The sequence below is a fragment of the Bradyrhizobium sp. RP6 genome, from assembly GCF_003837805.1.
Classification (GTDB): domain Bacteria; phylum Pseudomonadota; class Alphaproteobacteria; order Rhizobiales; family Xanthobacteraceae; genus Bradyrhizobium.
Map to the genome: position 1 here is coordinate 114,436 of NZ_RQIT01000008.1, position 57,671 is coordinate 172,106.

46 protein-coding genes and 1 pseudogene (2 of these 47 only partly in view) are annotated in these 57,671 nt (G+C 64.6%); 27 read left to right on the top strand and 20 right to left on the bottom strand.

All coding sequences use genetic code 11. The features are described from left to right. The 6 genes and pseudogenes from otnK to EHH60_RS17505 form a co-directional block, all read left to right on the top strand. On the top strand, positions 1 to 89 hold the end of the coding sequence (otnK, locus tag EHH60_RS17480; RefSeq protein ID WP_124160700.1) for a 3-oxo-tetronate kinase. The gene continues 1,186 nt to the left of window position 1, outside the view; 89 of the gene's 1,275 nt are visible here — the last part of the coding sequence; its start codon lies off the left edge, out of view; the stop codon is at positions 87 to 89. 165 nt (positions 90 to 254) lie between these two features. Beyond that, a pseudogene (locus EHH60_RS17485) lies at positions 255 to 1,945 on the top strand (methyl-accepting chemotaxis protein). A 295-nt stretch (positions 1,946 to 2,240) separates the two neighbouring features. After that, complete coding sequence (locus EHH60_RS17490) at positions 2,241 to 3,929, top strand: methyl-accepting chemotaxis protein (protein WP_124160701.1); 1,689 nt, start codon at positions 2,241 to 2,243, stop codon at positions 3,927 to 3,929. Positions 3,930 to 4,169: 240 nt separating this feature from the next. Continuing rightward, positions 4,170 to 5,864 carry a methyl-accepting chemotaxis protein gene (locus EHH60_RS17495; RefSeq protein WP_124160702.1) on the top strand — a complete coding sequence of 565 codons (1,695 nt, stop codon included), beginning with the start codon at positions 4,170 to 4,172 and terminating at the stop codon, positions 5,862 to 5,864. Positions 5,865 to 6,034: 170 nt separating this feature from the next. Continuing rightward, positions 6,035 to 9,214, top strand: coding sequence for an efflux RND transporter permease subunit (locus EHH60_RS17500; RefSeq protein ID WP_124160703.1), 3,180 nt, complete (start codon positions 6,035 to 6,037; stop codon positions 9,212 to 9,214). Next, positions 9,201 to 10,403, top strand: coding sequence for an efflux RND transporter periplasmic adaptor subunit (locus tag EHH60_RS17505; protein WP_124160704.1), 1,203 nt, complete (start codon positions 9,201 to 9,203; stop codon positions 10,401 to 10,403). The genes EHH60_RS17500 and EHH60_RS17505 overlap by 14 nt, the downstream gene beginning before the upstream one ends. A gap of 150 nt (positions 10,404 to 10,553) precedes the next feature. Here EHH60_RS17505 and EHH60_RS17510 read toward each other — a convergent pair whose 3' ends face one another. Continuing rightward, positions 10,554 to 12,062 (bottom strand): acetyl-CoA acetyltransferase, encoded by a 1,509-nt coding sequence (locus tag EHH60_RS17510; RefSeq protein WP_124160705.1) that lies wholly within the window; start codon positions 12,060 to 12,062, stop codon positions 10,554 to 10,556. Positions 12,063 to 12,202: 140 nt separating this feature from the next. Continuing rightward, positions 12,203 to 13,336 carry a nitronate monooxygenase gene (locus EHH60_RS17515; protein WP_124160706.1) on the bottom strand — a complete coding sequence of 378 codons (1,134 nt, stop codon included), beginning with the start codon at positions 13,334 to 13,336 and terminating at the stop codon, positions 12,203 to 12,205. 249 nt (positions 13,337 to 13,585) lie between these two features. Here EHH60_RS17515 and EHH60_RS17520 point away from each other — a divergent pair, with 249 nt between their 5' ends. Both EHH60_RS17520 and yghU read left to right on the top strand, forming a co-directional pair. After that, positions 13,586 to 15,241 (top strand): flavin-containing monooxygenase, encoded by a 1,656-nt coding sequence (locus EHH60_RS17520; protein ID WP_124160707.1) that lies wholly within the window; start codon positions 13,586 to 13,588, stop codon positions 15,239 to 15,241. 240 nt (positions 15,242 to 15,481) lie between these two features. Further along, positions 15,482 to 16,357, top strand: coding sequence for a glutathione-dependent disulfide-bond oxidoreductase (yghU, locus tag EHH60_RS17525; RefSeq protein WP_124160708.1), 876 nt, complete (start codon positions 15,482 to 15,484; stop codon positions 16,355 to 16,357). Between the two features lie 332 nt (positions 16,358 to 16,689). Here yghU and EHH60_RS17530 read toward each other — a convergent pair whose 3' ends face one another. The 4 genes from EHH60_RS17530 to EHH60_RS17550 form a co-directional block, all read right to left on the bottom strand. Beyond that, the gene (locus EHH60_RS17530) at positions 16,690 to 17,307 is read right to left on the bottom strand and encodes a flavin reductase family protein (RefSeq protein ID WP_124160709.1); all 618 of its coding nucleotides are present in this window, start codon (positions 17,305 to 17,307) and stop codon (positions 16,690 to 16,692) included. Between the two features lie 113 nt (positions 17,308 to 17,420). After that, positions 17,421 to 18,698 carry an acyl-CoA dehydrogenase family protein gene (locus tag EHH60_RS17535; RefSeq protein ID WP_035709193.1) on the bottom strand — a complete coding sequence of 426 codons (1,278 nt, stop codon included), beginning with the start codon at positions 18,696 to 18,698 and terminating at the stop codon, positions 17,421 to 17,423. 281 nt (positions 18,699 to 18,979) lie between these two features. Next, positions 18,980 to 19,360: a VOC family protein gene (locus tag EHH60_RS17545; RefSeq protein WP_124160711.1), complete on the bottom strand. Its 381-nt coding sequence runs from the start codon at positions 19,358 to 19,360 to the stop codon at positions 18,980 to 18,982. A 127-nt stretch (positions 19,361 to 19,487) separates the two neighbouring features. Continuing rightward, positions 19,488 to 20,267, bottom strand: coding sequence for an SDR family NAD(P)-dependent oxidoreductase (locus EHH60_RS17550; protein WP_124160712.1), 780 nt, complete (start codon positions 20,265 to 20,267; stop codon positions 19,488 to 19,490). Between the two features lie 178 nt (positions 20,268 to 20,445). Between EHH60_RS17550 and EHH60_RS17555 the strand changes: the two genes are divergently transcribed. From EHH60_RS17555 to EHH60_RS17565, 3 genes are read left to right on the top strand one after another with little or no spacing between them, the layout of a single operon-like run. After that, positions 20,446 to 21,234 carry an enoyl-CoA hydratase/isomerase gene (locus EHH60_RS17555; protein WP_124160713.1) on the top strand — a complete coding sequence of 263 codons (789 nt, stop codon included), beginning with the start codon at positions 20,446 to 20,448 and terminating at the stop codon, positions 21,232 to 21,234. Then, complete coding sequence (locus tag EHH60_RS17560; RefSeq protein ID WP_124160714.1) at positions 21,231 to 22,217, top strand: phosphotransferase family protein; 987 nt, start codon at positions 21,231 to 21,233, stop codon at positions 22,215 to 22,217. The genes EHH60_RS17555 and EHH60_RS17560 overlap by 4 nt, the downstream gene beginning before the upstream one ends. Positions 22,218 to 22,220: 3 nt before the next feature. After that, entirely contained in the window at positions 22,221 to 22,598 is a 378-nt protein-coding gene (locus EHH60_RS17565; protein ID WP_124160715.1) for a DUF6285 domain-containing protein, read from the top strand. Between the two features lie 124 nt (positions 22,599 to 22,722). Here EHH60_RS17565 and EHH60_RS17570 read toward each other — a convergent pair whose 3' ends face one another. Further along, positions 22,723 to 23,502 carry an enoyl-CoA hydratase-related protein gene (locus EHH60_RS17570; RefSeq protein WP_124160716.1) on the bottom strand — a complete coding sequence of 260 codons (780 nt, stop codon included), beginning with the start codon at positions 23,500 to 23,502 and terminating at the stop codon, positions 22,723 to 22,725. A gap of 213 nt (positions 23,503 to 23,715) precedes the next feature. Between EHH60_RS17570 and EHH60_RS17575 the strand changes: the two genes are divergently transcribed. Next, positions 23,716 to 24,990, top strand: coding sequence for an acyl-CoA dehydrogenase family protein (locus EHH60_RS17575; RefSeq protein WP_124160717.1), 1,275 nt, complete (start codon positions 23,716 to 23,718; stop codon positions 24,988 to 24,990). A 177-nt stretch (positions 24,991 to 25,167) separates the two neighbouring features. Here the strand turns inward: EHH60_RS17575 and EHH60_RS17580 are convergent, their stop codons facing one another. Together EHH60_RS17580 and EHH60_RS17585 are read right to left on the bottom strand one after the other, a co-directional pair. Continuing rightward, entirely contained in the window at positions 25,168 to 26,745 is a 1,578-nt protein-coding gene (locus tag EHH60_RS17580; RefSeq protein ID WP_124160718.1) for a fatty acid--CoA ligase, read from the bottom strand. A gap of 232 nt (positions 26,746 to 26,977) precedes the next feature. After that, the gene (locus tag EHH60_RS17585) at positions 26,978 to 27,850 is read right to left on the bottom strand and encodes an SDR family oxidoreductase (protein ID WP_124160719.1); all 873 of its coding nucleotides are present in this window, start codon (positions 27,848 to 27,850) and stop codon (positions 26,978 to 26,980) included. 105 nt (positions 27,851 to 27,955) lie between these two features. Between EHH60_RS17585 and EHH60_RS17590 the strand changes: the two genes are divergently transcribed. The 4 genes from EHH60_RS17590 to EHH60_RS17605 all read left to right on the top strand — a co-directional run bounded on the left by EHH60_RS17590 (position 27,956) and on the right by EHH60_RS17605 (position 32,174). Further along, on the top strand, positions 27,956 to 28,765 hold the full coding sequence (locus EHH60_RS17590) for a crotonase/enoyl-CoA hydratase family protein (RefSeq protein ID WP_124160720.1): 810 nt from the start codon (positions 27,956 to 27,958) through the stop codon (positions 28,763 to 28,765). Between the two features lie 116 nt (positions 28,766 to 28,881). Beyond that, the gene (locus tag EHH60_RS17595) at positions 28,882 to 30,426 is read left to right on the top strand and encodes an acyl-CoA synthetase (protein WP_124160721.1); all 1,545 of its coding nucleotides are present in this window, start codon (positions 28,882 to 28,884) and stop codon (positions 30,424 to 30,426) included. 186 nt (positions 30,427 to 30,612) lie between these two features. Continuing rightward, positions 30,613 to 31,704, top strand: coding sequence for a rhomboid family intramembrane serine protease (locus EHH60_RS17600; protein WP_124160722.1), 1,092 nt, complete (start codon positions 30,613 to 30,615; stop codon positions 31,702 to 31,704). 65 nt (positions 31,705 to 31,769) lie between these two features. After that, positions 31,770 to 32,174, top strand: coding sequence for a YccF domain-containing protein (locus tag EHH60_RS17605; RefSeq protein WP_124160723.1), 405 nt, complete (start codon positions 31,770 to 31,772; stop codon positions 32,172 to 32,174). Positions 32,175 to 32,328: 154 nt separating this feature from the next. Here the strand turns inward: EHH60_RS17605 and EHH60_RS17610 are convergent, their stop codons facing one another. After that, positions 32,329 to 33,246: an NADP-dependent oxidoreductase gene (locus tag EHH60_RS17610; protein ID WP_124160724.1), complete on the bottom strand. Its 918-nt coding sequence runs from the start codon at positions 33,244 to 33,246 to the stop codon at positions 32,329 to 32,331. Positions 33,247 to 33,911: 665 nt separating this feature from the next. On the opposite strand from EHH60_RS17610, the gene ppc reads away from it, so the two are divergent. Next, on the top strand, positions 33,912 to 36,707 hold the full coding sequence (gene ppc, locus EHH60_RS17615) for a phosphoenolpyruvate carboxylase (protein ID WP_124160725.1): 2,796 nt from the start codon (positions 33,912 to 33,914) through the stop codon (positions 36,705 to 36,707). Between the two features lie 59 nt (positions 36,708 to 36,766). On the opposite strand, the gene EHH60_RS17620 is transcribed toward ppc, so the two are convergent. The 4 genes from EHH60_RS17620 to EHH60_RS17635 all read right to left on the bottom strand — a co-directional run bounded on the left by EHH60_RS17620 (position 36,767) and on the right by EHH60_RS17635 (position 40,622). Then, entirely contained in the window at positions 36,767 to 37,930 is a 1,164-nt protein-coding gene (locus EHH60_RS17620) for an SMP-30/gluconolactonase/LRE family protein (RefSeq protein WP_124160726.1), read from the bottom strand. Positions 37,931 to 38,045: 115 nt separating this feature from the next. Next, positions 38,046 to 38,960: an SDR family NAD(P)-dependent oxidoreductase gene (locus EHH60_RS17625; protein ID WP_124160727.1), complete on the bottom strand. Its 915-nt coding sequence runs from the start codon at positions 38,958 to 38,960 to the stop codon at positions 38,046 to 38,048. 105 nt (positions 38,961 to 39,065) lie between these two features. Then, a complete protein-coding gene (locus EHH60_RS17630) occupies positions 39,066 to 40,205 on the bottom strand; it encodes a thiolase C-terminal domain-containing protein (protein ID WP_124160728.1) in 1,140 nt (379 codons plus the stop codon). Between the two features lie 3 nt (positions 40,206 to 40,208). After that, the gene (locus EHH60_RS17635; protein WP_027558650.1) at positions 40,209 to 40,622 is read right to left on the bottom strand and encodes a Zn-ribbon domain-containing OB-fold protein; all 414 of its coding nucleotides are present in this window, start codon (positions 40,620 to 40,622) and stop codon (positions 40,209 to 40,211) included. A gap of 178 nt (positions 40,623 to 40,800) precedes the next feature. Here EHH60_RS17635 and EHH60_RS17640 point away from each other — a divergent pair, with 178 nt between their 5' ends. The 4 genes from EHH60_RS17640 to alkB all read left to right on the top strand — a co-directional run bounded on the left by EHH60_RS17640 (position 40,801) and on the right by alkB (position 44,394). Then, entirely contained in the window at positions 40,801 to 42,150 is a 1,350-nt protein-coding gene (locus tag EHH60_RS17640; protein ID WP_124160729.1) for an amidase, read from the top strand. Then, entirely contained in the window at positions 42,143 to 42,829 is a 687-nt protein-coding gene (locus tag EHH60_RS17645; protein ID WP_124160730.1) for a DUF2848 domain-containing protein, read from the top strand. Before EHH60_RS17640 ends, EHH60_RS17645 begins: the two co-directional genes overlap by 8 nt. 155 nt (positions 42,830 to 42,984) lie before the next feature. Then, positions 42,985 to 43,731 (top strand): 2OG-Fe(II) oxygenase, encoded by a 747-nt coding sequence (locus EHH60_RS17650; RefSeq protein WP_124160731.1) that lies wholly within the window; start codon positions 42,985 to 42,987, stop codon positions 43,729 to 43,731. A 9-nt stretch (positions 43,732 to 43,740) separates the two neighbouring features. Beyond that, the gene (gene alkB / locus EHH60_RS17655; protein WP_124160732.1) at positions 43,741 to 44,394 is read left to right on the top strand and encodes a DNA oxidative demethylase AlkB; all 654 of its coding nucleotides are present in this window, start codon (positions 43,741 to 43,743) and stop codon (positions 44,392 to 44,394) included. A 55-nt stretch (positions 44,395 to 44,449) separates the two neighbouring features. Here alkB and EHH60_RS17660 read toward each other — a convergent pair whose 3' ends face one another. The 6 genes from EHH60_RS17660 to hpaH all read right to left on the bottom strand — a co-directional run bounded on the left by EHH60_RS17660 (position 44,450) and on the right by hpaH (position 50,827). Further along, positions 44,450 to 46,078: a thiamine pyrophosphate-dependent enzyme gene (locus EHH60_RS17660; RefSeq protein ID WP_124160733.1), complete on the bottom strand. Its 1,629-nt coding sequence runs from the start codon at positions 46,076 to 46,078 to the stop codon at positions 44,450 to 44,452. Between the two features lie 25 nt (positions 46,079 to 46,103). Then, a complete protein-coding gene (locus EHH60_RS17665; protein ID WP_124160734.1) occupies positions 46,104 to 46,973 on the bottom strand; it encodes a fumarylacetoacetate hydrolase family protein in 870 nt (289 codons plus the stop codon). Beyond that, positions 46,973 to 47,956, bottom strand: coding sequence for a 3,4-dihydroxyphenylacetate 2,3-dioxygenase (hpaD, locus tag EHH60_RS17670; RefSeq protein WP_124160735.1), 984 nt, complete (start codon positions 47,954 to 47,956; stop codon positions 46,973 to 46,975). The genes EHH60_RS17665 and hpaD overlap by 1 nt, the downstream gene beginning before the upstream one ends. A gap of 107 nt (positions 47,957 to 48,063) precedes the next feature. After that, positions 48,064 to 49,602, bottom strand: a complete 1,539-nt coding sequence (hpaE, locus tag EHH60_RS17675) for a 5-carboxymethyl-2-hydroxymuconate semialdehyde dehydrogenase (protein ID WP_124160736.1) — start codon at positions 49,600 to 49,602, stop codon at positions 48,064 to 48,066. After that, positions 49,595 to 49,993, bottom strand: coding sequence for a 5-carboxymethyl-2-hydroxymuconate Delta-isomerase (locus EHH60_RS17680; RefSeq protein WP_124160737.1), 399 nt, complete (start codon positions 49,991 to 49,993; stop codon positions 49,595 to 49,597). Before EHH60_RS17680 ends, hpaE begins: the two co-directional genes overlap by 8 nt. A gap of 27 nt (positions 49,994 to 50,020) precedes the next feature. Further along, a complete protein-coding gene (gene hpaH, locus EHH60_RS17685; protein ID WP_124160738.1) occupies positions 50,021 to 50,827 on the bottom strand; it encodes a 2-oxo-hept-4-ene-1,7-dioate hydratase in 807 nt (268 codons plus the stop codon). Positions 50,828 to 50,938: 111 nt separating this feature from the next. On the opposite strand from hpaH, the gene hpaR reads away from it, so the two are divergent. The 6 genes from hpaR to EHH60_RS17715 form a co-directional block, all read left to right on the top strand. After that, the gene (hpaR, locus tag EHH60_RS17690; RefSeq protein ID WP_124160739.1) at positions 50,939 to 51,457 is read left to right on the top strand and encodes a homoprotocatechuate degradation operon regulator HpaR; all 519 of its coding nucleotides are present in this window, start codon (positions 50,939 to 50,941) and stop codon (positions 51,455 to 51,457) included. A 114-nt stretch (positions 51,458 to 51,571) separates the two neighbouring features. Further along, positions 51,572 to 52,348, top strand: coding sequence for an HpcH/HpaI aldolase family protein (locus EHH60_RS17695; RefSeq protein WP_124160740.1), 777 nt, complete (start codon positions 51,572 to 51,574; stop codon positions 52,346 to 52,348). Positions 52,349 to 52,450: 102 nt separating this feature from the next. Beyond that, positions 52,451 to 53,974 carry a UxaA family hydrolase gene (locus EHH60_RS17700; RefSeq protein ID WP_124160741.1) on the top strand — a complete coding sequence of 508 codons (1,524 nt, stop codon included), beginning with the start codon at positions 52,451 to 52,453 and terminating at the stop codon, positions 53,972 to 53,974. A 246-nt stretch (positions 53,975 to 54,220) separates the two neighbouring features. Further along, complete coding sequence (locus tag EHH60_RS17705) at positions 54,221 to 54,739, top strand: PAS domain-containing protein (protein ID WP_124160742.1); 519 nt, start codon at positions 54,221 to 54,223, stop codon at positions 54,737 to 54,739. Then, a complete protein-coding gene (locus EHH60_RS17710; RefSeq protein WP_199751538.1) occupies positions 54,717 to 56,021 on the top strand; it encodes a methyl-accepting chemotaxis protein in 1,305 nt (434 codons plus the stop codon). The genes EHH60_RS17705 and EHH60_RS17710 overlap by 23 nt, the downstream gene beginning before the upstream one ends. A gap of 275 nt (positions 56,022 to 56,296) precedes the next feature. Then, positions 56,297 to 57,671, top strand: partial view of a transglutaminase family protein gene (locus tag EHH60_RS17715; protein WP_124160744.1) — the 5' portion only. 1,895 nt of this gene lie beyond the right edge of the window; only the first 1,375 of its 3,270 coding nucleotides appear in the window; the start codon lies at positions 56,297 to 56,299; its stop codon lies off the right edge, out of view.

The window sequence follows — 57,671 nt, forward strand, 5'->3', positions numbered from 1 at the left end:
GCGCCGAAAGCGACATGCTGCTCGCTCTGAAGTCCGGAAATTTCGGCGGAGCAGAGTTTTTCTCCGACGCGCTTAGACTCATGCGCTGAGCGCAGGACATTTTTAGCTGACTGTTCATTTCTTTCGGGCTCCGTACTCGCACGGAGTCGCAGTTAACATCCGCACAAATGCTCCGTTGGATGTCGGCGCTGCTCCCTTTGATTGATTCGTAAAACTCCGGACGCGCGCCCGCGCCAGTACAACGAGACCCGATTATGTTTGCCAAACTCTCCATCCGCACCAAAATCATCAGTGTCGTGGCATTCCTGCTGGTCGCGATGACCGGCATGGGCCTGCTCGCCGTCATGAAGATGCGGTCGATGAATGCCAATACCGTGGACATCACCACAAACTGGCTGCCCAGCGTGCGGGTGATCGGCGACCTTCGCGCCAGCGTCATCACGTATCGTAACGTGGTGCGCCAGCACATGCTGGCTGAAGGCTTGGAGGACAAGCTTGCGGTGGAGAAGACCGCCGCCACCGTGACGGAAGCGCTGGCCAAGGTGCGCAGCAGGTACGAGGCAATGATCAGCTCTCCGGAAGAGCAAGCTCTCTATAACCAGTGGTCCAAGCTCTGGGACGAGTACAAGAAGGGCACCGAGGAGGTCATGGCGCTGTCGCGCAAGGAGGCCGGCAAGCTCCCGCGCGAAGCCCAGGAACTCAACTCCAAGACGGTCAACAAGATCGGGCTCCAGGCGGACGAGGTCCTGAACAAGGACATCGAGCTTAACACCAAGGGCGGCGAACAGGCGGCGCAGAATGCGGCCGACAGCTATTCCTTCGCGCTCACGCTGGTCTCGATCATTCTCGGCACTGCCGTCGTCCTTGGTATCGGCGTCAGCTTCTATCTCGTCCGAGACGTGTCCCGCGGCATCAACTCGATCATCGAGCCGATGCAGGCGCTGGGTAAGGGCGACCTCTCCCCCGAAGTCCCGCATCGCGGCGAGAAGACGGAGATCGGCGCCATGGCAGACGTGCTCCAAATCTTCAAGGAAGCCCTGATCGCCAAGAAGGCCGCCGACGAAGCTGCCGCGGCCGACGCAGAAGCCAAGATCGAGCGCGGCCGCCGTGTCGACAACATCACCCGCGAATTCGAAGCGATGATCGGCGAGATCGTCCAGACCGGTCGTCGGCCTCGACCCAGCTCGAAGCCTCCGCCTCGACCCTGACCGCGACCGCCGACCGTTCGCAGCAACTGGCGACCACGGTGGCCTCCGCTTCGGAGGAAGCCTCGACCAACGTGCAATCGGTCGCCTCGGCGACCGAAGAGATGGCTTCGTCGGTCGGCGAGATCAGCCGTCAGGTGCAGGAATCGGCGCGGATGGCGGGCGATGCCGTCGGCCAGGCGCGCGCCACCACCGAGCGCGTCAGCGAGCTCTCCAAGGCCGCCGCGCGCATCGGCGACGTCGTCGAGCTGATCAACACCATCGCTGGCCAGACCAATCTGCTCGCGCTGAATGCCACCATCGAAGCCGCACGTGCCGGCGAGGCCGGTCGCGGCTTCGCCGTGGTCGCCTCCGAGGTGAAGGCGCTCGCCGAGCAGACCGCGAAGGCGACCGGCGAGATCGGCCAGCAGATATCCGGCATCCAGGCGGCAACCAACGACTCGGTGGGCGCGATCAAGGAGATCTCCTCGACCATCGAGCGTCTGTCGGAGATCTCTTCGGCGATTGCAGCGGCGGTGGAAGAGCAGGGCGCGGCGACGCAGGAAATCGCCCGCAACGTGCAGCAGGCTGCGCAGGGCACGCAGCAGGTGTCGTCGAACATCACCGACGTGCAGCGCGGCGCGACCGAGACCGGCACGGCTTCATCGCAGGTGCTGTCGGCGGCGCAGATGCTGTCGAACGATTCGAACCGGCTCAACACCGAAGTCAGCAAGTTTCTGACCAACGTCCGCGCGGCCTGACTGGTTGCAATTCAGCGACCAAAAGAGCGGAGCGACTCGTTCGGCGGCCGTTGACAGTTTGGCTCGGAGCCGCCCAGCGGGTCCGAGCCTGTAGCCGAGTGGCCCGTCTTCCGTTTCCGATACTCCAGTAAGAATGCGGAGCATTGCTCCGCATGACCTCCGTAGGAATGCGGAGTATGGCTAATGGTTTCATCACATGTCGCGCGCATAAAGACAGGGCCGAACTTCGTGCGCAACTCGGGGGGAGCTGTGCGCCCGATGAGCAATTGGTGCACCGGCAAGCTTGGGGTATCTGATGTCCTGGATCAATAATCTGCGCATTTCCATCAAGGTTTCTGCGGTGTTTGTCGCGATCTGTCTCGTCGTCGCCGGCAGCACCGGGGCAATCTACAATTCGCTGAGCGTGATGAGCTCGACGGCGAAAATGACCGTTCATACCTATGAGGTGCTTGAGCAGCTTTCCGGCCTTGTCAGCGCCATGGTCAATCAGGAAACCGGTGTTCGCGGCTATCTCGTGTCGGGCGATGCGGGCTTTCTCGCCCCCTATGAGGCCGGGCAAAAACAGTTTCAGGCGGCGGCGGCCAAGGTCGGCAGCCTGACCTCGGATAACGCGACGCAGCAGAAGCGCCTTGATCAAGTCAGGGCGTTCGCGAGTGACTGGGCGACCAACATCGCGCAGCGCGAAATCGCGCTGATGAAGGATCCGGCAACTCAGGCAAAGGCCCGCGAGCTCGAAGCATCCGGCGCCGGCAAGAAAGCGATGGATGGCTTGCGCGCCGTGGTGCAGGAGATGGACAAGGAAGAGCGATCGTTGTTGTCGGTGCGGGCCGCGGCTGCCGACGCTGCGTCCAGCAACGCAACTCTGTCCATGCTGATCGGTGGCCTCGTCACCCTGCTGCTATCGCTTGTGGGCGCCTTCGGCGTCGCGTTCGCGGTGACCCGCCCAATCCAGCGCATCACCACGGAGATGGGGATTCTTGCGCAGGGTGACACATCGGTGGTCGTGTCGGGCACCGAACGCAAGGACGAGATCGGCGAGATGGCCCAGGCGGTTCAGGTGTTCAAGACAAATGCGATCGAGGTCGAGCGGTTGAAGGCGGAACAGGTCGAGGCTGAGCGACGGAATGCGGAGCAACGCAAGCAAGACATGATCAGGCTCGCAGACGATTTCGAAGGCGCTGTCGGTCAGATCATCGGAACGGTCTCGTCCGCCTCGACCCAGCTCGAGGCGTCGGCCAGTACCCTGACGGGTACGGCCGAACGCTCGCAGCAACTGGCGACCACGGTGGCCTCCGCTTCGGAGGAAGCCTCGACCAACGTGCAATCGGTCGCCTCGGCGACCGAAGAGATGGCTTCGTCGGTCGGCGAGATCAGCCGTCAGGTGCAGGAATCGGCGCGGATGGCGGGCGATGCCGTCGGCCAGGCGCGCGCCACCACCGAGCGCGTCAGCGAGCTCTCCAGGGCCGCCGCGCGCATCGGCGACGTCGTCGAGCTGATCAACACCATCGCTGGCCAGACCAATCTGCTCGCGCTGAATGCCACCATCGAAGCCGCACGTGCCGGCGAGGCCGGTCGCGGCTTCGCCGTGGTCGCCTCCGAGGTGAAGGCGCTCGCCGAGCAGACCGCGAAGGCGACCGGCGAGATCGGCCAGCAGATATCCGGCATCCAGGCGGCAACCAACGACTCGGTGGGCGCGATCAAGGAGATCTCCTCGACCATCGAGCGTCTGTCGGAGATCTCTTCGGCGATTGCAGCGGCGGTGGAAGAGCAGGGCGCGGCGACGCAGGAAATCGCCCGCAACGTGCAACAGGCTGCGCAGGGCACGCAGCAGGTGTCGTCGAACATCACCGACGTGCAGCGCGGCGCGACCGAGACCGGCACGGCTTCATCGCAGGTGCTGTCGGCGGCGCAGATGCTGTCGAACGATTCGAACCGGCTGAAGACCGAGGTCAGCAAGTTCCTGACCAACGTCCGCGCGGCGTAAAGCGCGGTCCATCGATCAAACGGTCCATGAATCAACCCCCTGAGCGGCGCCGAAAGCGCCGCTCTTTTTTCGGTAGCATGATGTCGCTTGCAGCAAGCATTCTAAGTCTTTGCCAGTAATCTTACGGGCGTGCCGTTTCATGGAAGGTTAAACTGGATTTACGAGTATTGAGCGGGGGCAGCCCCGCAAGAGGCGGGTTCCCATTGATCTCACACTGAATCGGTATTTGGGGGGACCCTGATGCGCAAGAATTTTCCGGTCACGGCCGTCGAATATCCCGTCAGCGACGAGACGCTGATCGTCTCCCGTACCGATCTCAAGGGCAAGCTCACCTACTTCAATGAGGACTTCATTGCCGCTGCCGGCTTCACGTCGGCGGAACTCATGGGGCAGCCGCACAACATCGTCCGCCATCCCGACATGCCGCCGGAGGCGTTCTACAATCTGTGGGACACGCTGAAGGGCGGCAAGCCGTGGCTCGGCGCGGTGAAGAACCGCCGCAAGAACGGCAACTTCTACTGGGTGCTGGCGACGGCCTCGCCGATCCGCGAGAACGGCGAGGTCAAGGGCTATACCTCGATCCGCACCAAACTGCCGGCCGACCAGCGCAAGCTCGCCGAAGAGGTCTACGCCGCCATCCGCGAGAAGAAGCCGCATGGCTATCGCATCGACGCCGGCATCATCCGCCGCCGCTCCTGGCTCGACCGCTTCAGCATCTTCACCGGCACGCTGAAGGCGCGCCTGGTCACGACCATGGTGCTCCAGGCGCTGTTCATGCTCGCGCTCGGCATCGGCGGCGCGCTCTCCACCGGCGGTTCGGCCAGCCTGATCCTGTCGGCGCTTGCCGCCGTGGGCGCCGCCATCCTCTGCTTCGCCGGCTTTGCGACCATGCGTGCGATCCAGGAGCCGATGCGGCAGCTCAACGACACTCTGGTCAACATCGTGCAGGACAAGCTCGACAACCGGATCGTGATCGAGCGCGACGACGAGATCGGCGAGGCCCTGCGCAACCTTCAGACCGTGCAAACCATCGTCCGCTTCAGCCGCGACGAGGTGCAGGCGGTGCAGCGCCGGGCCGAGGCGCAGCGCAAGGCCGACATGACCAAGCTCGCCGACGGTTTCGAGGCCGCGATCGGCGAGATCGTCGAGACCGTGTCGTCGGCGGCAACCGAGCTCGAGGCTTCGGCCTCGACGCTGTCTTCGACCGCCGGTCGGGCGCAGGAATTGGCGACGGTGGTCGCAACCGGCTCGGAAGCAGCGTCGACCAATGTCCATTCGGTAGCTTCGGCTGCCGAAGAGATGTCGTCCTCGGTGCGCGAGATCGGCCGCCAGGTGCAGGATTCCAGCAGGATCGCGAGCGAGGCGGTCAGTCAGGCCCACGCTACCACCGAACGTGTCAGTGAATTGTCGCGAGCCGCATCGCGGATCGGCGACGTCGTCGAGCTCATCAATGCGATTGCCGGCCAGACCAACCTGCTGGCGCTCAATGCCACGATCGAGGCGGCGCGGGCGGGCGAGGCCGGTCGCGGCTTCGCGGTGGTCGCCTCCGAGGTCAAGGCGCTTGCCGAGCAGACGGCCAAGGCCACGGGCGAGATCGGCCAGCAGGTCGGCGGCATTCAGTCGGCGACGCAGGATTCAGTCGGAGCCATCGGCGAGATCAGCGGCACCATCGCGCGTCTGTCGGAGATCGCCTCGGCGATCGCAGCGGCCGTGGAGCAGCAGGGCGCGGCGACCCAGGAGATCGCGCGCAACGTTCAGGAGGCGGCCCGGGGCACGCAACAGGTCTCGTCCAACGTCGGCGACGTCCAACGCGGCGCCTCCGAAACCGGCTCGGCCTCCTCGCAGGTGCTGACTGCGGCGCAGATGCTGTCGCGCGATTCCAACCGCCTCAAGCTCGAAGTCGGCAAGTTCCTGGACTCGGTCCGTGCCGCCTAGCGGCACGTGGCCGCATGGCTGCGATGTCCGTTTTGCAGTGCGGTAGCAGGGAAGTGAATGCAGGATAGTTCTGGTAATTAGCGTTTCCGGCGGTGCTCAGGTAAAGGGGAAAAGGGGGTCGCCGTGGGGGGCGGATTCCTCATTTCGCTTGACCTGGAATTGCCTGGCGCATGATTGCTCTGGTCCGTATTGCCCTGAGCCGGCCTTATACGTTCGTCGTGCTCGCGCTGCTGCTGCTGATCATCGGACCGCTCGCGGCGGTGCGAACCCCGACCGACATCTTCCCGGATATCCGTATTCCCGTCATCGGCGTGGTCTGGCAGTACACCGGGCTGCCGCCGGACCAGATGTCCGGCCGCATCACCACGCCGTTCCAGCGCGCGCTGACGACCACGGTCAATGACATCGAGCACATCGTCGCCAACTCCTACAACGGCTTTGGCATCATCAAGATCTTCTTCCAGCCCAACGTCGACATCCGCACCGCCAACGCCCAGGTGACCGCGATCTCGCAGACGCTGCTCAAGCAGATGCCGCCGGGCGCGACGCCCCCCTTGATCCTGAACTACTCGGCTTCCACCGTGCCGATCATACAGGTGGCCCTGTCGGGCGACGGGCTCACCGAGCAAAATCTCGCCGATATCGGCATCAACCAGCTTCGTACGCCCCTGGTCACGGTGCCGGGCGCGGCGATTCCCTATCCGTTCGGCGGCAAGCAGCGCCAGGTCCAGATCGACCTCAACCCCACAGCGCTCCAGGCCCGCGGCCTCTCGGGCCAGGACGTCGCCAATGCGCTGGCGGCCCAGAACCTGATCACACCGGTCGGCACCCAGAAGATCGGCCAGTTCGAGTACAACATCCAGCTCAACAACTCGCCGCTCCGGATCGACGAGCTCGGTAACCTGCCGATCAAGACCGTCAACGGCGCCATGGTCTATGTGCGCGACGTCGCCACGGTGCGCGACGGCAATCCGCCGCAGACCAACATCGTCCATGTCGACGGCAATCGCTCGGTGCTGATGATGGTGCTGAAGGCGGGCGCGACCTCGACACTCGATATCATTGCCGGCATCAAGCAGAAGGTCATTGACGTCAAGGACCAGCTGCCCGACGCACTGAAGATCGGTTTCATCGGTGATCAGTCGGTGTTCGTCCGCGGCGCGATTCAAGGTGTGGCCTTCGAGGGCGTGATCGCGGCGCTCCTCACCAGCGTCATGATCCTGCTGTTCCTCGGCAGCTGGCGCTCGACCATCATCATTGCGGTCTCGATCCCGCTGTCGGTGCTGGGCGCCATCATCATGCTGTCGGCGATCGGCGAGACGTTGAACATCATGACGCTCGGCGGCCTCGCGCTCGCGGTCGGCATCCTCGTCGACGATGCCACGGTCACGATCGAGAACATCAACTACCATCTGGAGCAGGGCAAGCCGGTCGAGCAGTCCATCCTCGACGGCGCCAACCAGATCGTGACGCCGGCCTTCGTCTCGCTGCTCTGCATCTGCATCGTGTTCGTGCCGATGTTCTTCCTCACCGGCGTCGCGCGCTTCCTGTTCGTGCCGATGGCCGAAGCGGTGATGTTCGCGATGATCTGGTCGTTCATCCTGTCGCGCACGCTGGTGCCGACCATGGCGAACTATTTGTTGCAGGCGCACGTCCATCACGAGGATGGACCGCCGAAGTCGCGCAATCCTCTGGTCTGGTTCCAGCGCGGCTTCGAGGCACGGTTCGAGCGCATCCGCGGCTTCTATCGCGGCCTGCTCGGGCTTGCGCTGGCGCACCGGGCGGTGTTCGTCATCGGTTTCATCTGCATCGTCGGCGCGTCCTTCGCGCTGGTGCCGTTCCTGGGGCGCAACTTCTTCCCCGCCGTCGATGCCGGCAACATCCTGATGCATGTCCGCACCCAGGTCGGCACTCGCGTCGAGGAGACCGCCAATCAGCTCGCCGACGTGCAGAAGGCGGTGCGCAAGCTGATTCCGGGCGAGATCGAGACCATGACCGACAATATCGGCATGCCGATCTCCGGCATCAACATGACCTACAACAACACCGGCGTGGTCGGCCCGCAGGACGGCGACATTCAGATCAAGCTGAAGGAAGGCCACAAGCCGACCGAGGAGCATGTCCGCGTGCTGCGCGAGCAGCTGCCGCGGCTGTTCCCAGGCGTCAGCTTCGCGTTCCTGCCCGCCGACATCGTCAGCCAGATCCTGAATTTCGGGGCGCCGGCGCCGATCGATCTGCAAATCCGCGGCGCCAATGTCGGCGCGAATTTCGCCTATGCCAACAGCCTGCTGGCGAAGGTCCGCAAGATTCCCGGCGTTGCCGATGCGCGCATCCAGCAGTCGCCGAACCACCCGACCTTCAACATCGATGTCGACCGCACCCGCGCGCAATATGTCGGCCTGACCGAACGCGACGTCACCAACAGCCTCGTGGTCAATCTCGCCGGCTCCTCGCAGGTGGCGCCGACCTACTACCTCAATCCCGACAACGGCGTGTCCTACTCGATCGTGATGCAGACGCCGCAATACCAGATCGACTCGCTCAGCGCGCTGCAGACCCTGCCGGTCACCGCGGCCGGCAATGCGCAGTCGCCGATCCTCGGCGGCATCGCCGACATCAAGCGCTCGACGTCGAGTGCGGTCGTCTCGCAATACGACATCCAGTCGATGGTTCAGATCTTTGCCACGACCTCGGGCCGCGATCTCGGTGCGGTCGCCGCCGATATCCGCCAGCTGATCGCGGACACCGCGAAGGATGTGCCGAAGGGCTCTTCCGTGGTGCTGCTCGGCCAGGTGCAGACCATGAACAGCGCCTTCACCGGCCTGCTGTTCGGCCTGCTCGGGGCCGTCGTGCTGATCTACTTCCTGATCGTCGTGAACTTCCAGTCCTGGTCCGACCCGTTCGTGATCATCACCGCGTTGCCGGCCGCGCTTGCCGGCATCGTCTGGATGCTGTTCGTGACCGAGACCACGCTGTCGGTGCCGGCGCTGACCGGCGCCATCATGTGCATGGGCGTTGCCACCGCCAACAGCGTGCTCGTGATCTCCTTCGCCCGCGAGCGCTACGAGGAACTCGGCGATCCCGTCGCCGCCGCGCTCGAAGCCGGCTTCGTCCGGTTCCGCCCCGTGCTGATGACCGCACTTGCCATGATCATCGGCATGGCGCCGATGGCGTTGGGGTTGGGTGAGGGCGGCGAGCAGAATGCGCCGCTGGGCCGCGCCGTGATCGGCGGCCTGATCTTTGCAACATTCGCCACGCTGATGTTTGTTCCCGTGGTGTTCAGCATGGTTCACAAGAAACAAGGCGCCAGACCCGCCGCCTCATTGGAGACTCCGCATGTCGCCCACTGAACCCCGCTCGCCGGTGTCGCACCGGAAACTGGGCATCTTCGGCGTGGTGGCGCTGATTGCGGCAGGCCTTGTCGTCGGCACCGGCATCCGTGCCCGCGAGGAGCAGGGCTCCAAGCTGAAAGAGTGGACTGACGACCAAGCCGTTCCCAGCGTGGCGGTGACGCTGCCCAATGCCAAGGACCTCAACGCCACCATCGACCTGCCGGGCCGGCTGGAAGCCTACTACCGCGCCCCTATCTTCGCGCGCGTGTCGGGCTATTTGAAGAGCTGGAGTGCCGACATCGGCGCCCGCGTCAAGGCCGGCCAGGTGATTGCCGAGATCGAGGCGCCCGACCTCGATCAGCAGCTGCTGCAAGCCCGCGCCGACCTTACCAGCCAGCAGGCCAGCGCCAGGCTGTCGGAGGCAACGCTGAACCGGCGCAAGACGCTGGTCGCCTCCAACTTCGTCTCCGCGCAGGAGATCGACGAGCGCACCGCCGACCTCTCCAACAAGAAGGCCGCCGTCAATTCGGGGCAGGCCAATGTCGAGCGCCTGGAAGCGCTCGCCGGCTACAAGAAGATCACAGCGCCGTTCGACGGCGTCGTCACCGCGCGCGACACCGACGTCGGCGCGCTCATCAATGCCGGCGGCGGCTCGGGCCCGGCGATGTTCGTGATCTCGGACATCACCAAGCTGCGCGTCTACGTCAACGTGCCGCAGAACTACGTGCCGGCGATCAAAATCGGGGCCAGAGCGATCATCACGCTGCCGGAATATCCCAATCGGACTTTCCAGGCGACTGTGGAGGCTTCCTCGCAGGCCGTCGACGTCGCCTCCGGCACCACGCGCATGCAGCTCGGGCTCGACAATTCCAGAGGCGAGTTGATGCCCGGCGGCTATGCCAGCGTGAAGCTCAGCCTGCAGCGTGACTCCGCGCCGCTCAGCATCCCCGCCAGCGCCTTGATCTTCAACGGCAGCGGCCTGCGTGTGGCGACGGTCGGGTCCGACGACAAGGTGCTGTTCAAGCCGGTCACGATCGCGCGCGATCTCGGCCGCGAAATCGAGCTCGCGTCGGGCATCGCGCCGGACGATCGCGTCATCACCGCCCCGCCGGATGGTCTGTCGGATGGCGATGCGGTGCGCGTGGTTGGCGCGGGTGCCAAGAGTAAGCCGACAACCGCGTCGGAGAAGCAGGCGCCGAAGAGCTGAGACGGTCTCGTGCCCCGGACGCAGCGCAGCATGCAATGATGCGCTGCTGAGCCGGGACCCATCTCTCCTTCTGTGCCGTGCTGCCTTTTTGGGGCCCGGCTCTGCGGAGCGGCATTACATGCCGCACCGCGTCCGGGACACGAGGGCCAACTACGCCGCCCGCCACTCCGGCACGCCATCCGCGGCCATCGCGATCTCGCCGAGTGAGCCGACCGGCGTGCGATCCATATTGAGCAGACGTGCCAGCGTCGCGCCGTCGGTCGCCGGAATCCGCGCCAGCGTGCGCCGGTCATCTTCGGTGCGCAGCATCACCACGCCGTGCTCGACATCGCCGCTGCGGCCATAGAGCACCGTAAAGCTCTCGACCTTGCCTTTGCCTCCGGCCTCCGTGACGAACTCCGGCACCGCGCGCTTGTTGCGATCCGCCTGCGTTTGCACGCTCGTCTCCTGCGCCAGCGCCTCGCGCGGCGGGCTCTTCGACACCACCAAGGCATGGTGCTTGGTGACGAAGCCGCCCTGGCCGTAGAGCAGGCCGAGTCCGGCGCCGCCGCGCAGGCGCCGCACCATCGCGCAGGCCGCATGCGTCATGTAGGTGTTGAGCGGCGCCCCGAAGAAGGTAAGCCCGCCGGTCACGGTCGGCTGCACGTCCGCGCCCAGGCCGAGCGTCCGCCGCGCCATCTTGGGCACGCAGGGAAAGCAGCTGTAGAGCTCGATCGCATCGAACTTTCTGCCGTCGCCGCCGGCGAGGTCCATCACGGCGTTCAGCACCGCGTTCTGCGGATGGCTCTCGTAAAACTGATCGCGCAGGAGATAATCGCGCGGTTCTTCGGCCGAGGCGCCGCCGAGCGGGTAGACGAGCTTGTCCTCGGCGATGCCGGCCTCACGCGCCTTGGCAAGACTGGTGAGCAGCAGCGCGCCACCCATATTGACGCTCGGGTTGGCAACCATAAGCTTGTTGTAGGGCCACGCGATCAAGCGGTTGTCGGCGGTCGGCGTCGTGATCTCCTCGGGCCCATAGCGCCGCTTCAGCCAAGCATTCGGATTTTGCGCGGCGGCTTCCGAATAGCGCGACCACAGCACACCGGACTCCGCCATGGCCTCGCGCGGCGTCTGTCCCCAATGGGCAGAGGAGGCCGCCTCATAGAACGGATAGACCGTGACGGGGCGGAATACGCCGAGCTTGACCGCCAGCGGCTTCTGGAAAGCCGCGCCGCGCTTGGGCTCCTCGACGTCGTGGGCGAACGGGGTCCATGGCAGCTTGACGCCCGCACGCTCCGCCTTGGTCGCGGTCGACTGCGCCTCCGCGCCGCATACGGCCGCCACAGTGCATTCGCCGCGCGCAATGCGCTTTGCGGCCTCGTGGATGTAGCGGATCGGGCTCTCGCCGCCAACGGGGCCGTAATAACAATGCGAAGGCGCGATCCCGAGCCGCTGCGCCAAAAGCCTCTCCGGATCGCGATAGCGCCAGCTCAGGAAATTGACGAGGTCGAGCGATTGCACGTCACCGAGCAGCTTTGTGCCGGCGTCCTGCTCGGCCCGCCGCAGCGCCTGCTCGAGCAGGTCGAGTGGCTCGAGGCCTGCGGTGATCTCCTTGGGGCGGTCGACGATCTCGCCGACGCCGACGATGACGGGGATGCGGTCAGGGGAAACAGTCGTCATTGTTCTTGCTTTTCACTCTCTCAGATTTCTCCGACCTCATCCTGAGGAGCCTGCGCGGCAGGCGTCTCGAAGGATGGGCCGCGGGCTCTCATGGTTCGAGACGGTGCTTGTGCGCCTCCTCACCATGAGGGTCTACACCATCATTCCCCCACCAGTGCATTCATATGCTCGACGGCTTCGGCAAACTCTTCCTTGAACTCCTGTACCACCACGCCGGCCGATTTCACGCTGTCGATCAGGCCGACGCCCTGGCCGACGAAATAGCTGACGAGATCGCGAGCTTTCGCATTCCCGCTCGCCGCCGCGCGGTCGATGGAGTTGAGGGCGTCGCGGCTGATGATGCTTTGCAGCGGCATTGGCAGCGCGCCGGGGCTTTCCGGCGAGCGATCCCAGGCGTCGGTCCAGACCGAGCGGAGCTGCCGTGCCGGCTTTCCGGTGCGGCCCTTCGAGCGCACAGCGTCGCGGGAGGAAGCAGCGATCATCTTCTCGCGAAAGATCTCAGTGGTCTCGGCCTCGACGGTCGCAAGCCACACCGAGCCGGTCCACGCGCCGGCCGCGCCCATCGCCATGCAGGCCGCCATCTGCCGTCCGGTCATGATGCCGCCGGCCGCGAGCACCGGCACGTCGCGGATCGACTTGATCGCCTTGATCACCTCCGGCACCAGCACCATGGTCGAGACCTCGCCGCAATGGCCTCCGGCCTCGGTGCCCTGCACCACGAGGATGTCGACGCCGGCCGCGACCTGGCGCAGCGCGTGTTCCTTGGCGCCGACAAGCGCTGCGACCGGCACTCGGTGTCTCTTGCCCATCTCGATCATCGCCTTCGGCGGAACGCCCAGCGCATTGGCGATCAGCCGTATCGGATGACGGAAAGAGACTTCGAGCAGTTCCAGCGCGGTCTTGGCGTCGAACGGCTGCGGCTGGTCGTCCGCGACCTCCGTGGTGGTCAGTTCGATGTCGTACTTCTTCAGGAGATCGCGCGTATAGTTGCGATGCTCTTGCGGTACCCGCGCTTCCAGGCTCTTCCAGGTGACGTCCTTCTCGCCCGCGGTCGAGATGTTCTCGGGGATCAGCACGTCGATGCCGTAGGGCTTGCCATCGACATGCGCATCGATCCAAGTCAGCTCGCGTTCGAGCGTCTCCGGCGTGTGCACGGTCGCGCCCAGCACGCCAAAGCCGCCGGCGCGGCTGACGGCGGCAACGACGTCGCGGCAATGGCTGAAAGCGAGCAGCGGGAACTCGATGCCCAGCATGTCGCAGATCGGCGATTTCATGGCCCTCTCCCGGCAGCAGCCATCGCGTTGCTGTTGTTGCTTTGCTTGCGAAGGCGCTCGACGCTAGCCCATCGCCATCCGCGATGCCAAGCAGGATTTGGTGGCGCATCTTGCGTACAGGCGCCGCGAAGCGGATGAGCCATTCCGCTGCACAAAATAAGCGGCCCGGAGCCGCCCGATTTGCCTCTTGCGCTTTCGAGAGCGACAGCAAATGCTGGCGCACAACAACAGAAAAATCAGGGAGCGCCAATGTCGTCAACGCAATCGAACCCGGACCGCGCCGCCGAAGCCTACGACGTGGTCGTCGTCGGTGCCGGCTTCGCCGGTCTGTACATGCTGCATCGCCTGCGCGGGCTCGGCTTCTCCGCCCGCGTCTACGAGCAGGGCGGCGGCGTCGGCGGCACATGGTACTGGAACCGCTATCCCGGCGCGCGCTGCGATGTCGAGAGCATGCAATATTCCTATTCCTTCTCCGAAGAGCTGCAGCAGGAATGGGACTGGAGCGAACGCTACGCGCCGCAACCAGAGATCCTGAAATATGCCAACCACGTCGCCGACCGCTTTGATCTGCGCCGCGACATCCAGTTCAACACCCGCGTCCAGCGTGCCGCATTCGACGAGCGCGCGACATGCTGGTCGGTGACGACCTCCGACGGCAAGACGGTCGAAGCCAAATTCGTCGTGCTCGCCACGGGTTGTCTCTCCAACGCACGCAAGCCGGACATCGAGGGCCTGGAGAACTTCAAGGGGCCCGTCTACCACACCGGCAACTGGCCGCATGAAGAGGTCGACTTCACGGGCCTGCGCGTGGGCCTGATCGGCACGGGATCATCGGGCATCCAGTCGGCTCCCATCATCGCAGAGCAGGCGAAACATCTCACGGTGTTCCAGCGCACCGCGAATTTCTCCGTTCCCGCCCGCAATGCCGCGTTGACCGATGAGGAGCGCAGCGCGTTCCGCAAGAACTATCCGGAGATCCGCCGCTTCGCCCGCGAGGTCGCCCGCAACGGCATCTATGCCGAGCAGCCGGATCGTGGCGCGCTCGATGACAATGACGATGTCAGGCGCGCCAAGTATTCGGCGCGCTGGGAGCGCGGCGGGCTCACATTCATGTATGCCTATAACAATCTCGGCCTCGACCGGGCCGCGAACGACACCGCGGCGGATTTCGTGCGCGGCAAGATCGCCGAGATAGTGCAGAACCCTGACACCGCGAAGCTGCTTCAACCGAGCAGCCACCCGATCGGCACCAAGCGCATCTGCGTCGATACCGACTATTTCGCGACCTTCAACCGGCCGAACGTCTCGCTGGTGGACATCAACACCAACCCGATTCAAGAGATCACCGCAAACGTCGTGCGCGTCGCGGGGAAGGACCACGAGGTCGATGCGCTGGTGCTGGCGACCGGCTTCGACGCCATGACCGGCTCGGTCGCCAGGATCGACATTCTGGGCCGTGGCGGGCAAACGCTGAACCAGAAATGGGCCGAGGGACCCAAAACCTATCTCGGCCTGATGAGCGCGGGTTTTCCAAACCTCTTCATCATCACCGGGCCCGGCAGCCCGTCGGTGCTGTCGAACATGATCGTGTCGATCGAGCAGCATGTCGACTGGATCGCCGATTGCCTCGTTCACATGCGCAAGCAGGGGCTCGCCACCATGGAGGCGGGCCGGGAGGCCGAGGAGAGATGGGTCACCCATGTCAACGAGGTCGCTCACGGCACGCTCTATCCGCAAGCCAATTCCTGGTACATGGGCGCCAACATCCCGGGCAAGCCGCGCATCTTCATGCCTTACATCGGCGGCGTCGGCGTCTACCGGCGAATCTGCGACGAGGTTGCGGCGAAGGGATATGAGGGATTTACGATGGAGCGGGCGGAGCAGGGGATGGCGGCGGCGTCTTAGGTGACGCCGTCATTCCGGGGCTCGCGCCAGCGAGAAGCCCGGAATCCATTTTTTCGAGAATTCCTGCGGCCCCGATGGATTCCGGGCTCGCTGTTCGGGCGGCCCGGAATGACGGGGGAGGCGGCGGCTTGCCATGACGAAACGGTGAGTTGCCCCGCCGGGCAATGCATTTCCGGGGCCTTGTCATCGGCCGTTCGCGGGCTAATTAATGCAGACGCATCTTTCCGCCGGAGCCCACGCATGACCGACGCCCCCGCCTACGTGCCGCCAAAAGTCTGGACCTGGAACAAGGAGAATGGCGGACAATTCGCCAGCATCAATCGCCCGATCGCCGGCCCGACCCATGACAAGGTGCTGCCGGTCGGCAAGCATCCCTTGCAGCTCTATTCGCTGGCGACACCGAACGGGGTGAAGGTAACGGTGATGCTGGAGGAGCTCCTGGCCCTGGGCCACAAGGGCGCTGAATACGACGCCTGGCTGATCAAGATCGGCAACGGTGATCAGTTCGGTAGCGGCTTCGTCGACATCAACCCCAACTCGAAAATCCCGGCACTGATGGATCGCTCCGGGCCTGAGCCGATCCGCGTGTTCGAGTCCGGCTCGATCCTGTTCTACCTCGCCGAGAAGTTCGGCGCCTTCCTGCCGAAGGACATCAAGACACGCACCGAGGCGATGTCCTGGCTGTTCTGGCAGATGGGCAGCGCGCCGTATCTCGGCGGCGGCTTCGGCCATTTCTATGCGTACGCGCCGTTCAAGATCGAATACGCCATCGATCGTTTCGCGATGGAAGTCAAACGCCAGCTCGACGTGCTCGACCGCCGCCTCGCCGACAACGAATATCTCGCGGGCAAGGACTACACCATCGCCGACATCGCGGTGTGGCCCTGGTACGGCGCGCTCGCCAAGGGGCTGGTCTATGGCGCCGGCGAATTCCTTTCGGTGCAGGACTACAAGAACGTGCAGCGCTGGACCGACCAGATCGCCAAGCGTCCGGCCGTGAAGCGCGGGCGCATGGTCAACCGCATCTCCGGCGACCCCGCCAGCCAGCTCCACGAACGCCACGACGCCAGCGATTTCGAGACCAAGACCCAGGACAAGCTCGCGCCCGCGACGTAGGTGTTGGGCTCGCTCGCCCCGCTTGCGGCAGGGCTACCGCATTTGGGAGCGACTTCGCCGCCGTCATCCTTCGAGACGCCCGTCTGATGCGGGCTCCTCTCTATGAGCCACCTGTCAGGCGTCGTCTGAGGTGGTTCATGGTTCCATGTGCAGCGTCCGCTTTCGGCGCTGGGGACTCAGGATGAGGACGGAGTTCGCGCCAGCAGTTTCGGCGGGCTCGATGCCAATGAACCTCATCCCGAGGAGACCGCTGGAAGCGGTCGTCTCGAAGGACGAGGCGCTTGCTCGCCCCGACGCATTGAGGCGATAGTCCCGCGCAGGCGGCGCGACGGCTAACTCGTCTTTACACCTTCCGCCGCCGGGAAAACCACGCGGTCATCGGTGCGGCAATAGCGGTCAGCGAACATGCGGCCGATCGGGTGATAGCGGTCCATGTGCACCCGCATCGCCTCGGGATCCCACAGTTCGTCGCGGATGTGGAAGTGGATGCCTTCGCCCATGATCAGGCGGCGATCATTATTGACGTCGATCATCTTCCAGAGCTTGCACTCCATCGCCCAGGGCGTGTCGGCGAGCCGCGGCACGGCGACCTTGGTCGATGGCGCGAGCTTCAGCCCGAGATGGTCGGGCTCGCCGATCTCAGGCGGAAAATCGCCGCTGCTCTCGTGCATCGCTCTTGCCAGCGGTTCGTCGGCGATGTTGACCACGAACTCGCCGGTCCGCTGGATGTTGAGGAACGTGTCCTTGTCCTCGCCGTTCGGCTTGCGGTTCGCCGCGAACATGCAGAGCGGCGGATCTTCGCAGAATGCGTTGAAGAAGCTGAACGGGGCGGCGTTGACCACGCCGGTCGGCCCGAGTGAGGTCACCCACGCGATCGGCCGCGGCAAAATGAAGGAGGTCAGCACCTTGTAGCGCTCGCGTGGCGTCAGGTCGCTGGCGGCGTAGTCCATGATGGCTCCTGGGCAAGTCGTCATTGCCGGGCTTGACCCGGCAATCCATCAATTCCGAAGAAATGTTCTCTTCGATGGATGCAGTGGTCAAGCCCGCGAATGACGAGGAGAGATCACGCCATGCTCAGCTCGTGCCGGCCGACCACCATCCAGTGCACCTCGTCCGGACCGTCGGCAAAGCGCAGGTGGCGCACGTCCTGGTACATTTCGGCCAGCGGGGTCCAGTGCGAGATGCCGGTGGCGCCGTGCATCTGGATCGCCTGGTCGATGATCTTGCAGGCGCGCTCCGGCACCATGGCCTTGACCATGGAGACCCAGACGCGGGCTTCCTTGTTGCCGAGCACGTCCATCGCCTTGGCGGCCTTCAGCACCATCAGCCGCATCGCCTCGATCTCGCAGCGGGCCTGCGCGATGATCTGCATGTTGCCGCCGAGATGGGCGATCTTCTTGCCGAAGGCTTCGCGGGTGAGGCCACGCTGCACCATGAGGTCGAGCGCCTTCTCTGCCTTGCCGATGGTGCGCATGCAGTGATGGATGCGGCCCGGGCCGAGGCGGAGCTGCGAGATCTCGAAGCCGCGGCCTTCGCCGAGCAGCATGTTCTCCTTCGGCACGCGGACGTTGTTGAAGCGCATATGCATGTGACCGCGCGGGGCGTGGTCCTGGCCGAACACGTACATGGGCCCGAGCACCTCGACGCCGGGCGTGTCGCGCGGCACCAGGATCTGCGACTGCTGCTTGCTCGGCGCCGCATCCGGATTGGTCTTCACCATCACGATCAGGATCTTGCAGCGGGGATCGCCGAGGCCGGAGATGTAATATTTCTCGCCGTTGATGACCCATTCGTCACCGACGAGTTTCGCGGTGGTCGAGATGTTCTTGGCGTCGGAGGAGGCGACGTTCGGCTCGGTCATCACATAGGCCGAGCGGATCTCGCCGTTGAGCAGCGGCTTCAGCCACTTCTCCTTCTGCTCCTTGGTGCCGACGCGCTCCAGCACCTCCATGTTGCCGGTGTCGGGCGCCGAGCAGTTCATGGTCTCGGAGGCCAGCGGGCTCTTGCCGAGCTCGGCCGCGATATAGGCATAGTCGAGATTCTTCAGGCCCTGGCCGGTCTCGTCATCGGGCAGGAAGAAGTTCCACAAGCCCTCCTGCTTGGCCTTGTTCTTGGCCTTCTCCAGCACCTCGAGCTGCTTTGGCGTGAAGCTCCAGCGATCCTCCTTGCCTTCGCCCGCCTTGGCGAATTCGATCGACATCGGCTCGACGGTGTCGCGGATGAACTTCTTGACGTGGTCATAGAGTGGACGGACCTGGTCCGACATCCTGAGATCGTTGAGCTCGTCGCCGGGATTGAGCGTGTAGTTGGTGGTGCGGGGAATGTAGGTGTGTTTTGTCATTGTTCCTCCCGGGGCGCTAGAATGTGTTGAGCGCAAGAATAGTCGCAGCGCCGCCAAAGTGCGAGCGCGCTTTTGTCACGCGAGCCATGCCACGCGATGCAATATCGCGAGGTCGTTTGAAATGTTGTTTGAATGGGGCGGCGCGAGTGGGTTGAGCGCCGTCAGATCCTCACGACTCCGTCATTGCGAGCGCAGCGGAGCAATCCAGAATCTTACCGCGGCGGCAGTCTGGATTGCTTCGTCGCAAGAGCTCCTCGCAATGACGAGGAGAGTCCGAGGCCTCACGCCGGCATCCGATGCATGGCACAGATCTTGTTGCCGTCGAGATCGCGCAGGTAAGCCAGATAGAGCTGGCCGCCCGGGCCCTGGCGAATGCCGGGCGGATCCTCGATGGATTTTGCGCCGGCTGCGATACCAGCCGCGTGCCAGGCGTCGACCTGCTCCGGGGAATTGCAGGCAAAGCCGATCGTGCCGCCATTCGCGCAGGTTGCCGGTTCACCGTTGATCGGCTTCGAGACCGAGAAGACGCCGGTTTTGGTGATGTAGAAGATGCGATGGCCGTCGACCCTGGCCGGCCGCACTTCGAGCGTGCCGAGCAGCTTGTCGTAGAACGCCTTGGCCTTGTCGAGGTCGTTGGTGCCGATCATGACGTGTGAAAACATTTGCCCGTTCCCTCTGCGCTCACAAACAGAAACCGCAGGGTGGACAAAGCGCAGCGTGCCCACCACCACACTCGCAGGGCTTATGGTGGGCGCGGCGCAGGAGCGCCTTTGCCCACCCTGCGAGATCTCAAAACGCCGTATAGCCGCCATCGATCACGAACGTATCGGCAGTGTGATACGACGACGCCTTGCTCATCAGATACACCGCGATGCCGCCGAAATCGGATGCCTCGCCGAAGCGCCGCATCGGAATGCGTGGCATGACGTTGGCGACGAACTTGTCGTTGGCCATGAGCCCTGCCGTCATGTCGCTCTTGATCCATCCTGGCAGGATCGCATTGGCGGTGACTCCATAGCGTGCCAGCTCGACGCCGAGCGCGCGTACCAGCGCGTTGATCGCCGCCTTGGTCGCCGCATAGTGCTCGTTGCGCGCGGTGCCGAAGATCGAGGCGAGGCTCGAGGTCGCGACGAGGCGGCCAAAGGGATCGCCGGCATTGGCGCGCTCGGTCATGTGCTTCGCCGCGGCCTGGAACGCGTGGAACACGCCGTCGAGGTTGGTTGCGAACATCGTGCGCCATTCCTCCTCGGTGCGTTCGATGAAGGAGCGCCGTCCGCCGCCGCCGATGCCGGCATTGGCGAAGCAGCCGTCGACCCGGCCGAACGTGTCGAGCGTCGCCTTCATCGCGGAATTGACCGAGGCTGGGTCGGTGACGTCGCAGACGCGGGTGTCGACCTTGCCGGCAAGGCCGGCCATGCTCGCGGCAGCGGACTTGTTCTTGTCGGCATTTCGGCCCCAGATCGAGACGTTGCAGCCTTGCGCCGCGAGCGCCTGCGCAATGCCGAGCCCGATGCCGCCATTGCCGCCGGTGATCACGGCCACGCGGCCGGTGAGGTCGAAAAGGTTCATGGCGCGTTTCCTGTTCCTGACAAGACTTCCTGGCATGAGGCGTATCAGCCGCTGCGCACAAGATTGCTTGCTATGCTCCGATCACCATGGACAAGGTCGCGACAAAAATCAAATATGCGCCCCGGCAAAGTAATTCCGGTCTGCGAAACTATCGCGGGTCGCAACTGACGAGGAAACCATGCAGTTCAAACACGTCACGCTCGATTTCGATGGCGCCGTCGCGGTCCTCAAGCTCGACCATCAGGAGGTGATGAACGCGGTCTCCGTGGACATGCTGGGGGGTCTCGCCGAGGCGCTCGATGCGATCGAGGAGAAGAAGGACGAGGTGCGCTGCGTGGTGCTGACCGGCGCGGGCCGCGCGTTCTGCACGGGTGCGAATCTCCAGGGCCGCAACAATCAGTCGAAGAAGACCAAGGCCGGCCTGACGCTGGAAACCGGCTTCCACCCTTTCCTGCGCCGCATCCGCAATCTGCACTGTCCGATCGTGACCGCGGTCAACGGTCCCGCCGCCGGCGCCGGCATGAGCTTCGCGCTGCTCGGCGACATGATCCTGTGCGCGCGCTCGTCCTATTTCCTGCAAGCCTTCCGCCGCATCGGCCTCGTGCCGGATTGCGGCTCGACCTGGCTCTTGCCGCGCCTCGTCGGCCGGGCGCGCTCGATCGAATTGTCGCTGATGGGCGAGCGGCTGCCGGCGGAGAAGGCGCTGGAATGGGGCCTCGTCAACCGCGTCTACGACGACGGCGTGCTGATGGAAGAGGCGATGAAGCTCGCGCGCGATCTCGCCAGCGGCCCGACCATCGCATTGTCGCTGATCCGCAAGCTCTATTGGGACAGCCCGGAAAATTCCTTCGAGGATCAGCTCAATCTCGAATTCCAGTGCCAGCTCCGTGCCGGCGACACCCAGGATTTTCGCGAGGGCGTCGGCGCGTTTCTCGAGAAGCGTCCCGCGCAGTTCAAGGGCAAATGATCGAGGCCGAGCTCTCGCGCAGCGTCGCGCGCTGGTGCAGCGGAGCAAGCGGCGTCACGGGCGCGGCAAAGCTGTCCGGCGGCGCCAGCCAGGAAACCTGGCGCTTCGATATCGTGCATCCCGATGGGCCGATCGGCGCGATCCTGCGCCGCTCGCCGAAGGGCTATGGCGCGGCGCCAACGCGCGCGGCAGGCCTTGCCGCTGAAGCGCAGCTGATGCAGCTCGCCTTCGAGGCCGGCGTTCCGTCGCCGCGCGTGCTGCATGTGTTGACGGTCGAGGACGATCTCGGCACCGGCTTCATCATGCAGCGGGTCGAGGGCGAAACCATCGCGCGCAAGATTCTTCGCGATGAGGAGTACGCGGCGGCGCGGCCCCTGCTGGCGCGGCAGATCGGCGGCATTCTCGCAGCCCTTCACAGGCTGCCGCAGGACAAATTGCCCGAGCTGCGCAGAAGGGGCGCGACCCAGGAAATCGCCGAGTTTGAGCGCGACTATCGTAGTTTGAACTGGCCCAAGCCCGTGTTCGAGCTGGCGCTGCGCTGGCTGCGCGACCACGATCCCGGTCCCGCGGCCGAGACCACGCTGGTTCACGGCGATTTCCGCAACGGCAATCTCATCATCGGCGCCGACGGCGTCCGCGCCGTGCTCGACTGGGAGCTCGCCCATCTCGGCGACCCCATGGAGGATCTCGGCTGGGTCTGCGTCAATTCCTGGCGGTTCGGCGAAATCGACAAGCCTGTCGGCGGTTTTGGCACACGCGAGGAGTTGTTCGCGGGCTACGAGGCGGCCGGCCGCAAGGTCGACCCCTCGCGCGTGACATTCTGGGAAGTGATGGGCACGCTGCGCTGGGGCATCATGTGCGGCGGCATGATGCAGCGCTTTCGCGAGGGCCCCGATCATTCCATGGAGCGCGCCATGATCGGACGCCGCGCCAGCGAGACCGAGATCGATCTCTTGCGGCTGCTGGCGCCGCGCGGGAGCTGAACCATGCAGGACGAACCGATCCCGATCGAGCTGACCAAGTCCGTCGCCGATTTCCTCCGTAACGACATCGCGCCGCTGATCTCGGGTCACCAGGCCTTCAAGCTGCGCGTCGCCATCAACATCCTCGATCTCGTGACGCGGCAGCTGACGCGGGAGGATGAGAGCGATGCGAAGGAGATCGAGCGCCTGCGCGCGCTGCTCGGCCTGGAGGGCTCAATCGCCGAACTCAACCGCGTGCTCGCCGAGCGCATCGCCAGGGGAGAAGTCGATCTCGCGACACCCGGTCTCGCCGAGCATCTCTGGGCGACCACGATGGACAAGCTCGCGGTGGATCAGCCGAACTACGCATCGTACAGGCGCGAGCTGGACCGAAGCGGATAGCTCTCTCACCGTCATTCCGGGGCGTCGCGAAGCGACGAGCCCGGAATCCATTTATCCACTGTCTCTGACGCTTAATGGATTCCGGGTTCGCGCCTGAGAGGTGGAATGACCGAGCAAAGCGCGGTCACTTCCCCACCCATTTCGGCGGCCGCTTCTCCGAGAACGCCTTCGGGCCCTCGATGTAGTCCTGCGAGGCGACCATCGCCTTCACCGCAGGGTACTCGCGCTGCTCCTCGATCGCCTGCTCCAGCGACACGCCAAGCCCCTTCTGGATCGCCTGCTTCGAGGCCCGGATCGACATCGGCGAGTTCTTGCTGATCATCTCGGCCCAGCGCAGCGCGGCGTTGAGGGCATCGCCCTGCGGCACCACCTCGTTGACGAAGCCGAGCTCCAGCCCTTCCTTGGCGCTGACATGGCGCGCGGTGAGGATCATGCCCATGGCACGCTTCAGCCCGATCTGCCGCGGCAGGCGGTGCAGGCCGCCGGCAAGCGCGGCGAGGCCGACGCGCGGCTCGGGCAGGGCGAAGGTCGCGTTCTCCGACGCAATGATCAGGTCGCACGCCAGCGCGATCTCGAAGCCGCCGCCCATGGCGACACCGTTCACGGCGGCGATGATCGGCTTGTCGCAGTCGAAGCGTGAGGTGAGACCGGCGAAGCCGCCCTTGTCCCAGCCGCGTTTTCCCCCCGCCGCCTGCCACTTCAAATCGTTGCCGGCGCAGAACGCCTTGTCGCCGCTGCCCGTGACGATGGCGATCCACTGCTCGGGATCTGCGGAGAAATCGTCAAACACCTTCTGAAGCTCGAAATGCGCATCGGTGTGCAGCGCGTTGTAGACCTCGGGCCGCGACAGCGTGACGATCGTGATCGGCCCCTTGCGTTCCACCTTTGAGAATTTCAGCTCCATCGCGCGCTCCCGCATTTTCCCGTGAAGGAATATTGCCGTCATACTACCGCGCGTTGGCGGCAGAGCACCATCGAATTGCGCTGGTGCGCCTTGCGCGCGCCCCACGTCTCGCCTTGCTTGACTTGCACACGCTCTTCTCCGCTTAATCGTGCGAAGCATGAGTGCCCCTAGCGCCTTAACGCAAAACGACAAAATCAATCCGGGAGAGAACCTGTGGATTTCGCATTGCCTGCCGATCTCGTCGCCTATCTGGGAGAGCTCGACCGCTTCATCGAACGCGAGATCAAGCCGCTGGAAGAGGCCGATGACAACATCCGCTTCTTCGACCACCGCCGCGAATGGGCGCGCACCGATTTCGAGAATGGCGGCCTGCCGCGTCAGGAATGGGAGGCGCTGCTGCGCAAAGCCAAGGATCTCGCCGACGCAGCCGGTCACCTGCGCTTTCCGGTGCCGAAGCAATATGGCGGCAAGGACGGCTCCAACCTCTGGATGGCCGTGATCCGCGAGCATTTTGCCGCAAAGGGGCTCGGCCTGCACAACGATCTCCAGAACGAGCACTCCATCGTCGGCAACTTCCCCGTCGTCACCATGCTCGACCGCTACGGCCGCGATGACCAGAAGGCGATGATCGACGGCTCGATCAGGGGCAAGTACCGCATCACCTTCGGCCTGACCGAGCCGCATCACGGCTCGGACGCGACCCACATGGAGACACGCGCGGTGCCCGCGACCCGCGACAACGTCAAGGGCTGGATCATCAACGGCGAGAAGATGTGGACCACCGGCATGCACGTCGCCACGCATTGCGCGCTGTTCGCGCGCACGAGCGGCAATGACGGCGATGCTCGCGGCATCACCTGCTTCCTGGTGCCGGCGAAGAGCCATGGCGTGAAGGTCGAGGAGTACATGTGGACCTTCAACATGCCGACCGACCATCCCCGCGTCAGCTTCACCGACGTGTTCGTGCCGGAGGACGCGCTGTTCGGCGAGGTCGGCCGCGGCTTGTCGCTGGCACAGTGCTTCGTGCACCAGAACCGTATCCGCCAGGCCGCAAGCTCGCTCGGCGCCGCCGTCTACTGCATCAACGAGAGCGTGAAATACGCGCGCGAGCGAAAACCGTTTGGCCGGGCGCTCGCCGAGAACCAGGCAATCCAGTTCCCGCTGGTCGAGCTCGCAACGCAAGCCGAGATGCTGCGCCTTCTGATCCGCAAGACCGCCTGGGAGATGGACCAGCTCACCGAGGACCAGATCGAGCGTACGCTGTCCGACCGTGTCTCGATGTGCAACTACTGGGCAAACCGCCTCGGTTGCGAATCCGCCGACCGCGCCATGCAGGTCCATGGCGGCATGGGCTATTCACGCCACAAGCCGTTCGAGCACATCTACCGCCACCACCGCCGCTATCGGATCACCGAAGGCAGCGAGGAGATCCAGATGCGGAAGGTGGCGGGATTCCTGTTCGGCTACATGGGGCCGGGGAAGCATTGACTGTTGGCGAGGGTAACAATCCAGGTCTTCGTATGGAGGTGGTCTGGATTGCTTCGTCGCAAGGGCTCCTCGCGATGACGCGGAGAGAGCAACGCCTCTCTCCTCCGTCATTTGCGAGTGTAGCGAAGCAATCCAGCGTCTCTCAAAGAAGGTAGTCTCGATGGCTGCGCCTCGAGGCTAGTTCACCCTTCGATCCTTCCCCGCCCAATACGGCTCGCGCAATTGCCTCCGCAGAATCTTGCCGCTCGGATTCCGCGGCAGCGCCGGCAAAAACTCGACGCTCTTCGGCGTCTTGTAGCCGGCGATGCGCGTCCGGGTGAAGTTGATGATGTCGGCGGCGGTTGCCTGCTTGCCCGGCTTCATCACCACCACGGCCTTTACCGCCTCGCCCCATTTGTCGTCGGGCACGCCGATGACCGCGGCTTCGGCGACATCGGGGTGATCGCACAGCGCGCTCTCGACCTCGGCGGGGTAGATGTTCTCGCCGCCGGAGATGATCATGTCCTTGATGCGGTCGTGAATGTAGAGATAGCCGTCCTCGTCCATGTAGCCGGCATCGCCGGTGCGCAGCCAGCCGTCGCTACGCAGCGTCGCAGCGGTTGCCTCCGGCAGGTTCCAGTAGCCCGCCATGTTCGATCCCGAGCGCGTCGCGATCTCGCCGACCTGGCGCGGCGGCAGCGGCTTGCCGTCCACGTCCAGGATCGCGATCTCGACGCCCGGCAGCGCCTTGCCGGCCGAGCGCATCCGCTCGAGGCCCTCGACGTGATCCTCCGGCGGCAGCGCGACGATCGTGCCCGTGGTCTCGGTCATGCCGTACATCTGCACGAAGCCGCATTTGAAGATCTCGATGCATTCCTTCAGTAGCGCCGCGGGTATAGGCGAGGCGCCATAGAGCATGTACTTCAGCCGCGAGAAATCGACGGTTTTCGCGCGCGGCTGCCGCACTACGAATTGCATCGCCGCCGGCACCATGAACAGCTTCGTGATCCCGGACTGCTCGAAGAAATCCAGCACCTTGCTCGGATCGAACTCGCGCGCGATCACGCCGCGAGCACCGTGATAGAGTCCCATCACGCCCCAGCCGGAGCCGCCGATGTGGAAGATCGGCATTGCGACCAGCGAGACGTCATCCGTCGACCACCGGTTCCACTCCGGCTTGTCCTCGGCATTGCCTGTCTGCACCAGGTTCAGGAAGTTCGCGTGGCTCAGCATCGCGCCCTTCGGCCTGCCTGTCGTGCCCGAGGTGTAGAGCTGGATGGCGATGTCCTTTGTGTCGATCGGCACCTTCGGGTCGTCGCCGCTCTGCGCATCGCGCCAGGCCGTAAAGTCCTGCCATTCTGGCGCACCGCCTTCGGTGGTGATGGTGGTGCGCACGGTGGGGAGTTGGTCCCGGATCTGGCGGACCAGCGTGATGAACTCCGGACCCACGAACAGCACTGGCGCCCTGCAATCCTCGACGATGAAGGCGACCTCCGGGCCCGCGAGCCGCCAGTTCACCGGCGCCATCACGACGCCAGCTTTCATCGCGCCCATCAAGAGCTCGAAATAGAGGTCGCTGTTCTTGCCGAGATAGGCGATGCGGTCGCCCTTCGTCACGCCCATCGCGAGGAGCGCGTTCGCGACCTTGTTGGTCTTGATGTCGAACTCGGCGAAGCTGGTGGTGCGGCCTTCGAATTCATAGGCGATGGCGCTGCCCCGGCTCTTCGCACGCTCGCGCACCATGTCGGCGAGGTTCGCCAATGGCTGTATGGACATGTTTCTCCCGTGGCGTCTTGTTCTTATGCCGGGGAGTGTGGCGTCATCCGCGGGTGAAGACAAGATGGGCGAGGACGGTGGTGCTTCCGTGTCCCGGACGCTGCGCAGGACGAAGTGATGCGCTGCAGAGCCCGGGCCCATTCTATCCACGCGCAAGAAATCTGGGCCCCGGCTCAGCAGTGCACCACGCCGAAGGCGGCGCGCTGCACTGCGTCCGGGGCACGAGAGAGCGTCACCCCCGCTTCGCCCGGTCCTTCTCGTTCTGCGCCATGATGCTCTCGCGCGCGGTCTTCCAGTCGTCGTCGCTCCAGTCGCGGAGCTGGTAGAAATTGCCGCCCATGGCGAGCGCCTGGGCGCCGTCCATGGCGATGGTCTCGCCGTTGATCCAGTCGCAGCCGCCGGAGATCAGGAACACCGCGAGGTTCTGCAGTTCCTCCATGGTGCCGACGCGGCCCATCGGGTTCATCGCCCTGGTGCGCGCGCCGGCTTCGTCGCCCGGCTTGATGCGCTTGCTCATGCCCTCGGTCGGGATCTCGCCCGGCGCGATGGTGTTGAGGCGGATGCCGTAGCGGCCCCATTCGGTCGCCAGCGACATCGTCATTGCGTGGATCGCCGACTTGCTCATCGCCGACGGCACCACGTAGGGCGAACCGTTGCGCACCCAGGTCACCGTGATCGAGACGACGTTGCCGGGCTGCTTCAGCGCGATCCAGCGTTTGCCGATAGCGTGCGTCACGTAGAACGTGCCGTGCATGACGATGTTGGCAACCGCATCGAAGCCGCGCGGCGACAGCTCCTCGGTCCGCGAGATGAAATTGCCGGCGGCATTGTTGATGAGGTCGGTCAGGGGAGCCTCGCGGAAGATGTTCTCCACCATCTCCTCGACCGCGAGCGCGTTGCGGATGTCGACGCCATGGCTGGTAACGCGGCCGCCATGGAGATCCATCAGCTCGGTCGCGGTCTCGTCGCAGACGATCTTGCGCCGGCCGCAAATGTGCACGTCGGCGCCGAGCTGGAGAAAGCGCGCCGCCATCGACTTGCCGAGACCCGTGCCGCCGCCGGTCACGAGAATGCGCCGGCCGGCCAGAAGATTTTCCTTGAACATGGCTGTTTCCCCCGTAGGGATTGTCAGTTAATTGGTCGATTGACTAAATCCGTCCGTCAGCTTTCTGTAAAGCGGCACCGAACAAGAACAGGGGAGAATTCATCCATGGAAGATCGCGTCTCGATCTCGATCTCGGAAGGCGTCGCTGATGTGCGCCTGGTGCGCGCCGACAAGATGAACGCGCTGGATCAGCCCATGTTCGAGGCCCTCGTCGCCGCAACCGACCGGCTTTCGAGGGAAAAAGGCGTGCGCGCCGTCGTGCTGTCAGGCGAGGGCCGCGCCTTCTGCGCCGGTCTCGACATGGGGCGTTTTGCCGCCATGAAGGAGAAGGGCGGCAACGGAATTCCGGGTGGCGAAAATCGAGACCTGACCAAGCGCACGCACGGCCAGGCGAACTTTCCGCAACAGGCGGTATGGGGATGGCGCCAACTTCCGGTACCGGTGATCGCAGCCGTGCACGGCGTCGCCTTCGGTGGCGGTTTCCAGCTCTCGCTCGGCGCCGACATGCGCTTTCTCACCCCCGACGCGCGGATGTCGGTCATGGAGATCAAATGGGGCCTCGTGCCTGATATGGCGGGCACGCCGATCCTGGCCTCGCTCGTGCGCGACGACATCCTGCGCGACCTCACCTATACCGGCAGGATCTTCTCAGCGCAGGAGGCGATGGCCTACGGCCTTGCCACGCGCATCTGCGACGATCCGCGCGCTGCCGCGCTCGAAGTCGCGCGCGAGATCGCCGGCAAGAGCCCCGATGCGATCCGTGCGGCCAAGCGGATGCTGAACAATCTCTCGGTCGATCCGGGCCCGGCGCTGCTGGCGGAATCGGTCGAGCAGCAGAAGCTGATCGGCAGCGCCAACCAGACCGAAGCCGTGCGCGCCAATCTGGAAAAGCGTGCGCCGAAGTTTGCGGATTGATCCGCTCTCCGTCGTTCCGGGATGGTCCGAAGGACCAGACCCGGAACCTCGAGATTCCGGGTTCGATACTGCGCGTCGCCCCGGAATGACGAACACAACACCAAAGATAAACAACAATGAGCGAAACGTCTGACTTCCTCGGCATCGTCTCCGGCGACCGCCGCCGCACCCACACTGAAGTCGCCAACCGCGCCGACCGCATCGCCTCCGGCCTCGCCAAACTCGGCGTCCGCCCGGGCGATTGCGTCTGCATGCTGATGCGCAACGACATCGCCTTCCTGGAAGCCGCCTATGCCGCGATGCGGCTGGGGGCCTATGGCGTGCCGATCAACTGGCACTTCAAGCCGGAGGAAATCAACTACATCCTTGGCGATACCGGCACGTCCGTGCTGATTGGACACGCCGACATGTTGCACGCCCTGCGCGATGCGATCCCCAACGGCGTCACCGTGCTCAGCGTGCCGACGCCGCCGGAGATCCTGTCCAACTACAAAATCGATCCCGATCATCTGAAGACACCGGACTTCGCGATCGATTTCGAATCCTGGCTTGTACAATTCCAGCCTTATGACGGCCCGGTGGTGCCGCAGCCGATGAACATGATCTACACCTCAGGCACGACCGGCCATCCCAAGGGCGTCCGCCGCAACGCGCCGACGCCGGAGCAGCAGGCCGCCGGCGAGCGCATGCGCGCGATGATCTATGGGCTAAAGCCTGGCGCCCGCGCGCTGCTGCCGGGTCCGCTCTATCATTCCGCGCCGAACTCCTTCGGCATCCGCGCCGGCAAGCTTGGCGGGGTACTGGTGCTGATGCCGCGCTTCGAGGCGGCGGAATTCCTGGAAGCGATCGAGCGGTACAAGATGGACACCATCTTCATGGTGCCGACCATGTTCATCCGCCTGATGAAGCTCCCCGAAGCTGTGCGGAAGAAGTACGACGTCTCCTCGCTGCGCCACGTCATCCACGCCGCAGCGCCGTGCCCGGCCGACGTCAAGCGCGCCATGATCGAATGGTGGGGGCCGGTGATCTACGAATTCTACGGTTCGACCGAATCCAGCGCCGTCACGTTTGCGACCTCGGAGGACGCGCTGAAGAAGCCTGGCACCGTCGGCAGGATATCGCCCGGTGCCGAACTGCGCTTCATCGGCGATGACGGCCGTATGCTTGGCGTGGGCGAGATCGGCGAGATCTATTCCCGCATGGCCGAGCTTGCCGATTTCACCTACCACAACAAGCCGGAGAAGCGCGCCGAGATCGATCGCGACGGCTTCATCACCTCCGGTGACGTCGGCTATATCGACGAGGACGGCTACGTCTTCATCTGTGATCGCAAGCGCGACATGGTGATCTCGGGCGGCGTCAACATCTACCCGGCCGAGATTGAATCCGTGCTGCATGCCGTGCCCGGTGTGCATGATTGCGCGGTGTTCGGCATCCCCGATGCCGAATTCGGCGAGGCGCTGATGGCCGTGGTCGAGCCGCAGGCGGGCGTCACGCTCGATGCGTCCGATGTCCGCGCCGCGCTGAAGGCGCATCTGGCCGACTACAAGGTGCCCAAGCATATCGAGATCCGCACCGGCCTGCCGCGCGAAGATTCCGGAAAAATCTTCAAGCGCCGCCTGCGCGATCCCTATTGGGAGCAGGCGGGCCGGAAGATCTGACGATATCGTAGGGTGGGCAAAGCGGAAGCGTGCTCACCAATTTCGCTTACGTTCCGCGCCGGGCTCGACCTGCGCAAGTTCGAGGGGCGGTAGCCCAGGCTGCCAGGTACGCGCAGGAGTAGCAATCATTGATCGGCTCGGCTAAGTTGGCGTTCCCACGCCCACGCCAGCCCGCGCTGATCATCCATGCCCTCGTACCGTGCCAGTCCTGGTTTCTTCGAAGTCCCCCATGCCGCCGTCTACGTGCTGATGACGGTCACTATCCTCGCGTCGGGTTTCTGCTTCATCCTGGCGGGCGGCGCGTCGGCGCCGGCGGAGTTGCTGTATCGGTTCGGTGGCATGTATGCGACCGCAATCGCGCGGCACGAGTACTTGCGCCTCGTCGCGTATGGCTTCCTGCACGTTGATTTCGTCCACCTCACCATGAACATGTTGTGCCTTGTGCTGTGGGGCGCACATCTCGAGCGGCGGGTCGGGCCGGCCTATTTCCTAATCATCTACCTCTGCGCGATGGTGTTCGGTGCCGTCATCGGCAATGGCATCCATTCCACGCCTTATTTGACAGTCGGGGCGTCCGGCGCCACGTCGGGCATCCTCGGCGCGCTGCTCTGCCTCTGGATACTCGGCAAGCACGACGTCGGGTTCGACTTCTTCGCTATAAACATCGGATTGAACATTGCGTTTGCGCTCGGCAATTCGCGGATCGACTGGGGCGTCCATCTCGGCGGTTTTGCAGCCGGATTGATCACGTGCGCATTGCTCGACCTTGTCGAAAAAGCGAACGCCTGGACGCTTCGTTGCAAGTTTCCCGAGGTCGTCAAGGTTAACCTGACCCTGCTAGCCTTCGTCATCGCGCTGTGGGCGTGGGGCGGTCCGGCGCAGAGCATCGCTACAGGCCTTTCCGCATGGGGGCTGATGGTCGTCATCGTGGTCGCATGCTGTGCCGTTGTGAAGATGGTCGATCTCGCGCTCTCTATGAAAAAGGGTCTCGCGGTCGTCGTGCCGGCCCTGGCTGGAGTGAACGCTGCTGCAGTGCTGTTGTGCGGTTGGGCGTTGGCATTCGCTTGCTGGCCGCACATGCCAATTGGATACATTCCGCTCGACCTGTTTCTTGTCATATTCTGCCCGAATTCCATTCTCATCTCGGGACTTGCCGCGGTTGGCGTCGCCGCGCTGACGCTTTTTCTCGGTGCGAAGGAGATTTTTCGAGGGATCGCGGATGTTGGATTCGTCGGCGCGTCACTGCGAGCCGAACGCAGTCGTCGCCACGGTCTTTGATTCCGGCGAGGGCGCCTATATATGCCTGCTTGCTGACGCGGATAATCTCGAGGCTCCTGAATCCCATGGCCCCCGTTTCCATTCTCCTCAACATCCTCTGGATCCTCATCGGCGGCGCCTGGATGGCGTTCGGCTGGGTGGTCGCCGCGATCGTCATGGCTATCACCATCATCGGCCTGCCCTGGGCGCGGGCGGCGTTCAACATCGCGGTCTACACGCTGCTGCCGTTCGGCTCGAGGGCGGTCAGCCGCTACGAGGTCACGGGTGTCGAGGATATCGGCACGGGTCCGCTCGGGGTGATCGGCAACATCATCTGGTTCGTGCTCGCCGGCTGGTGGCTGGCGCTCGGCCACGTCCTGACGGCCTTAGTGCTCGCCGTCACCATCATCGGCATCCCTTTCGCGTGGGCGCATCTGAAGCTCGCGGGCATCGCGCTCTGGCCGATCGGCAAGGTGATCGTACCGGCCTGAGACGTGACTTCATAAGGGTTGGCGCTCGGCGGCGGAGCTGGAGGTCGCAGGGCTTGGCCATCATTGGCGGCTCATGAACCGAAGCGGACAACTCAACCGGCGACCGACCCTCGACAGCGCCGGTCGACCGCGTGCCTCGATGGGCTTGCCTCGCTCAGGGACGAACACGGATGATCGTATTCCCCTTGCGTCGCTCGGTCGAATTCAGGGCGGCGACGGCGTCATCGAGGCTTGAGATCTTGCCGATGTGCGTCCTCAGTCGTCCGTCTTGCACCCGCTGGACGATCTCACGCAGTTGAGCGCGATCCGGCTCGACGACGAAGTCGACTGCTAGACCGTCGGAAGGCCGCGCCTCTGCGGGGCCGACGATGGTCACCAGTGTTCCTCCGGCTCGAATCCGTTCGACCGACCGCTTCTGTATGTCACCGCCAATGACATCGAACACCAGATCGACCTTGCCCACGTCGTCCAGGGCGTCGTTGTCGAGGTCGACGAACTCCTTCGCGCCGAAGTCGAGCACCGTTTGACGGTCGGCGGCGCGTCCGGTGCCTATGACGTAGGCGCCGGCCTCTCGTGCGAGTTGCGTCACCATCGACCCGACCGCGCCGGCCGCGCCGTGCGCGAGGACACTCTGCCCCGCCTTAAGATGGCCGTGCTGGAACAGTCCTTGCCATGCGGTCAGACCTGAGATCGGCAGGCTCGCCCCCGCTGTGAAATCGACGTCGTCCGGCAGCGGCGCAAGATTGCGCGCCTCGATCGCCACATATTCGGCCAGCGTGCCGTCGCGATACCAGTCCGCGAGGCCGAACACCCGCTGTCCCAACACCAGCCCTGTCGTTCCATATCCAAGCGCGGTGACCACTCCGGCCAGCTCGTGCCCAGGGATAGATGGTGTTCGGTCGCGATCGAGGCGATCAGTCCAGGTCGAAGGCCACGTCAGCTCAGTCGGAACAAATCGCGCCGCATGAACCTGAACCAGCACGTCGTTTATCGCAGCCTGCGGTTCGGGCCGGTCCACCAGCTTCATTCCAGCCGCTCCAGCGGCTTGATCCCTTACAACGATAGCTTTCATGAGAATGGTCCTCGGTCATTTGTTTCTCTTGTTGCAGGAAGCGCGGACGTGCCGACCACCGAGTGGGCAATGCGAAACTCTCGTCGGAGATTTGCGCCGTTTGCATCGACCGGGAGTCTCAAATCCTGATGGATCGAGATTCCGGTCGCTGGCGTTTAGATGCGCTGCGCCCAGTCATAAAACAGGACCAAGACTGACGAATTCGGCTGTACCAAGCTCGATCGCCTCTCTCCCCATCCAGGATGCCGCGCGCCGGCATCCCGACGGTCGCCGCCCGCGAGTTCACGGCAGGCCGAGGGGCGGCGGCTAGCGCTGGGGGGCGTTGTGAAGATGCTGCATCGTTGCTCTATCTGGAGGCGCGGAGCGCTCGGCCGCCTCGGTGAGATTTCGGCAATCTCTCGTGCCCCGAACGCAGCGCAGGCGCGCCGCGTCTTCGCGGCGTGATGCGCTGCAGAGCCGGGGCCCATGTTGCGGCAATGTGCTCTGTGGCTTGTGGGTCCCGGCTCGACGCAGCAACGCTTGCGGCGTTGCTGCTTGTCCGGGACACGCGATCATCGCCCCAGCCCTGCCGCGACGCCACCAAGTTCATCTTGCACTGCGGCAGAAAAATATCGCACACTCGCCGTTGCCGGGCATCCAAGCGAGCTCGAACCAGGGAGCGAGCCATGTCCCTCCAGACCGTACCATCCGAGGCCGATCAGCGCCCAAACCGCCCCGAGGACGCCCAGGCGCTGGAGGCCGACGCGCGGCTGCGGGACGATATCCGCCTGCTCGGGCGCATCCTCGGCGACACCGTGCGCGACCAGGAGGGCGCCGACGTGTTCGACCTGGTCGAGCGCATCCGGCAGACCTCGATCCGGTTCCACCGCGACGAGGACCGGCTCGCCCGCCGCGAACTCGAGCAGATCCTCGACAGCATGTCGACCTCCGAGACGGTGCGGATCGTCCGTGCCTTCAGCTATTTCTCGCACCTCGCCAACATTGCCGAGGACCAGAACAACATCCGCCAGATGCGCGCGCGCAGCGCTGCCAAAAGCGACGGCTCCGGCGTGCTGGCGGAGACGCTGGCGCATGCCAAGGCGGCGGGCATCGGTCCCGATCAGCTCCGCAACTTCTTCAAGACCGCATTGGTCAGCCCGGTGCTGACCGCGCATCCGACCGAAGTCCGCCGCAAGAGCACCATGGACCGCGAGATGGAGGTGGCCAGCCTGCTCGATCGCCGCGAGCGGGTCGCGTTGACCGCGGAGGAGGCGGCCGCCAGCGACGAGCAGCTTCGCCGCGAGGTGCTGACGCTGTGGCAGACCAATCTCTTGCGCCGGACCAAGCTGACCGTGCTCGACGAGGTCGCCAACGGCCTGTCCTTCTACGACTACACCTTCCTGCGTGAGGTGCCGCGGCTGATCAACACGCTGGAGGACCGGCTGGAGGAGGGAGGCGCGCAGGCTGCGGGCGAACTCGCCTCGTTCCTGCGCATGGGCAGCTGGATCGGCGGCGACCGCGACGGCAACCCCTTCGTCACCGCCGACGTCATGCGCGGCACGCTGCGGCTGCAATCGAGCCGGGTGATGCAATTCTATCTGAACGAGCTGCACGTGCTCGGCTCCGAGCTGTCGATCGCGGCTCATCTCGCCGATGTCTCCGAGGAACTGCGCAACCTGGCGGAGCGCTCGCCGGACACCTCGCCGCACCGGAGCGGCGAGCCTTATCGTCTCGCGGTGTCCGGCATCTATGCCCGGCTCGCCGCAACGGCCGAAATGCTCGAGGTCGAGATCACACGCCGGCCGGTCGGCAAAGCGGCGCCTTACGCCAGCGTCAAGGAGCTGCAGGCCGATCTCGACGTGCTGCACCGCTCGCTGATCTCCAACAACGCGCGCGTCATCGCCCGCGGCCGGCTGCGGCTGCTGCGCCGCGCGGTGGACTGCTTCGGCTTTCATCTCGCCCGGCTCGACATCCGTCAGAACTCGGCCGTGCACGAACGCACCATCGCCGAGCTGATGGACGCCGCCAATCCCGGCATGTCCTATCTCGCGCTCGGCGAGGACGCGCGCATCTCGCTGCTCACCAACGAATTGCGCTCGACGCGCGCGCTGGTCTCGCCATTCGTCAAATACAGCGACGAGACTATGGGCGAGCTCAACGTCTTCCATGCCGCCGCGGAAGCGCATGCGAAGTTCGGCCCGGACGCGATCCCTCAATGCATCATCTCGATGTGCAAGGGCATGTCGGACATGCTGGAAGTGGCGGTGCTGCTCAAGGAGGTCGGCCTGGTCCATCCCTCCGGCCGCAGCGCCATCAACATCGTGCCGCTGTTCGAGACCATCGAGGATCTGCAGGCCTCATCCGGCATCATGGACCGCATGCTGTCGCTGCACGATTACCGCCGGCTGGTCGACAGCCGCGGCAGTGTGCAGGAGGTCATGCTCGGCTATTCCGACTCGAACAAGGACGGCGGCTTCGTCACCTCGGGCTGGGAACTCTATAAGGCGGAGATCGGACTCGTCGAGGTGTTCGAGCGCCACCACGTGCGGCTGCGCCTGTTCCACGGCCGTGGCGGTTCGGTCGGCCGCGGCGGCGGCCCGAGCTATGACGCCATCATCGCACAGCCCGGCGGCGCCGTGAACGGCCAGATCCGCATCACCGAGCAGGGCGAGATCATCTCGTCGAAATATTCCAATACCGAGGTCGGCCGCAACAATCTGGAGATCCTCGCCGCCGCGACGCTGGAAGCAAGCCTCCTGCATCCGCGCCAGAGCGCGCCGCGCCGCGAATATCTGGTCGCGATGGACGAATTGTCGAACCTCGCGTTCAAGGCCTATCGCGGCCTGGTCTACGAGACCGAAGGCTTCGTCGATTATTTCTGGGCTTCCACCGTCATCAACGAGATCGCGACGCTCAATATCGGCAGCCGCCCGGCCTCACGCAAGAAGACCCGCGCGATCGAAGACCTTCGCGCCATTCCCTGGGTGTTCTCCTGGGCGCAATGCCGCCTGATGCTGCCGGGCTGGTACGGCTTCGGCAGCGCAGTCGAGCAATGGATCGCCGAGCATCCCGACAAGGGCATGCCGTTCCTGAAGGAGCTCTATAAGGAATGGCCGTTCTTCCGGATGCTGCTGTCGAACATGGACATGGTGCTGGCGAAAAGCTCGATCGCGATCGCCTCGCGCTATGCCGAGCTCGTCCCCGATGAAGCCTTGCGCGAAAAGATCTTCGGCCGCATCCGCCGCGAATGGCATTCCTGCATCGAGACGCTGCTCGACATCATGGGACAGGACCGCCTGCTCCAGGGCAACCCGCTGCTGGAACGCTCCGTGCGCCACCGCTTCCCCTATCTCGATCCGCTCAACCACGTGCAGGTCGAACTCTTGAAAGAGCACCGCGCGCAGAACCCGGACGAGCAGGTGCTGCGCGGGATTCAGCTCACGATCAACGGCATCTCGGCGGGCTTGAGGAATACGGGGTAACTCATCCGTCGTTCCGGGTCGATGCTGCGCCATTGGCCCGGAATGACGTCATCACCAACTCACGGCTTCATCGCGCCCTGCACACTGGTGTAGACCGCATAGAGCGACGTCGAGCCGCAAATATAGAGCCTGTTGCGCTGCTGGCCGCCGAAGCACAGATTGGCAACGGTCTCCGGGATATGAATCTTGCCGAGCAACTCACCCGACGGCGTATAGCAGCGCACGCCGTCCTCGTTCGGATCGCCCCAGCCGACCGAACACCAGACCCGCCCTTCGGTGTCACAGCGGACACCGTCGGTAATGCCGGGCTTCGGCATGTCTGCAAAGACCTTGCTGTTCGAGACCTTGCCCGCGGCGACGTCGAGGTCGAACACGCGGATATGCGAGGGATTGTCCGGCCCGTCCGTGAACCCGGTATCGCAGATGTAGAGCTTCCTCTCGTCCGGCGAGATGGCGAGTCCGTTCGGCTCGACAAAGTCGTCGACCACGACCTTGACCTCTCCGGACTTCGGATCGACCCGATAGACGTTCTTCTTGTCCTGCTCGGGCTCGGCCTTGATCCCCTCGTAGAAGCCGCCGATGCCGTAAGCGGGGTCGGTGAACCAGATCGCGCCGTCGGCGGTGACGACCGCATCGTTCGGCGAGTTCAGTCGCTTGCCGTTGAACTTGTCGGCGATGATGGTGATCGAGCCGTCGAGCTCGGTTCGTGTTACGCGGCGGCCGCTGTGCTCGCAGGTGATCAGGCGTCCTTCGCGGTCAATGGTGTTGCCGTTCGAGTTCATCGAGGGCTGACGATAGACGCTGAGATGACCGTCATCCTCCGAAAAGCGCATGATGCGGTTGTTCGGAATGTCGCTGAACAACACATAGCGGCCCGCGGCAAAATACACCGGACCCTCGGCCCAACGGAAGCCGGTCGCCACCCGCTCGACCGCCATCGTGCCGGCGAAGGCGGGAAAGCCGGAGGGGCCGAATGTCGGCGGTCCCTTCTTGGCGGATTCCAGATGAGCGTCAGGATAGCGGCTGCCAGGCAATGGTCCGAGCGGCAATGGCGCCGTCGACATCGTCGGCGCGCCGGTCTGGCCGAGCGGCGTAACGGAAGCCGCGCCGGCGGCGCCGATGGTCATGCCCGTCGCCGCGACCGCTGCAGCGCCCTTCAGGAGGGTGCGGCGGGCGAGGACGGGTTCGCCAGCATCGGTGGTGATAGGAAGTCGTGTCGTCATGGTCGCCTCCCGATTTTTTTGTTGGGAGGAGACCATCCGCCCGCATTCGGGCGTAAAGCGGGCGATCTCCGGCCGGGCAGCCGGAGATCGCAATGCAGCAATGGACGGAATCCGTCTAGACCGGATCCCAGGTGAAGATATCGGCCGAGCGGTCGAGCTTGTAGAACGAACCCTTGAGTGCCGGCATGCCGTGTTCCGCGATCGATTGCGGCGTCCAGCCTTCGCTCCGCTGCACCGAGCGGATCGGGCGGTTCTGGCTGAACAGGAAGATCTCGTTCATGCGTACGCCGAAGATCTGACCGGTGACGTCCTTGGCGGAATCGCCGAGCAGATAGCCGCAGAGCGGCGCGATCTTCTCCGGCCCCATCTGCTTGATCTTCTCGACGCGCGCCTTCTCGGCCTCGGTCTCGGTCGGGATGGTCCCGATCATGCGCGTCCAGGCGAAGGGCGACACGCAGTTGGAGCGCACGTTGAAGCGGCCCATGTCGAGCGCGATGGATTTGGAGAGCCCGACGATACCGAGCTTGGCGGCGGCGTAATTGGCCTGGCCGAAATTGCCGATCAGGCCGGAGGTCGAGGTGAAGTGCACGAAGGAGCCTGATTCCTGCTCTCGGAAGATGCGGGCCGCCGCATGCGAGACGTAGAACGAGCCCATCAAATGCACCTTGATGACGGCCTCGAACGCCTCCACGCTCATCTTGTGGAAGATCATGTCGCGCAGGATGCCGGCGTTGTTGACGACGCCGTCGAGCCGGCCGAAATGATCGGTCGCCGTCTTCACGATCTTGCTGGCAGGGATCGCTTCGGCGACGCTTTCGAAATTGGCGATCGCCGTGCCGCCCCGCTTCTTGATCTCCTCGACCACTTCTTCGGCCGGAGCAGCGTTCGAGCCGGCACCGTCGGCGGCGGCGCCGGGATCGTTGACCACGACCTTGGCGCCTTCCGCCGCGCACAGCAGCGCGATCTCGCGCCCGATGCCGCGGCCTGCGCCGGTGACGATGATGACCTTGTCTTGCAGTGACTTGCTCATGTGGCTTCTCCTGTTGCGTCCGTCATTCCGGGATGGTGCGAAGCACCAGACCCGGAATCTCGAGATTCCGGGTTCGCGCTTTGCGCGCCCCGGAATGACGGTTAGTTACCTCTCGTTCGTAAACACGATCGTGCCACTTGCGGCGAACATGCCGCCGACGCCGTGGCACACCGAAATCTTCGCGTTCGGCACCTGTGCCGGCGCGATGCCTCGCATCTGGCGCACGCTCTCCTGGAGCGCGTACATGCCGTACATGCCCGAATGCATGTAGGACAAGCCGCCGCCATTGGTGTTGAGCGGCAACTTAGCCCCAGGCCGCGTGTTGCCGTCCGCGATGAACCGGCCGGTTTCTTCGTACGGCATGAAGCCGAGATCGCCGAGGCCGAACAGGGGCAGATGCGCGAACGCATCGTAGATCATGAGATGATCGACGTCCTTATGGGCAATGCCGGCCTCCTTGAACGCCAGTGGCCCTGCCGTCTTGAACGCGCGCGAGGAATTGAAGGTCTCCATCTGGCTGACCATCGGCGTCTCCACGCTCTCGCCGGTGCCCATGATGTAAACGGGCTTGCGCGGAAAGTCCCTGGCGCGGTCCGCCGAGGTCAGGATCAGCGCGCCGCCGCCGTCGGTGACGAGGCAGCACTGAAGAAGGCGGAACGGATAGGCGATCATGCGCGAGTTGAGGACATCAGTGACCGTGATCGGGTCCTTCATCATCGCCCGCGGATTCTTCGCCGCCCATTCCCGCTGCACCACCGCAACCGAAGCGAGCTGCTCGTGGGTGATGCCGTAGGTTTTCATGAAGCGCAGCACCGGGATCGGAAACATGCTGGGCGGACCGTACACGCCATAGGGCGCCTCGAACTGGCCGTTGAGGCTGTCCGCCGGCGTCGAGCGCGGCAATTTGCCGATCATCGACTTGCCGCTTTCGGCATGGGTGATCAGAACGGTCTTGCACAGGCCGGCCTCGATCGCCGCGGCGGCATGGCGGACGTGGAGCATGAACGAGCAGCCGCCGACCGAGGTGCCGTCCACCCAGGTCGGCTTGATGCCGAGATAGTGGCAGACCTGCTGCGGCGTCTCGACGGCAGTGGCAAAGCCGTCGATGTCGGACAGCTTCAGCCCGGCGTCCGCAATGGCATTGAGTGCGGCGTCCGCGTGCAGCTGGAGCTGCGAGGCGTTGGGAATGACGCCGAGCTCGGTGGTCTCGGCCGCGCCGACGACGGCAACCTGGTTCTTGCGCATGGCTTATCCCTTCGCCGGACGGAAGACGGGGAGGGTGATCTTGTCGTCGAGCTCCTGGAACGCGACCTCGAGCTTCATGTCGAGCTCGAGCGCCTCCGGCGTCTGCGGGCAGTCGATGATGTTGCTCATCATTCGCGGCCCCTCGTCGAGCTCGACCACGGCGATGGCGTAGGGCGGCGTGAAGCCCGGCGCGGCGGGACGATGGTTGATCACGTAGCTGTAGAGAAAGCCCTTGCCGCTCGCCTTGAAGATGCTGACCTTGCGCGAGGCGCAGGAGGGGCAGAACGGGCGCGGCGGAAAGTAGACATGCGCGCAGGCGTCGCAACGCTGCAGGCGCAATTCGCCCGCTTTCGTGCCATCCCAGAAATGCTGGGTCTCCGGCGTCGGTTTCGGTCGCGCGCGCTGCGGTTCGGCCATATTGGCGGCTCCTCCCAAAAGACAGGCTTCGCGCCCGCCTGTTTCGATCTTGATGCGACAATCGACTATAGTGCGTCAACGGTCCAGCAATGCGCATGCATGCCATCATGCGCACAATGCTTGTGTCGAACTGAGCCAGCGCTATAGATTGCGCGCGCCAATATTCCGTGAGACAGACATGCCCAATTTTCCGACACTGGCGAAGCTCGCCGAAGACCTCGAAAGCGGCCGCACGACCTCGCGCAAGCTGGTCGAGGCGTGCATTGCCAGGATCGCCGATCCCGCCGGCGAGGGCCAGCGCGCCTTCATCCATGTCGACAAGGACGCCGTGCTGGCCGCGGCCGATGCAATGGACGGCTTGCGCAAGGTCAACGCGGCGCCCTCGCGCTTTGCCGGCATCCCGATCTCGATCAAGGACCTCTTCGACATCAAGGGCCAGGTGACGCGCGCCGGCTCGCGCGCGCTGGACGATTCGCCGCCGGCCGAGCAGGATGCCGCAACGGTGGCGCGGCTGCGCAGGGCGGGGTTCGTCGTGATCGGCCGAACCAACATGACCGAGTTCGCCTATTCCGGCATCGGCATCAATCCGCATTACGGTACGCCGAAGGGCGCCTGGAACCGCGCCGAAGGCCACGTGCCCGGCGGCTCGTCCTCGGGCGCGGCGGTGTCCGTGCTCGACGGCATGGCGCACGGCGCGCTCGGCACCGACACCGGCGGCTCCTGCCGGATTCCGGCCGCCTTCAACGGCATCGTCGGCTACAAGCCGACGCAGCGCCGCGTGCCGCTCGACGGCTCCGTGCCGCTGTCGTTCTCGCTCGACAGCATCGGCCCGCTGGCACGATCGGTCAGCTGCTGTGCCATACTCGACGCCGTGCTGGCGAACGAGCCGATCGTCCCGCTGAAGCCGCGCCCTGTAAAGGGCATGCGGCTCGCGGTACCCACCACCATCGCGCTCGACGACCTGGATACAGAAGTGGCCCAAACCTTCGAGCGCGCGCTGAAGTCGCTGGCCGATCACGGCGCCATCATCGAGCGCATCGAGATGGCCGAATTCCACGACATCGGCCCGATGAACGCCAAGGGCGGGTTTGCGGCCTCTGAAAGCTATGCCTGGCATCGCTATCTCATCACGTCCAAGGGCGACGTCTATGATCCCCGCGTGTCCGTGCGCATCATGCGGGGCGAGGCACAGAGCGCGGCCGACTATATCGATCTCCTCAACGAGCGCCGCTCGCTGATCGCCCGCGTCAATTCGCGCATTGCACCCTATGATGCGCTGGCGCTGCCGACCACGGCCAACACGCCGCCGAAGATCGCCGACCTCGCCGACGACAAGGCGTTCACCACTCAGAACCTGCGCGCGCTGCGCAACTGCACCCTGATCAACATGATCGACGGCTGTGCCATCTCACTGCCCTGTCATCGCGAGGGCGACATTCCCGTCGGCCTGATGCTGGCGGGCGCGGGCGGCTCGGACCGCCGTATCTTTGAACTTGCTGCCGGCATGGAGGCCGTCATTCGTGTTTGACCTCACTTTCACCGTCGATGCCCAGGACACCACCACGCCGCTGACGCTGGCGATCGACCAGATGGTCATCGCCGGCTGGACCGGCCGCGATCCCGTCGCGCGCGACAAGCACATCGCGGAGCTGCAGGAGATGGGCATCGCCCCGCCGGCCTCGACACCGATCTACTACCGGGCTTCGGTACGGCGGCTGACCCAGGAAGACCGCATCGAATGCACCGGTGGCGACTCCAGTGGTGAGGTCGAGTTCGTGCTGATCGGCTGGCAGGGCCGCATCTTCGTCGGCTGCGGCTCCGACCACACCGACCGCAAGGTCGAGGCCTACAACGTGACTGTCTCAAAACAGATGTGCGACAAGCCGATCGCCTCGACGTTGTGGGAGCTGGAGGACGTCATCGGCCACTGGGACAAGATGATCCTGCGCTCCTTCGCCACGATCAAGGGCGAGCGCGTGCTCTACCAGGAGGGCACGTTGGATGCGATGCTGCCGGTCACCGAGCTCATCGCGCGCGGCTTTTCGGGTGGGAAGTTCCCCGACGGCTGCGCCATGTTCGGCGGTACCTTCGCCGCCAAGGGCGGCATCCGCCCGGCAGAGCGGTTCGATTTCGAGCTGGAAGACCCCGTGCTGAAGCGCACGATCAGGCACGGCTACGACGTGGTGACGTTGCCGGTGCGGGGCTGATCTCTCTCCTCACCGTCATTGCGAGCGAAGCGAATCAATCCAGAGTCTCTCCGCGGAACCTGGATTGCTTCGTCCAAGGGCTCCTCGCAATGACGGGGAGAGAGTCATCGGAAATCGGGTGGCGAGCTGAACGTCCGGCTGCAAAGGTGATTGCCATGACAATGACCGTTCGAAAATCAGCCCAAACCTCCGTTGCCGACCTCGCCGCCCATGTCGACGCCCTCGACTGGCCGCAGATCACCGCCGAGCTCGACTCCCAGGGCTGCGCCGTCCTGAAGGACCTGCTCACGCCCGACCAATGCCGCGGCATCGCCGCGCTCTACCCGGACGACACGCGCTTCCGCAGCCGCATCGTCATGGGCCGCCACGGCTTTGGCCGCGGCGAGTACAAGTACTTCTCCTATCCGTTGCCCGATCTGATCGCGCAACTCCGCCCGGCGCTCTACGCGCAGCTGCAAGGCGTCGCCAATCGCTGGAACGAGGCGATGGGAATCGACATCCGCTATCCCGGAGATCACGCCGCCTTCCTGAAGCGCTGCCACGAGGCGGGCCAGGCGCGCCCGACACCGCTGCTGCTGCAATATGAGGCCGGCGACTACAATTGCCTGCATCAGGACCTCTATGGCGAACATGTGTTCCCGCTCCAGGTCGCGATCCTGCTTTCTGAGCCCAGCCGAGATTTCACAGGCGGCGAGTTCGTGCTGACCGAGCAGCGCCCGCGCATGCAGTCCCGTGCCGAGGTCGTGCCGCTCGCGCAGGGCGATGCGGTTGCCTTCGCCGTGCACCACCGCCCGGTGCAGGGGACACGCGGCATCTACCGCGTTAATCTGCGCCATGGCGTCAGCCGGATCAGGTCCGGCCAGCGCCATACGCTGGGCGTGATCTTTCATGATGCCAAATGAGCGCTGCGATTGACGGGTGATCTGTTCGACAGTGTTGCCGAGGCGCAGCCGTCGCGTGAGGAGATCGCGGACGGCGCCGTGCTGCTGCGCGGTTTCGTCAAGCCGATCGAGGGCGAGCTGATCGAAGCGGTGCGCGCCATCGTGGCGCAGTCTCCGTTCCGGCGGATGACCACGCCCGGCGGCCATCAGATGTCGGTGGCGATGACCAATTGCGGCGAGCGCGGCTGGATCACCGATCACACCGGCTATCGTTACGACCCGGTCGATCCGCGCACTGGCGCGCCATGGCCGGCGATGCCGCCCGTGTTCCGCGATCTGGCACGCCGCGCTGCGGAGCAGGGCGGTTTCGCGGGCTTTGCGCCCGATGCCTGCCTCGTCAACCGCTACGAGCCCGGGACGCGGCTGTCGCTGCATCAGGACAAGGACGAGCTGGACTATGCGGCGCCGATCGTCTCGGTTTCGCTTGGCCTGCCCGCGACCTTCCTGTTCGGTGGCCTGACGCGCAGCGACAGGCCGCGCCGCTTCCGGCTCGTCCATGGCGATGTCGTGGTCTGGGGCGGGCCGAGCAGGCTCGCCTATCACGGCGTGGCGCCGCTCGCCGATGGCGAGCACGCGCTGCTCGGACGGCGGCGGATCAATCTGACGTTTCGCAGGACGCGGTGACCTTCCTTTTCCCACAAGGGGAGAAGGAAGAAGTCCCGGAATGACGGAGCTTCGTCTACGGCTTCGGCGGGTGGATGAACGCCCAGGGGCTCACTTCCGAATCCCTGGTCACCTCGACCGAGACCAGATACGGCCCACCATGGGCCAGTGCCTTCTCCAGCACGGCCCTGAACTGATCCGGCGCGGTGACGCGCGCGGCCGCGACGCCAAAGGACTCCGCGAGCTTGACGAAATCCGGATTGACGAGGTCCGATGCCACCACGCGACCGTCGAAACGTTCGCGCTGGTCGCGGCGGACGTTGCCATAAGCGTTGTTGTTGAACACCAGCGTGACCACGCCGATGTTGAACTGCACGGCGGTCGAAAGTTCCTGCACGCCGAACATGAAGCCGCCGTCGCCAGTGATGGCGACCACCGGCTTGTCGGGATTGGCGACTTTCGCGCCGAGCGCGGTCGGAAAGCCCGAGCCGAGCGTGCCCTGGTAGCCCGACGTGATGAAGGTACGCGTCTGGTAGACCGGGAAGCCGTACCAGGAGGCGAAGCCGACTTGCGACAATTCATCCGTGACGATCGCATTCGCCGGCAGCACTTCGCGCAGGATGTTGAGGTATGCCATCTGCGGCTGGATGCGCTGGATCTCGGTCTGCGCGGTCGCGGTCGCCTGGCGGATCGCCTCCCGCCGGCCACGGGTGCGCGCATAGCCGGCTTTCCTCACGGCCGCGACGAGATCGGCCGTACCGGCCTTGGCGTCGGCGACGATGGCGACATCGGAGATGATCCGGCGCATCTCGGCCGGGTCGATATCGATCCGAATGGATTTCAGTCCACTCGGTTGATAAGGCCAGCGAAAGCCCGAGGCCGGCAGCTCCGCGCGCGTGCCGACTGCAATCATCAGATCGGTCGTGGGCCACAGCCTGTAGGCCGCCGCCATGGTGAGGCCGAGTTCATGCGCGTTCGAGACGATGCCGCGGCCGCTGCGGAACGCGACCACGGGCGCATCGATCATCTCGGCGAGCTCGAGGATCTCCTCGCCCGCATGGATCGCGCCGCTGCCGACGAAGATCATCGGCGCTTTGCTGGACTTGATCAGTGCAGCCGCCTTCTTGATCAGGTCAGGATCGGGGAGCGGCGCGGGCAGCGGCTCCAGCACTTGGGCTGCCGCCGTATCCGCGCGTTGGGTGAAGACGTCCCATGGCATCTCGACCGAGGCGGGGCCGCGCCGTCCCGACATCATCTCCTGGAACGCACGTGCCACGATCGTCGGCGCATTGCCGGGATATTCGATCCGATCCGCCCATTTCACGTAGGTGCGCAAGGTCGCGAGCTGATCCGGCATCTCGTGCAGATGGCCGCGGCCCTTGCCGAGAAACTGCGTCGGCACCTGGCCCGTGACGCACAACACCGGCTCGTTGCAGCCGAACGCGGTCAGCAGCGCGGCGCTGGCATTGAGCACGCCGGGCCCGGGCACCACGCTGAACACGCCGGGCCTGCCGCTGGAGCGCGCATAGCCGAACGCCATGTAGCCGCAGGCCTGCTCGTGCCGCGCGCCGATCACCTTGAGCTGCGCCTGATGGAAGGCATCGAACAGTCCGTAGACCTGCGCGCCGGGCAGGCCGAATACGGTGTCGACGCCATGGGCGACCAGACCGCTTACGATCGCTTCGCCGCCGGTGAGGGTGGTCATTTGGCTATTCCACTTCGCTTGTTGTTCAGGCTTCGTCGACGACACCGTTGCGCAGGCGTCCGATGCCCTCGGCCTCGACCTCGACGAGGTCACCGGGCTTCAGGTACCGCGGCGGATCGAACCGCGCACCCGCGCCGGTCGGCGTGCCCGTGACGATGATATCGCCGGGGACGAGGGTTGCGAAGGTCGAGATATAGTTCACGAGATAGCGGAACGGAAACATCAGCCGGCTGGTGCGATCGTCCTGCCTGAGCTCGCCGTTGACATGCGTCGTCAGATGAATGTCCGCAATCTGCGATTCCGAAGTGTAGGGCACGAGCCACGGGCCGAGGCTGCCGCTGGAATCGAAGTTCTTGCCCTGGGTGACGTTGAATTTTGCGTGGCGCAGCCAGTCGCGCACCGAGCCTTCGTTGCACAGCGTGAGCGCGGCGATGTGGTCGAGCGCGCTGCTTTCGGAAATGTGCCGGCCTTGCTTGCCGATCACCAGCACGATCTCGCCTTCATAGTCGAGCTGCGCGGACGCGCGCGGCCGCACCAGCGGCGTGTCGTGCCCAACGAAGGAGCGGGGCGAGCGCATGAACATGCTCGGATATTTCGGCGCGTCCTGGCCGTCCTTGTACTCGGCGTTGCGGTCGGGATAGTTGACGCCGATGCAGATGATTTTCTCCGGCGCGGGCACCGGCGGCAGCCAGGTGATTTCGCTGAACGCGTGATCGGGTGCGCGGCCGGCAGCCTCTTCGGCAAGGCCCACGAGCTTTCCCGCCGCGATCACCTCGCGCAGCGTCGGATACTCCTTGCCGTAGCGTGCGGAGAGATCGACGATGCCGCCGTCAAGGACGGCGCCGTAGCGGGTGTCACCTTTGACGGAATAGGTGGCGAGGCGGGGGAGCGTCATCAATCCGCCACCAGCACGTCGGCCACGAATTTCGGCTCGCGCACCGTCTGTCCCGTGAAGGGCGAGCCCTGCTCGAACCAGGAGCGCGGCGCGGGCGCGCCCCACAGCGTCTGGCGGCGCGGATCGCGCAGCGACCAGCGCAGCGGCTCGTGGTCGTGATCCCCGGTGAAATAGTCGCTGGTGTAGAGCTCGAGGCGGTGCCCATCGGGATCGCGCACATAGAGAAAGAACGCGTTCGAGATGCCGTGCCGTCCCGGTCCGCGCTCGATGTTCTTCACGAAACCTTGCGAAGCCATGACATCGCAGAGATGGATGATGTTCATCGCCGTCGGCGTCCAGTAGGCGAAATGGTGCAGGCGCGGACCCTTGCCATTGGTGATGGCGAAGTCGTGGACGTTGCCCTTGCGATGCATCCAGGCCGCGGCGATGCGCCCGTTCGGGCCGTCCTCCTCGGCGTACTCGGTGAGGCGGAAGCCGAGCCGGGCGTAAAATTCCATGGTGTCCTGAACCTCGGCGGCGAAGACGTTGAAATGATCGAGCCGCTGCGGATGGCAGCCCCTGTAGAGATCGTACCGACGAAGCAGATGAGGCCGCCGGTCCATCGACGCGTAGAGCTCGATCTGGAAGCCGAAGGGATCGGTGAATTGCAATGTGCGGGCCTGAAACGGCTGGTCGACGAAGGCGTAGGCAAGACCGCTCTCGGACAGGAACTTTGCGGCCTTGTCGAGATCCCCGTCGTTGCCGACCTTGAAGCCGAGCCGTGCGCAGGCCGGCGTGGCCGCCTTACGCAGGACGAGCGAGTGATGCTGATGCTCCTCGGCCGCGCGCAGGTAAACGACGTTGTCGTCGGCGTCCTCGACATGCAGGCCGACGATGGTCTCGTAGAACTCGCGGCTCAGCTTCAGATCGGTGACGTCGAGCACGACGTGGCTGGAGCGGATGATGTTGAACGCCGGCTCGAAGACGTGTTGCGGTACGGGCATGTGCGTTTCCCCTCGTTAGGCCCCGTCAATCCGGGGCGGTCCGTCAGGACCGAACCCGGAATCCCGAGGTTCCGGGTTCGCTTCGCACCCCGGAACGACTGCTTTCCTTAAATCCCAAGTTTCTGAATCTTGTGCGTGCCCCGCGCCAGCGAGACGTGCTTGGTTTCCATGTAGAAGTCGAACGAGTAATCCCCGCCGTCGCGGCCGATGCCGCTCGCCTTCATGCCGCCGAACGGCGTCGGCAGATGACGGACGTTCTCCGAGTTCAGCCAGATCATGCCGGCCTCCAGCGCATCCGCAACGCGCAGAGCCCGGCCCATGTCGTTGGTCCAGACATAGCCGGTGAGGCCATAGCGGATATCGTTGGCGATCTCGATCGCGTCTGCTTCGTCCTTGAAGGACAGCACGGTGAGGAACGGGCCGAATACCTCCTCCTGCGCCACCCGCATCTTGCCTTGCGCGCCGGTCACCAGCGTCGGCTCGACGTAATGTCCGCCGCCGGGGCCCTCGTGGGCCTTGCCGCCCACCGCGATCGTCGCGCCATCCTGGCGCGCGACGTCGAAATAGGAGCAGACTTTTGCGAGGTGCCGCTCGTGGATCAGCGGTCCGATCTCGGTTGAGGGATCGAGGGGATGGCCCACCTTCAGCGCCTTCACCCGCGCGGTCAGCTTCTCCACGAATTGTTCCGCGATGCTCTGCTGGATCAGCAGGCGGCTCGAGGAGGTGCAGCGCTCGCCATTGAGCGAGTAGATCATGAACACCACGGCGTCGAGCGCGCGGTCGAGATCGGCATCGTCGAACACGATGACGGGGTTCTTGCCGCCGAGCTCGAAATGCACGCGCTTCAGGGTCGGCGCGCCCTGCATCATGATGGCCGAGCCCGTCGCGCTCTCGCCGACGAAGCCGATCGCCTTGATGGCGGGATGTTCGGTGAGCGCCTTGCCGGCCTCTTCGCCAAAGCCGTGCACGGTGTTGAGCACGCCATCGGGCAGGCCGGCTTCCTTCACGAGCTTCGCCAGAATGGACGCCGTGACCGGCGACCATTCCGCCGGCTTGTGCACGACGGTGCAGCCCGCAGCGAGAGCAGGGGCGATCTTCCAGGTCGAGAGCATGAACGGGGTATTCCAGGGCGTGATCACGCCGACAGGTCCGATCGGCACACGCGTCGAGATGTTCCAGTGCTCCTCGCTCGGCGTGTTGAGGCCGTCGCGCGCCTCCGCGCATTTGTCGGCGAAGAAGCGGAAATTCTCGGCGGCGCGGATCGCGGCCTTGGCCATGAAGCGATAGGCCTGGCCGGTGTCGATGCATTCGAGCACCGCGATGTCCTCAGCGTTGTCCTCGATGGCATCGGCCACGCGATGGAGCAGCTTGCGACGCATCGCCGGCCCGATGTCGCGCCAGGACTTGAACGCAAGCGCAGCCGCGGTTGCCGCAGCGTCGATGTCCTCGGCATGGCCGCGGGCGACGCTTGCGAGTACGGCGCCATCGACCGGCGATTTCGTCTCGAACGTTTCGCCCGAGATCGAGGCGACGAACTTGCCGTCGATCATGTGGCCGATGCCGTCCGCGCGCAGTGTCTTCAAGAGCGGCGCGACGCGGTCGCGATTGGCCTGGAACAGATCGGCTTTCGGCGTGGGCTTATCCATGGGCGGCCTCCGCTTTCAGGGCGTCGTGGATGTTGTTGCGCTTCCAGCTCACGTCCTTGTCGTTGATCTGCATGTCGAACGACAGGGCGAACTGGCTGGCGGCGAAGACGGGATCGAGATGTCTTGAGAGCGCCTGGAAGACTTGCTCGCCGGCCTTCTGACGTGTCTCGAGATCGCGGCCCTCGCCGATGCGCAGCACCATATCGAGAAAGCCGTAGTCCTGCCTTGCGTCAGCGATCGCATAATGCTCGCAGCGGATGGCGCGAACGCGGATGCCGCCGAGCGGGAAGATGCCGGTCTCGCTGGCTGCCTTGCGCACGATCTCGCAGACGGCGCTGATGTCGAGGCGGCCATCGAGATTGGCGGAATATTCGATCGTGAAATGCGGCATCGCGGTTTCACTCCCTGTCTTGTTCGCCTAAGCGAAGTAGCAGCTCACGGAGCCGTAGGCGCCATAATCGGCCTGAATTGTGTCGCCCTTGCGGGTCTCGATCGGGCGGATGAAGGAGCCGGCGAGCACGACCTGGCCCGGCTCCAGCGCAAGGCCGAGCGGCGCGATCTTGTTGGCGAGCCAGGCCACGGCCGTGGCGGGATGATTGAGCACGCCGGCGGCAAGACCGGTCTCCTCGAGCTGGCCGTTCTTGAAGCACAGCGCGCCGATCCAGCGCAGGTCTGCGTCCAGCGGACGGATCGGCCGTCCGCCGAGCACGATGCCGGCATTCGCCGCATTGTCGGCGATGGTGTCGAAGATTTTTCGCGTCGCTTTCGTCGTGGAATCGACGCGCTCGATGCGCGTGTCCAGGATCTCCAGCGCCGGCACGACGAACTCGGTGGCGTTGAGCGCATCGAACATCGTGCAATCGGGCCCGGAGAGTCGTTGGCTCATGACGAAGGCGAGCTCGGCCTCGACGCGCGTTGCGATGAAGCGCTCGGTTGGAACGATCCCGCCATCGGCGAAGAACATGTCGTCGAGCAGCACTCCGGAATCCGGCTCGTCGATGCCAAGCGCGCTCTGCATCGCCTTCGAGGTCAGGCCGATCTTGTGGCCTTTCACCACGCGTCCCTCGGCGACCTTGACGTCAACCCAGGCCTTCTGAATCGCGTAGGCGTCCGCGATGGTGATATCAGGAAAATCCTGCGACAGCTGCCGGATTTGCGTGCGGGTCTTCTCCGCTTGGTGCAGACGCCTCGCGCAAGCTTGGATATCGTCGTGGGAAAGCGCCATCTGTGATCTTGCAAATCGTGGTGCCGGGAAATGCTTAACATGTTAAGTGAATGCGTCAAACATAAATTCGGCTTGCTGCACTGCAAACGGTTTGCGGCTTGAAAGGGCGCCATGACGAAGAAACCGGCCGATCCCGCCAACGGAAGCGCGCCCGCTGCACGGCAGGTGCCGATGCGCGACTTCTCGCGCTCGCTGCCGATGTCTCTGCTGCGGGCACGCGAAGCGGTGATGCGGCAGTTTCGTCCCTCGCTGCGCGAGCACGGCTTGACCGAGCAGCAATGGCGCATCCTGCGCGCGCTCGCCTCCATCGAGGCGGCCGAGGTCACGGAACTCGCGCGCACCGCCTTTCTGCTCGGGCCGAGCCTGTCGCGCATCCTGCGCGATCTCGAGGCCCGCAACCTGATCGAGCGAAAGACCGCGAAAGCGGATCAGCGCCGCAGCATGGTCTCGATCTCGAGGGAGGGGCTGAAGCTGATGGCCTCGGTCGCGCCGACGTCGGAGGCGATCTACGCGGAGATCACGCGACGCTTTGGCGCACGCAAGCTTGCCGAATTGCAGGAGATGCTCGGCGAGCTCGAACGGAGTCTTGCGGGGCTCGGAGGCGCCGACGATACACTCGCGGACGGGTGAACCCAGATATGCGTCCGTGCGCGGCGTGAGCCATGGACATTCACGCTCTTTTTCGCTCAAAGTGCGCCCCAACCCGATCCGCGGCGAGTGAGAGCAACAGGGAAGGAAGGCAACGTGGCGAATAAAGTCAAAGAGATCTGGAAGTCGGGCAAGGCCGTCGTCAACGCGTGGCTTGCGATTCCTTCCGGCTTCTCGGCCGAGATGGTCGCGCAATGCGGCTTCGACAGCGTCACCGTCGACATGCAGCATGGCGTACAGGACTATCTGTCGATGGTGCAGTGCTTCCAGGCCATGGACAAGCATCCGGTGACCCCGATGGTCCGCGTGCCCTGGAACGAGCCGGGCATCATCGGCAAGGTGCTCGACGGCGGCGCCTATGGCGTGATCTGCCCGATGGTCAACACGCCGCAGGAAGCCCGGAACCTCGTCTCCTATTCCAAGTATCCGCCGAAGGGCGTGCGCTCCAATGGCCCGATCCGCGCCGGCATGTACGGCACCGCCGGCTCCTACCAGAAGACGGCCAACGACGAGATCGTGCTGCTGCCGATGATGGAGACCAGGACCGCGGTCGAGAATATGGAAGCGATCCTCGACGTCGAGGGCATCGATGGTGTCTATATCGGCCCGTCCGATCTCGGCTTCTCCTACGGCCTGGAGCCCAAGCTCGATCGCAGCGAGCCGGAGATCCTCGCGATCTACGAGAAGATCATCAAGGAGTGCGGCAAGCGCGGTCTGAACCCGGGCATCCACTGCAGCGGCGCCGAAGGCGCGGCGCGCGCCATCAACATGGGCTTCAAGCTGGTGACGCTGTCCAACGAGGTCGGCCTGATGACGACCTACGCCAAGATGCAGGTCAACGCGACCCGCAAGGATTCAGGCGGCAAGGCCTGATCTCTGGCGAATGGCGAATGGGGAGTAGCGAATTGCGCTGCTCCCCTTTCCACTCGCCACTCGCCACTCGCCATTCGCTATTCGCCTCCAAAGGAGACTCCCATGACCATCAGCCCCGTCATCCGCCTGCATCCCGACGATGGCGTGGTCATCGCGCGCGCGAGCCTGCCGCCCGGAACAAGCGTGGCTGACGGCGTGACCACGGTCGATCGCATTCCCTCCGGCCACAAGGTCGCGATCAAGCCGATCGCCGACGGCGAGCCGATCAAGCGCTACGGCCAGATCATCGGCTTTGCCACCCAAGCCATCGCGCCGGGCCAGCACGTGCATACGCACAACTGCGGCATGGGTGACTTCGCCAAGGACTACGCCTATTGCGCCGACGTCAAGCCGACACCGAACTTCGACCTGCCGGCGACCTTCGAGGGCATCCGCCGCCCGGACGGCCGCATCGCCACGCGCAACTATATCGGCATCCTCACCTCGGTGAATTGCAGCGCGCATGTCGCGAGCCTCGTCGCGGACGTCTTCAAGAAGAATCCCTTCACCGACGACAACCCGCTGGCCGATTTCCCCAACGTCGACGGCGTGGTCGCGCTGACCCACAAGACCGGCTGCGGCATGACGCAGAACGAGCCGCTGGCGCTGCTCCGCCGCACGCTCGGCGGCTATGCGCGGCACGTCAATTTCTCGCACGTGATCGTGCTCGGCCTCGGATGCGAGGTGAACCAAATCGGCGGCCTGATGGAAGAGCAGAAGCTCGCCGGCCGCCTCCGCGCGATGGACATCCAGGAGGTTGGCGGCACCCGCAAGACGGTGGAAGCCGGCATTGCCTTCGTGCGCGAGGCGCTCGCTGACGCCAACAAGGTCAAGCGCGAAACGGTGCCGGCAAGCGAGCTCACCGTGGCGCTGCAATGCGGCGGCTCGGACGGCTATTCCGGCGTATCCGCCAATCCGGCGCTGGGCGCCGCGAGCGATCTCGTCGTGCGCCATGGCGGCACCGTGATCCTGTCGGAGACCCCGGAGACCTACGGCGCCGAGCACCTGCTGACGCGCCGCGCCGTCAGCCGCGAGGTGGGCGAGAAGCTGGTCGATCTCATGCGCTGGTGGGACGAATACACGACGCGCGAGGGCGCCGAGATGAACGCCAATCCCAGCCCCGGCAACAAGGCCGGCGGTCTCACCACGATCCTGGAAAAGTCGCTCGGCGCGATGGCCAAGGCCGGGACCACCAACCTCGTGGAAGTGCTGCGCTACGCTGAGCCCGTTACCAAGAAGGGTTTCGTCTTCATGGACACGCCCGGCTACGATCCGGTGGCTGCGACCGGACAGGTCGCCGGCGGCGCCAACCTGGTCTGCTTCACCACGGGTCGCGGCAGCGTGTTCGGCTGCAAGCCGGCGCCCTCGATCAAGCTCGCCACCAACACGCCCATGTACAAGCGCATGGAAGAGGACATGGACGTCAATTGCGGCACCATCCTCGAAGGCGAGGAGAGCGTCGCGCAGTGCGGCCAGCGCATCTTCGATCTCATCCTCAAGACCGCTTCGGGACAGCCGACCAAGAGCGAGAGCTTCGATTTCGGCGGCGCCGAGTTCGCACCCTGGGTGCTCGGCGCGACAATGTAGTCGCATTGGGCGAGCGCCGTCGCGCGAGCGCAATCAAAAGCAGCCGGCAATTGTCGCTCGCGACCATTTGCGGCGCCTGCATGCGATTCGACGATATGCAACAATGGTTCGCTACGTAGTGATACGGAGGCGGCGTCGGCTCGCAAAAGTTCCCCGACTTACACCTGGTTAACACTGTTGCCGTAGATAGGGGGGTGATGGGTTCCACATCGTTGTGGGGCCGGCCTTTATTTGAGGATCGAACCGATGCAGGCGATACGTCCCACTGGGGTGGAAAATCTCCTCGGTGAGGAGGAGCTGATCGTATCGAAGACCGATCTCAAGGGCCGCATCACCTACGCCAATGATGTCTTCATCCGGATGGCGAAGTACTCGTGGAAGGAGCTGATGGGCGGTCCCCACAGCCTGATCCGCCATCCCGACATGCCGCGCGCCGTGTTCAAGCTGCTGTGGGACACGCTCCAGTCAAAGCAGGAGATCTTCGCCTACGTCGTCAATCTGGCGAAGGACGGCAGCCATTACTGGGTGTTCGCCCACGTCACGCCGACATTCGACGAGCGTGGCAATATTGTCGGCTATCACTCCAACCGCCGCAAGCCCGACCCTGCGCAGATCGAGCGCATCAAGCCGATCTACAAGACGCTGTGCGCGGAAGAGGCGCGGCATGCCAACGCCAAGGAAGGCATGCATGCGAGCTTCGAGGCGATGGTCGGGCTGCTCAAGCAACAGGGTGTCGGTTACGATGAATTTGTGCTCTCTCTCTAAGGCGCAGGGAGCGACCGCGCTCGCGTGTGTTGTTGCCGTCGTTGCGTTCGTTCTCTCGCTTCTCGGCGTGACCGGAACCAGCAGTGCGGTCCTGCTCGGCGCGACGGTCGCGTTGCTCGGCTACGCCATCTCGTGCCAGCATCGCACGGCGATGGCTGTCGATGAGGTGGCTGATGTGTGCAGCAAGGCGGCGCATGGCGATCTCGAAGCGCGCATCATGAGTGAGCGGCAGGCCGGGCGGATCGGAGCGATCCAGAAATCCGTCAACGACATGCTCGACATCACCGACGCCTTCGTCCGCGAGGCCTCGGCGTCGATGGACTATGCCAGCCGCGGCAAGTATTTCCGCAAGATCCTCGCGCGGGGTCTGCCCGGCTCGTTCCGCCGCTCGGCGGTCGTCATCAATGCCGGCACCGACTGCCTCGGCCGCCGCGTTGTGGAGATCGCCGGCCTCGCGCGGGAGTTCGGCACGCATCTCGACGCGGTTGCAGGCGGCCTCATGGGGGCCGCGACCGATCTCGAATCCGATGCCGGCCAGATGGCGGCGGCGGCGGAGAGGACCAGCCGGCAGACCTCCGGTGTGCTCACTGCGTCCGACCAGGCTTCGCGCAACGTCGCCACCGTCGCCGGCGCCGCGGAGCAGCTCGCCTCGTCGATCGCCGAGATCAACCGCCAGGTCGCCGGCTCGACCGCGAGCACCGGGCGGGCGGTCAACGAGGCCAATCGTGCCGGCAGCGAGATCCGCACGCTGGCGGGCGCCGCGATGCAGATCGGCGACGTCGTCAAGCTGATCAGCGAGATCGCCGAGCAGACCAACCTCCTGGCGCTCAACGCCACGATCGAGGCGGCCCGTGCGGGGGAGGCCGGCCGCGGCTTCGCGGTGGTGGCCTCCGAGGTCAAGAGCCTCGCCAACCAGACCGCCAAGGCGACGGAGGAGATCAGCGCCAAGGTCGGCGAGATGCAGCAATCGACGACCAATTCGGTTGCGGCCGTCGAGGCGATCGCGCAGACCATCGCCGAGATCAACGGCATCACGGCCTCGATTGCCGCCTCGATCGAGCAGCAGGGGGCCGCGACGCGCGAGATCGCCCGCAACGTTCACGAAGCCTCGACCGGCACCTCGCAGGTCTCCTCCAACGTCACCGGCATCAGCGAAGCCGCCGCCGATACGGGCCGCGTCGCCGGCCGCGTCAACAGCGCCTCCGAACGCGTCCATGGCGAGGTCGAGACGCTCCGCCGCGAGGTGACGCAGTTCTTGCAGCGACTGACGTCCGCGGCGTAGCGCGCTCTTTCTTTCCCTCTCCCCTTGCGGGAGAGGATGGCTCGCCGCGAAGTGGCGAGACGGGTGAGGGGTCTCTCACCTCACGAACAGCTCTGCAAGCGGAGACATACCCCTCATCCGGCGCTTCGCCACCTTCTTCCGCAAGGGGAGAAGGAAGAAAGGCGTCTGCACTCAGGCGCCCGCACCTTAGCTAGGCACCCTCTGCCCGTTGTTAGTGCTTGATCGCTCCCCCCTCAGGTGTTCTGCTCAAAAAAGCTGCTGGAGCACCGCACCCCGTGTCGATCTACGTCGCATTACACCACGTCACGCACTACAAATACGACCGCCCGATCGACCTTGGCCCGCAGACCATCCGCCTGCGGCCGGCGCCGCATACGCGCACGCCGGTCCTGAGCTATTCGCTCAAGGTCACGCCCTCCAATCATTTCGTGAACTGGCAGCAGGACCCGCAAGGCAACTGGCTGGCGCGTTACGTCTTTCCGGAGAAGACCACCGAGCTGAAATTCGAGGTCGACTTCACGGCGCAGATGACCGTGGTCAATCCGTTCGACTTCTTCGTCGAGCCCTACGCGGACAGCTTTCCGTTCGAATACCCGAAGGATCTGAAGACCGAGCTTGCGCCTTATCTCGAGACCATCAAGCCCGATCGCCTGTTCGCCAAATTCCTCGACACGATCCCGCACGAGGCCCCGAACACCGTCAACTTCCTGGTCGAGCTCAATCGCGAGCTCCAGAAGAAGGTCCGCTACATCATCCGGATGGAGCCGGGCGTGCAGACGCCGGAGGAGACGCTCGCCTCCGGCGCAGGATCCTGCCGCGACTCCGCCTGGCTGCTGATCCAGACCTTGCGCCATCTCGGTCTCGCCGCCCGCTTCGTCTCCGGCTATCTCATCCAGATTCGTCCCGACATCGATCCGATCGAGGGACCGCCCGAAGTCGAGAACGACTTTACCGATCTGCACGCCTGGGCCGAAGTCTTTCTGCCGGGTGCGGGCTGGATCGGGTTCGACGCGACCTCCGGGATGCTCGCCGGCGAAGGGCACATTCCCGTCGCCGCCACGCCGCACTATCGCTCGGCGGCGCCGATCTCGGGCGGTGCCGGCTTTGCCGAGGTCGAATTCGCTTTCGATATGAGCGTGCGGCGCATCCGCGAGGCGCCGCGCATCACAAAGCCGTTCTCCGACGAATCCTGGGCGCGCCTCAACGACCTCGGCGAGCAGGTCGACGGCGATCTCGCCGCGCAGGATGTTCGGCTCACCATGGGCGGCGAGCCCACCTTCGTCTCGGTCGACGATCTCGAAGCGGGAGAATGGAACACCGACGCCGTCGGCCCGACCAAGCGCGCGCTCGGCGACGATCTGATCCGCCGCTTGCGCACGCGCTTCGCGCCGGGAGGGCTGCTGCATTACGGCCAGGGCAAATGGTATCCGGGCGAGAGCCTGCCGCGCTGGGCCTTCGGCCTGTACTGGCGCAAGGACGGCGTGCCGATCTGGAAGAACGCCGACCTCATTGCCAGGATCGAAAATTCGCGCCGTGCCGAGGTGAAGGACGCCGAGGCCTTCATGAAAGGCACGGCGGCGCGGCTCGGCCTCGATGCCGGCTACATCATGCCGGCTTATGAGGACACCGCGTACTGGCTGCAGAAGGAGG

What these genes read in the sequence shown, in the direction of transcription:
- EHH60_RS17605 (WP_124160723.1), top strand. Translation starts at nt 31,770, where the DNA reads ATGGCCCCCGTTTCCATTCTCCTCAACATCCTCTGGATCCTCATCGGC.
- EHH60_RS17555 (WP_124160713.1), top strand. Translation starts at nt 20,446, where the DNA reads ATGCAGTTCAAACACGTCACGCTCGATTTCGATGGCGCCGTCGCGGTC.
- EHH60_RS17545 (WP_124160711.1), bottom strand. Translation starts at nt 19,360, where the DNA reads ATGTTTTCACACGTCATGATCGGCACCAACGACCTCGACAAGGCCAAG.
- EHH60_RS17550 (WP_124160712.1), bottom strand. Translation starts at nt 20,267, where the DNA reads ATGAACCTTTTCGACCTCACCGGCCGCGTGGCCGTGATCACCGGCGGC.
- EHH60_RS17560 (WP_124160714.1), top strand. Translation starts at nt 21,231, where the DNA reads ATGATCGAGGCCGAGCTCTCGCGCAGCGTCGCGCGCTGGTGCAGCGGA.
- EHH60_RS17680 (WP_124160737.1), bottom strand. Translation starts at nt 49,993, where the DNA reads ATGCCGCATTTCACGATCGAATATTCCGCCAATCTCGATGGCCGCCTC.
- ppc (WP_124160725.1), top strand. Translation starts at nt 33,912, where the DNA reads ATGTCCCTCCAGACCGTACCATCCGAGGCCGATCAGCGCCCAAACCGC.
- EHH60_RS17570 (WP_124160716.1), bottom strand. Translation starts at nt 23,502, where the DNA reads ATGGAGCTGAAATTCTCAAAGGTGGAACGCAAGGGGCCGATCACGATC.
- EHH60_RS17705 (WP_124160742.1), top strand. Translation starts at nt 54,221, where the DNA reads ATGCAGGCGATACGTCCCACTGGGGTGGAAAATCTCCTCGGTGAGGAG.
- EHH60_RS17520 (WP_124160707.1), top strand. Translation starts at nt 13,586, where the DNA reads ATGTCGTCAACGCAATCGAACCCGGACCGCGCCGCCGAAGCCTACGAC.
- EHH60_RS17590 (WP_124160720.1), top strand. Translation starts at nt 27,956, where the DNA reads ATGGAAGATCGCGTCTCGATCTCGATCTCGGAAGGCGTCGCTGATGTG.
- EHH60_RS17530 (WP_124160709.1), bottom strand. Translation starts at nt 17,307, where the DNA reads ATGGACTACGCCGCCAGCGACCTGACGCCACGCGAGCGCTACAAGGTG.
- EHH60_RS17595 (WP_124160721.1), top strand. Translation starts at nt 28,882, where the DNA reads ATGAGCGAAACGTCTGACTTCCTCGGCATCGTCTCCGGCGACCGCCGC.
- EHH60_RS17585 (WP_124160719.1), bottom strand. Translation starts at nt 27,850, where the DNA reads ATGTTCAAGGAAAATCTTCTGGCCGGCCGGCGCATTCTCGTGACCGGC.
- EHH60_RS17620 (WP_124160726.1), bottom strand. Translation starts at nt 37,930, where the DNA reads ATGACGACACGACTTCCTATCACCACCGATGCTGGCGAACCCGTCCTC.
- EHH60_RS17710 (WP_199751538.1), top strand. Translation starts at nt 54,717, where the DNA reads ATGAATTTGTGCTCTCTCTCTAAGGCGCAGGGAGCGACCGCGCTCGCG.
- EHH60_RS17630 (WP_124160728.1), bottom strand. Translation starts at nt 40,205, where the DNA reads ATGCGCAAGAACCAGGTTGCCGTCGTCGGCGCGGCCGAGACCACCGAG.
- EHH60_RS17500 (WP_124160703.1), top strand. Translation starts at nt 6,035, where the DNA reads ATGATTGCTCTGGTCCGTATTGCCCTGAGCCGGCCTTATACGTTCGTC.
- EHH60_RS17580 (WP_124160718.1), bottom strand. Translation starts at nt 26,745, where the DNA reads ATGTCCATACAGCCATTGGCGAACCTCGCCGACATGGTGCGCGAGCGT.
- EHH60_RS17610 (WP_124160724.1), bottom strand. Translation starts at nt 33,246, where the DNA reads ATGAAAGCTATCGTTGTAAGGGATCAAGCCGCTGGAGCGGCTGGAATG.
- EHH60_RS17640 (WP_124160729.1), top strand. Translation starts at nt 40,801, where the DNA reads ATGCCCAATTTTCCGACACTGGCGAAGCTCGCCGAAGACCTCGAAAGC.
- EHH60_RS17625 (WP_124160727.1), bottom strand. Translation starts at nt 38,960, where the DNA reads ATGAGCAAGTCACTGCAAGACAAGGTCATCATCGTCACCGGCGCAGGC.
- EHH60_RS17510 (WP_124160705.1), bottom strand. Translation starts at nt 12,062, where the DNA reads ATGACGACTGTTTCCCCTGACCGCATCCCCGTCATCGTCGGCGTCGGC.
- hpaE (WP_124160736.1), bottom strand. Translation starts at nt 49,602, where the DNA reads ATGGATAAGCCCACGCCGAAAGCCGATCTGTTCCAGGCCAATCGCGAC.
- EHH60_RS17505 (WP_124160704.1), top strand. Translation starts at nt 9,201, where the DNA reads ATGTCGCCCACTGAACCCCGCTCGCCGGTGTCGCACCGGAAACTGGGC.
- hpaH (WP_124160738.1), bottom strand. Translation starts at nt 50,827, where the DNA reads ATGGCGCTTTCCCACGACGATATCCAAGCTTGCGCGAGGCGTCTGCAC.
- EHH60_RS17495 (WP_124160702.1), top strand. Translation starts at nt 4,170, where the DNA reads ATGCGCAAGAATTTTCCGGTCACGGCCGTCGAATATCCCGTCAGCGAC.
- EHH60_RS17490 (WP_124160701.1), top strand. Translation starts at nt 2,241, where the DNA reads ATGTCCTGGATCAATAATCTGCGCATTTCCATCAAGGTTTCTGCGGTG.
- EHH60_RS17635 (WP_027558650.1), bottom strand. Translation starts at nt 40,622, where the DNA reads ATGGCCGAACCGCAGCGCGCGCGACCGAAACCGACGCCGGAGACCCAG.
- EHH60_RS17600 (WP_124160722.1), top strand. Translation starts at nt 30,613, where the DNA reads ATGCCCTCGTACCGTGCCAGTCCTGGTTTCTTCGAAGTCCCCCATGCC.
- hpaD (WP_124160735.1), bottom strand. Translation starts at nt 47,956, where the DNA reads ATGCCCGTACCGCAACACGTCTTCGAGCCGGCGTTCAACATCATCCGC.
- EHH60_RS17650 (WP_124160731.1), top strand. Translation starts at nt 42,985, where the DNA reads ATGACAATGACCGTTCGAAAATCAGCCCAAACCTCCGTTGCCGACCTC.
- EHH60_RS17565 (WP_124160715.1), top strand. Translation starts at nt 22,221, where the DNA reads ATGCAGGACGAACCGATCCCGATCGAGCTGACCAAGTCCGTCGCCGAT.
- EHH60_RS17660 (WP_124160733.1), bottom strand. Translation starts at nt 46,078, where the DNA reads ATGACCACCCTCACCGGCGGCGAAGCGATCGTAAGCGGTCTGGTCGCC.
- EHH60_RS17700 (WP_124160741.1), top strand. Translation starts at nt 52,451, where the DNA reads ATGACCATCAGCCCCGTCATCCGCCTGCATCCCGACGATGGCGTGGTC.
- yghU (WP_124160708.1), top strand. Translation starts at nt 15,482, where the DNA reads ATGACCGACGCCCCCGCCTACGTGCCGCCAAAAGTCTGGACCTGGAAC.
- hpaR (WP_124160739.1), top strand. Translation starts at nt 50,939, where the DNA reads ATGACGAAGAAACCGGCCGATCCCGCCAACGGAAGCGCGCCCGCTGCA.
- EHH60_RS17665 (WP_124160734.1), bottom strand. Translation starts at nt 46,973, where the DNA reads ATGACGCTCCCCCGCCTCGCCACCTATTCCGTCAAAGGTGACACCCGC.
- EHH60_RS17515 (WP_124160706.1), bottom strand. Translation starts at nt 13,336, where the DNA reads ATGAAATCGCCGATCTGCGACATGCTGGGCATCGAGTTCCCGCTGCTC.
- EHH60_RS17535 (WP_035709193.1), bottom strand. Translation starts at nt 18,698, where the DNA reads ATGACAAAACACACCTACATTCCCCGCACCACCAACTACACGCTCAAT.